Annotated in this window: 48 protein-coding genes and 1 tRNA gene (2 of these 49 running past the window's edge); 20 read left to right on the top strand and 29 right to left on the bottom strand. The window is 66.7% G+C overall.

All coding sequences use genetic code 11. The features are described from left to right. Window positions 1-805: the 5' portion of an arginine N-succinyltransferase gene (locus EG799_RS04185; protein ID WP_123878833.1), read on the bottom strand. The gene continues 209 nt to the left of window position 1, outside the view; only the first 805 of its 1,014 coding nucleotides appear in the window; the start codon lies at window positions 803-805; the stop codon falls past the left edge of the window. Continuing rightward, window positions 802-2,013, bottom strand: a complete 1,212-nt coding sequence (locus tag EG799_RS04180) for a hydrolase (RefSeq protein WP_123878831.1) — start codon at window positions 2,011-2,013, stop codon at window positions 802-804. Before EG799_RS04180 ends, EG799_RS04185 begins: the two co-directional genes overlap by 4 nt. 139 nt (window positions 2,014-2,152) lie before the next feature. On the opposite strand from EG799_RS04180, the gene EG799_RS04175 reads away from it, so the two are divergent. Then, window positions 2,153-2,569, top strand: a complete 417-nt coding sequence (locus EG799_RS04175; RefSeq protein WP_158611006.1) for a PilZ domain-containing protein — start codon at window positions 2,153-2,155, stop codon at window positions 2,567-2,569. Here the strand turns inward: EG799_RS04175 and rsmA are convergent. The 4 genes from rsmA to EG799_RS04155 form a co-directional block, all read right to left on the bottom strand. Next, complete coding sequence (gene rsmA / locus EG799_RS04170) at window positions 2,559-3,398, bottom strand: 16S rRNA (adenine(1518)-N(6)/adenine(1519)-N(6))-dimethyltransferase RsmA (RefSeq protein WP_123878827.1); 840 nt, start codon at window positions 3,396-3,398, stop codon at window positions 2,559-2,561. The two genes, EG799_RS04175 and rsmA, sit on opposite strands and share 11 nt — an antisense overlap. A 17-nt stretch (window positions 3,399-3,415) precedes the next feature. Continuing rightward, on the bottom strand, window positions 3,416-4,420 hold the full coding sequence (gene pdxA, locus EG799_RS04165) for a 4-hydroxythreonine-4-phosphate dehydrogenase PdxA (protein ID WP_407641217.1): 1,005 nt from the start codon (window positions 4,418-4,420) through the stop codon (window positions 3,416-3,418). Between the two features lie 5 nt (window positions 4,421-4,425). Next, complete coding sequence (locus EG799_RS04160) at window positions 4,426-5,781, bottom strand: peptidylprolyl isomerase (protein ID WP_234029007.1); 1,356 nt, start codon at window positions 5,779-5,781, stop codon at window positions 4,426-4,428. Between the two features lie 138 nt (window positions 5,782-5,919). Further along, the gene (locus EG799_RS04155) at window positions 5,920-8,262 is read right to left on the bottom strand and encodes an LPS-assembly protein LptD (RefSeq protein ID WP_123878822.1); all 2,343 of its coding nucleotides are present in this window, start codon (window positions 8,260-8,262) and stop codon (window positions 5,920-5,922) included. 101 nt (window positions 8,263-8,363) lie between these two features. Here EG799_RS04155 and EG799_RS04150 point away from each other — a divergent pair, with 101 nt between their 5' ends. The 5 genes from EG799_RS04150 to ndk all read left to right on the top strand — a co-directional run bounded on the left by EG799_RS04150 (window position 8,364) and on the right by ndk (window position 11,418). Continuing rightward, window positions 8,364-9,824: a leucyl aminopeptidase gene (locus EG799_RS04150; RefSeq protein WP_123878820.1), complete on the top strand. Its 1,461-nt coding sequence runs from the start codon at window positions 8,364-8,366 to the stop codon at window positions 9,822-9,824. Between the two features lie 16 nt (window positions 9,825-9,840). Beyond that, the gene (locus EG799_RS04145; protein ID WP_123882730.1) at window positions 9,841-9,984 is read left to right on the top strand and encodes a DUF2256 domain-containing protein; all 144 of its coding nucleotides are present in this window, start codon (window positions 9,841-9,843) and stop codon (window positions 9,982-9,984) included. After that, window positions 9,984-10,421 (top strand): DNA polymerase III subunit chi, encoded by a 438-nt coding sequence (locus EG799_RS04140; protein ID WP_123878818.1) that lies wholly within the window; start codon window positions 9,984-9,986, stop codon window positions 10,419-10,421. Before EG799_RS04145 ends, EG799_RS04140 begins: the two co-directional genes overlap by 1 nt. A 12-nt stretch (window positions 10,422-10,433) precedes the next feature. Continuing rightward, window positions 10,434-10,907, top strand: coding sequence for a hypothetical protein (locus tag EG799_RS04135; protein ID WP_123878816.1), 474 nt, complete (start codon window positions 10,434-10,436; stop codon window positions 10,905-10,907). Between the two features lie 88 nt (window positions 10,908-10,995). Beyond that, on the top strand, window positions 10,996-11,418 hold the full coding sequence (gene ndk, locus EG799_RS04130; RefSeq protein WP_123878814.1) for a nucleoside-diphosphate kinase: 423 nt from the start codon (window positions 10,996-10,998) through the stop codon (window positions 11,416-11,418). 58 nt (window positions 11,419-11,476) lie between these two features. Here ndk and EG799_RS04125 read toward each other — a convergent pair whose 3' ends face one another. From EG799_RS04125 to purM, 3 genes are read right to left on the bottom strand one after another with little or no spacing between them, the layout of a single operon-like run. Next, window positions 11,477-12,634 carry a sulfotransferase gene (locus EG799_RS04125; protein ID WP_158611005.1) on the bottom strand — a complete coding sequence of 386 codons (1,158 nt, stop codon included), beginning with the start codon at window positions 12,632-12,634 and terminating at the stop codon, window positions 11,477-11,479. 48 nt (window positions 12,635-12,682) lie between these two features. Next, a complete protein-coding gene (gene purN, locus EG799_RS04120) occupies window positions 12,683-13,684 on the bottom strand; it encodes a phosphoribosylglycinamide formyltransferase (protein WP_123878810.1) in 1,002 nt (333 codons plus the stop codon). Next, complete coding sequence (gene purM / locus EG799_RS04115; RefSeq protein WP_123878807.1) at window positions 13,677-14,774, bottom strand: phosphoribosylformylglycinamidine cyclo-ligase; 1,098 nt, start codon at window positions 14,772-14,774, stop codon at window positions 13,677-13,679. Before purM ends, purN begins: the two co-directional genes overlap by 8 nt. 71 nt (window positions 14,775-14,845) lie before the next feature. Here purM and EG799_RS04110 point away from each other — a divergent pair, with 71 nt between their 5' ends. Genes EG799_RS04110 through EG799_RS04095 form a run of 4 tightly spaced genes read left to right on the top strand, consistent with a single transcriptional unit; the run spans window position 14,846 to window position 17,871 of the window. Then, window positions 14,846-16,150, top strand: a complete 1,305-nt coding sequence (locus tag EG799_RS04110; protein WP_123878805.1) for a heavy-metal-associated domain-containing protein — start codon at window positions 14,846-14,848, stop codon at window positions 16,148-16,150. A gap of 24 nt (window positions 16,151-16,174) precedes the next feature. Further along, window positions 16,175-16,780 (top strand): HdaA/DnaA family protein, encoded by a 606-nt coding sequence (locus tag EG799_RS04105; RefSeq protein ID WP_123878803.1) that lies wholly within the window; start codon window positions 16,175-16,177, stop codon window positions 16,778-16,780. A gap of 30 nt (window positions 16,781-16,810) precedes the next feature. Continuing rightward, window positions 16,811-17,509 carry a serine O-acetyltransferase EpsC gene (epsC, locus tag EG799_RS04100; RefSeq protein ID WP_123878801.1) on the top strand — a complete coding sequence of 233 codons (699 nt, stop codon included), beginning with the start codon at window positions 16,811-16,813 and terminating at the stop codon, window positions 17,507-17,509. Next, complete coding sequence (locus EG799_RS04095; RefSeq protein ID WP_123878799.1) at window positions 17,509-17,871, top strand: DUF2794 domain-containing protein; 363 nt, start codon at window positions 17,509-17,511, stop codon at window positions 17,869-17,871. The genes epsC and EG799_RS04095 overlap by 1 nt, the downstream gene beginning before the upstream one ends. A 25-nt stretch (window positions 17,872-17,896) precedes the next feature. Here EG799_RS04095 and EG799_RS04090 read toward each other — a convergent pair whose 3' ends face one another. Together EG799_RS04090 and EG799_RS04085 are read right to left on the bottom strand one after the other, a co-directional pair. Continuing rightward, the gene (locus EG799_RS04090) at window positions 17,897-18,952 is read right to left on the bottom strand and encodes a hypothetical protein (protein ID WP_123878797.1); all 1,056 of its coding nucleotides are present in this window, start codon (window positions 18,950-18,952) and stop codon (window positions 17,897-17,899) included. 48 nt (window positions 18,953-19,000) lie between these two features. Next, on the bottom strand, window positions 19,001-19,693 hold the full coding sequence (locus EG799_RS04085) for an HAD-IA family hydrolase (protein ID WP_123878795.1): 693 nt from the start codon (window positions 19,691-19,693) through the stop codon (window positions 19,001-19,003). Window positions 19,694-19,753: 60 nt separating this feature from the next. Here EG799_RS04085 and glmU point away from each other — a divergent pair, with 60 nt between their 5' ends. From glmU to EG799_RS04065, 4 genes are all read left to right on the top strand, one after another. Continuing rightward, window positions 19,754-21,121, top strand: coding sequence for a bifunctional UDP-N-acetylglucosamine diphosphorylase/glucosamine-1-phosphate N-acetyltransferase GlmU (gene glmU, locus EG799_RS04080; protein ID WP_123878793.1), 1,368 nt, complete (start codon window positions 19,754-19,756; stop codon window positions 21,119-21,121). Then, window positions 21,118-21,429 carry a hypothetical protein gene (locus EG799_RS04075; protein ID WP_123878791.1) on the top strand — a complete coding sequence of 104 codons (312 nt, stop codon included), beginning with the start codon at window positions 21,118-21,120 and terminating at the stop codon, window positions 21,427-21,429. Before glmU ends, EG799_RS04075 begins: the two co-directional genes overlap by 4 nt. A 95-nt stretch (window positions 21,430-21,524) precedes the next feature. Then, complete coding sequence (gene glmS / locus EG799_RS04070; RefSeq protein ID WP_123878789.1) at window positions 21,525-23,348, top strand: glutamine--fructose-6-phosphate transaminase (isomerizing); 1,824 nt, start codon at window positions 21,525-21,527, stop codon at window positions 23,346-23,348. A gap of 123 nt (window positions 23,349-23,471) precedes the next feature. Then, window positions 23,472-25,769: a putative bifunctional diguanylate cyclase/phosphodiesterase gene (locus EG799_RS04065; protein WP_123882727.1), complete on the top strand. Its 2,298-nt coding sequence runs from the start codon at window positions 23,472-23,474 to the stop codon at window positions 25,767-25,769. Window positions 25,770-25,823: 54 nt separating this feature from the next. Here EG799_RS04065 and purQ read toward each other — a convergent pair whose 3' ends face one another. Both purQ and purS read right to left on the bottom strand, forming a co-directional pair. Then, the gene (gene purQ, locus EG799_RS04060) at window positions 25,824-26,492 is read right to left on the bottom strand and encodes a phosphoribosylformylglycinamidine synthase subunit PurQ (protein ID WP_123878787.1); all 669 of its coding nucleotides are present in this window, start codon (window positions 26,490-26,492) and stop codon (window positions 25,824-25,826) included. Beyond that, on the bottom strand, window positions 26,489-26,728 hold the full coding sequence (gene purS / locus EG799_RS04055; RefSeq protein ID WP_123878785.1) for a phosphoribosylformylglycinamidine synthase subunit PurS: 240 nt from the start codon (window positions 26,726-26,728) through the stop codon (window positions 26,489-26,491). Before purS ends, purQ begins: the two co-directional genes overlap by 4 nt. Before the next feature lie 241 nt (window positions 26,729-26,969). Between purS and EG799_RS04050 the strand changes: the two genes are divergently transcribed. After that, on the top strand, window positions 26,970-28,205 hold the full coding sequence (locus EG799_RS04050; RefSeq protein ID WP_199798263.1) for a bifunctional alpha/beta hydrolase/OsmC family protein: 1,236 nt from the start codon (window positions 26,970-26,972) through the stop codon (window positions 28,203-28,205). A 10-nt stretch (window positions 28,206-28,215) separates the two neighbouring features. Here EG799_RS04050 and EG799_RS04045 read toward each other — a convergent pair whose 3' ends face one another. The 4 genes from EG799_RS04045 to purC all read right to left on the bottom strand — a co-directional run bounded on the left by EG799_RS04045 (window position 28,216) and on the right by purC (window position 37,096). Continuing rightward, window positions 28,216-31,116, bottom strand: a complete 2,901-nt coding sequence (locus tag EG799_RS04045; RefSeq protein ID WP_123878783.1) for a M16 family metallopeptidase — start codon at window positions 31,114-31,116, stop codon at window positions 28,216-28,218. A gap of 92 nt (window positions 31,117-31,208) precedes the next feature. Beyond that, window positions 31,209-34,103: a M16 family metallopeptidase gene (locus EG799_RS04040; RefSeq protein WP_123878781.1), complete on the bottom strand. Its 2,895-nt coding sequence runs from the start codon at window positions 34,101-34,103 to the stop codon at window positions 31,209-31,211. A 67-nt stretch (window positions 34,104-34,170) separates the two neighbouring features. Then, on the bottom strand, window positions 34,171-36,219 hold the full coding sequence (locus EG799_RS04035; protein WP_234029006.1) for a DUF3857 domain-containing protein: 2,049 nt from the start codon (window positions 36,217-36,219) through the stop codon (window positions 34,171-34,173). Between the two features lie 67 nt (window positions 36,220-36,286). Then, the gene (gene purC / locus EG799_RS04030) at window positions 36,287-37,096 is read right to left on the bottom strand and encodes a phosphoribosylaminoimidazolesuccinocarboxamide synthase (protein ID WP_123878779.1); all 810 of its coding nucleotides are present in this window, start codon (window positions 37,094-37,096) and stop codon (window positions 36,287-36,289) included. A 250-nt stretch (window positions 37,097-37,346) separates the two neighbouring features. Between purC and EG799_RS04025 the strand changes: the two genes are divergently transcribed. Then, on the top strand, window positions 37,347-40,406 hold the full coding sequence (locus EG799_RS04025; protein WP_123878775.1) for a TonB-dependent receptor domain-containing protein: 3,060 nt from the start codon (window positions 37,347-37,349) through the stop codon (window positions 40,404-40,406). 10 nt (window positions 40,407-40,416) lie between these two features. On the opposite strand, the gene proB is transcribed toward EG799_RS04025, so the two are convergent. Beyond that, a complete protein-coding gene (gene proB / locus EG799_RS04020; protein ID WP_234029005.1) occupies window positions 40,417-41,583 on the bottom strand; it encodes a glutamate 5-kinase in 1,167 nt (388 codons plus the stop codon). Window positions 41,584-41,798: 215 nt separating this feature from the next. Between proB and EG799_RS04015 the strand changes: the two genes are divergently transcribed. Next, window positions 41,799-42,563 (top strand): pyrroline-5-carboxylate reductase family protein, encoded by a 765-nt coding sequence (locus EG799_RS04015; RefSeq protein ID WP_123882718.1) that lies wholly within the window; start codon window positions 41,799-41,801, stop codon window positions 42,561-42,563. 31 nt (window positions 42,564-42,594) lie between these two features. Next, on the top strand, window positions 42,595-43,875 hold the full coding sequence (locus tag EG799_RS04010; protein WP_267900642.1) for a glutamate-5-semialdehyde dehydrogenase: 1,281 nt from the start codon (window positions 42,595-42,597) through the stop codon (window positions 43,873-43,875). A gap of 88 nt (window positions 43,876-43,963) precedes the next feature. Here EG799_RS04010 and EG799_RS04005 read toward each other — a convergent pair whose 3' ends face one another. From EG799_RS04005 to infA, 7 genes are all read right to left on the bottom strand, one after another. Continuing rightward, window positions 43,964-45,253: a cation:proton antiporter gene (locus EG799_RS04005; RefSeq protein WP_123878769.1), complete on the bottom strand. Its 1,290-nt coding sequence runs from the start codon at window positions 45,251-45,253 to the stop codon at window positions 43,964-43,966. A 73-nt stretch (window positions 45,254-45,326) separates the two neighbouring features. After that, on the bottom strand, window positions 45,327-45,929 hold the full coding sequence (gene wrbA / locus EG799_RS04000) for an NAD(P)H:quinone oxidoreductase (protein WP_123878767.1): 603 nt from the start codon (window positions 45,927-45,929) through the stop codon (window positions 45,327-45,329). A gap of 141 nt (window positions 45,930-46,070) precedes the next feature. Further along, a tRNA-Phe gene (locus EG799_RS03995) sits at window positions 46,071-46,145 on the bottom strand. A 98-nt stretch (window positions 46,146-46,243) separates the two neighbouring features. Then, window positions 46,244-46,435 carry a DNA gyrase inhibitor YacG gene (locus tag EG799_RS03990; RefSeq protein ID WP_123878765.1) on the bottom strand — a complete coding sequence of 64 codons (192 nt, stop codon included), beginning with the start codon at window positions 46,433-46,435 and terminating at the stop codon, window positions 46,244-46,246. Continuing rightward, a complete protein-coding gene (locus tag EG799_RS03985; RefSeq protein ID WP_123878763.1) occupies window positions 46,432-47,406 on the bottom strand; it encodes a ribonuclease in 975 nt (324 codons plus the stop codon). Before EG799_RS03985 ends, EG799_RS03990 begins: the two co-directional genes overlap by 4 nt. Then, on the bottom strand, window positions 47,399-47,992 hold the full coding sequence (locus EG799_RS03980; RefSeq protein ID WP_123878761.1) for a Maf family protein: 594 nt from the start codon (window positions 47,990-47,992) through the stop codon (window positions 47,399-47,401). Before EG799_RS03980 ends, EG799_RS03985 begins: the two co-directional genes overlap by 8 nt. A gap of 10 nt (window positions 47,993-48,002) precedes the next feature. Next, window positions 48,003-48,248 (bottom strand): translation initiation factor IF-1, encoded by a 246-nt coding sequence (gene infA / locus EG799_RS03975; RefSeq protein WP_123878759.1) that lies wholly within the window; start codon window positions 48,246-48,248, stop codon window positions 48,003-48,005. Between the two features lie 219 nt (window positions 48,249-48,467). On the opposite strand from infA, the gene EG799_RS03970 reads away from it, so the two are divergent. Then, on the top strand, window positions 48,468-51,311 hold the full coding sequence (locus tag EG799_RS03970) for a TonB-dependent receptor (RefSeq protein ID WP_123878757.1): 2,844 nt from the start codon (window positions 48,468-48,470) through the stop codon (window positions 51,309-51,311). Between the two features lie 63 nt (window positions 51,312-51,374). Here the strand turns inward: EG799_RS03970 and EG799_RS03965 are convergent, their stop codons facing one another. Continuing rightward, window positions 51,375-52,553 (bottom strand): BaiN/RdsA family NAD(P)/FAD-dependent oxidoreductase, encoded by a 1,179-nt coding sequence (locus tag EG799_RS03965; RefSeq protein ID WP_123878755.1) that lies wholly within the window; start codon window positions 52,551-52,553, stop codon window positions 51,375-51,377. Between the two features lie 86 nt (window positions 52,554-52,639). Between EG799_RS03965 and uvrC the strand changes: the two genes are divergently transcribed. Beyond that, a complete protein-coding gene (uvrC, locus tag EG799_RS03960) occupies window positions 52,640-54,595 on the top strand; it encodes an excinuclease ABC subunit UvrC (protein ID WP_123878753.1) in 1,956 nt (651 codons plus the stop codon). 146 nt (window positions 54,596-54,741) lie between these two features. Here uvrC and EG799_RS03955 read toward each other — a convergent pair whose 3' ends face one another. The 3 genes in view from EG799_RS03955 to EG799_RS03945 are tightly spaced (at most 59 nt apart) and all read right to left on the bottom strand, a layout consistent with a single transcriptional unit that may run on beyond the window. Further along, window positions 54,742-55,647, bottom strand: coding sequence for an acyl-CoA thioesterase (locus EG799_RS03955; RefSeq protein WP_123878751.1), 906 nt, complete (start codon window positions 55,645-55,647; stop codon window positions 54,742-54,744). Between the two features lie 59 nt (window positions 55,648-55,706). Continuing rightward, a complete protein-coding gene (locus tag EG799_RS03950) occupies window positions 55,707-56,591 on the bottom strand; it encodes a cupin-like domain-containing protein (protein WP_234029004.1) in 885 nt (294 codons plus the stop codon). Then, window positions 56,588-57,304, bottom strand: the 3' portion of a protein-coding gene (locus EG799_RS03945; protein WP_234029003.1) for a GNAT family N-acetyltransferase. Its footprint extends 453 nt past the window's final position; the window shows 717 of its 1,170 coding nt (coding positions 454-1,170); the start codon falls outside the window, past its right edge; it ends in the stop codon at window positions 56,588-56,590. The genes EG799_RS03950 and EG799_RS03945 overlap by 4 nt, the downstream gene beginning before the upstream one ends.

Genomic DNA, 57,304 nt, shown 5'->3' with positions numbered 1-57,304 from the left:
TCACCGCGTCGGTGCGCGCCACCATCGTCGGGCCACCATCGAAGATGTCGACATAGCCCTCGTAGGAAAACCCCTCGTGCTCGAGCATCCGCATCGCCGCCCGTCCCGACGGGTGGGGCAGGCCGATGACCTTTCGGGCTTCGTCGTCCAGCATGGCGATGTAGACGGGGTGCTTGGGCATCAAGTCGGCGATGAACTGGTTGCCGTTGCTGGCGTTGAACTCGTCCGCTTCCTGGAAACTCATACCGAAGAACTTGCCGCCGATCGCATCCCAGAACGGCGACCCGCCGCGCTCGTCTATGATACCGCGAAGTTCGGCCAGGATGCGGTCGCCGAAGCGATGACGATGCGCGGCGATGAACAGATAGCGGCTGCGCGCCAGCAACAGGCCCAGCCCGCCGGCGCGCTCGCCGGGATGGAGGAACAGGCCGCCCACCTCGCTCGATCCGCCGAGATCGTTGACGAGGCTGAGCAACTCCGCGCTCATGGTGCGTTCCAGCTCGCGCGAATGCTGGGTCAGGCGGGTTATGCGATAGGAATAGAACGGCCAGTCATGACCCACGGCGGTGAAGACCTGGCACGTTCCGCGAACGTCGCGCGTTTCGGTATTTTGGAGAACCAGGACGAACGTTTCCGCGACGATCTCCTCACCCTCGCGCGCGAAAGCGGCTTCCGAGGCTTCCAGCTTGCCCGTGAGCGAATTGCGGTCGGGCGGGAGGTTGGTGAAACCCCCGCCGGTCAGCTTGGCCATCTCGTACAGGGCTTGCAGGTCGCCTGTATCGGCGGCGCGGATAACGAAGCTCATGCCAGCGACCCGCTCGCCAGCCGGTGCAGCACGATCGCGCTCAACCGCGCGCGTTCGGTCAGCGATGGAACGATCATGAACTCGTCGGGGGAATGGATCTTGCCCCCGCGCACGCCCATCGTATCGACGACGGGGACGCCCGTGGCGGCGATGTTGTTGCCATCGCAGACCCCGCCGGTCGCCTGCCAGCCGATCTGCTGGCCCAGCGCGGCGCCGGTATCGCGCACCAGGTCGAACAATTGCTGCGCTTTCGGATCGACGGGTTTGGGCGGGCGCGAGATGCCGCCGTGCTGTGCGATGGCAACGTCGTGCGCGGATTCGAGCATGCGCAGCAAAGCGCTGAGCGCGCTGGCGAATTCCTCGCCCGCAGCGGCCGTCCTGGGGCGAATGTTGAAGCGGAGGATCGCGTGGTCGGGGACGACGTTGTTGGCCGCCCCGCCTTCGATCCTTGCGGGGTTTACCGGCAGGTCGGAATGCTGCAATTCCTTCAGCCGCACCGCGCAGTCGGCTGCCGCGACCAGCGCGTTGCGTCCGTCCTCGGGATTGCGCCCGGCGTGGGCGGACCGACCGGTGAAGGTCAGCGTATAGTTGCCGCTTCCCCCGCGCGCGTGGGCGAGGGTTCCGTCGGGCAGGGCCGTTGGCTCGTAGGTCAGCGCCGCCGCCTTGCCGTGCGCCAGTTCGGCGATGAGCGCCGCCGAGGACAGCGACCCCGTCTCCTCGTCGGAATTGATCATCACGTCGTACCCGACACCGGCCGCCGCTTCGCTCGTCTCGAACGCGGTCAGCGCTTCCAGGATAACGGCGATCCCGGCCTTCATGTCGGCCGTTCCCGGCCCGTTCAGCGTCTCGTCGTCGATCCATTCGAGCGACTGGAAGGGATGATCGGCAGGATACACGGTATCCATGTGCCCGGTGAGAAGAAAGCGGCGCTCGGCTGCCGGTCGGACCTGGCATACCAGATGCCTGCCATGCGGCTTGTCCCGATGCGAACCGTCCTCCTCCACGGCGGTGACGCGGGCTGGCTCGTACAGCGTTACCTCGCCCGGCAGGCCCGAGAACGCGTCGGAAAGCTTGTCTGCCATCCGGGCGAGTCCATCGAGATTGCCTGTTCCCGAATTGATGGCGGCCCATTCCTGCGTACGCGCGAGCATGCGCTGCTGATCAATGTCGGCGATTAGCTCGCGCTCTGTCTGGGAAAGCTCTCTCATGGCCGGCGTGTAACGCAGCGCCGACGGCGGGCCAAGGGGCGGATGGCTCACGGCCCGCCGTTAACCCGATCCTAGGCATTGTCCCACAATGCTTGCGGCCCGCATCTACGTTGCGGCGGGGCATCGGATGGAAAGGCCCATGCACACCTTGGACAATGCCCGAAACGACCCGCGCGCCGGCACGATGCTGCGTGCGACCGTGCGCGATGGGCGGGGTCTGCGCGAGTTCGCCGTGGCGGACCTTTCCTCGCGCGGCCTGATGGGTCGCCTCGAGCATCCGCCCGGGCGGGGCGAATTCGTGGAACTGAAAGTCTCGGGTCATATCCTGGCCGGGCACGTGCGCTGGGTGAAGGGTCCGCTCTTCGGCGTGGCCCTGCGCGACCGGGTCGATGTCGCGCGCGTTCTCGGGGGCAAGCCCCCGCCCCGCAGCCCGACCACGACGGTCGCACAGATGCAGCCGCCGCAGACGCTGGTTCGCACGGTAGCGTCCTACTGCGTGATGGCGCTGGCAGCGGGATGCGCGGCCTACGTTATCGCGGACCTGTTCATCCTGTAGCAGAACCGTCGCCGATCGCCCGGGCGATCTTCACGAACTCGTCGATCGTCAGGGTTTCCGCCCGCCGCGTGGAGTCTATCCCGCTCCGATCGAGCGCGGACAGGGCGCCGGGCACGGACTTCAGGCTTTGTCGCAGCATCTTGCGTCGCTGGCCGAAGGCGGCCTCCGTCACGCGTTCGAGCGTGCGCGCGGATAGGCCGGCGGGCATGGCGTCCGGCTCGACATGCACGATTGCGCTCATCACCTTGGGCGGCGGGGTGAAGGCGCTGCGGTGGACCTTCATCGCCAGCCTCGCACGCGCGCGCCACCCGGCCAGCACGGCGAGACGCCCGTAGGCCGATGTTCCGGGCGCCGCGACGATACGCTGGGCGACCTCCTGCTGGAACATCAGCGTCAGGCTCGTCCAGGCGGGCGGCCATTCGGCCCCCCCCATCCAGCGAATGAACAGTGCGGTGCCGATATTGTAGGGCAGGTTGGCGACCACGGCGAAAGGCTCATCCATGATCGCCGCATGATCGACGGCAAGGGCGTCATCCTCGATCACGCGCAGCCTGCCGGGAAAGGCGTCGCCCAACTCGGCGAGCGCGGGGATGCAGCGCGCGTCGCGCTCGATCGCGGTCACGCGCGCACCGGCGCGCAACAGGGCACGGGTCAGGCCGCCAGGTCCGGGACCGATCTCGAGCACGGCGCGGTTCGCAAGGCCCCCGGGAACGGCCGCGATCCGGGCAAGAAGCTGCTCGTCGAACAGGAAGTTCTGACCCAGCGCCTTCGAGGCGGATAGGCCATGCGCAGCGATGACGTCTCGCAAGGGGGGCAGGGTATCGCTCACCTTTGGCTCCGTGTCGGTCAGCGGCTTCTTCGCCGCGCGATGTCTGCCGCCATGCGGATCGCTGCAATCATGGCCTCGGGACGCGCGGTGCCCTTGCCGGCGATATCGAACGCCGTGCCGTGGTCGGGGGAGGTGCGCACGATCGGCAGACCGAGCGTGACGTTCACCCCCTCGTCGAAATCGAGCGCCTTGATCGGCACGAGCGCCTGGTCGTGATACATGGCGATGGCGACATCGTAGCTGCCGCGCTTGTGCGGGGCGAACAACGTATCGGCGGGATGAGGGCCAGTGGCGTCGATCCCCTCGGCACGAAGCCGGGCAATGGCGGGCGCGATGATCGTGGCTTCCTCCGATCCCATGCGCCCATCCTCGCCCGCGTGGGGGTTCAACCCGGCGATCGCGAGGCGCGGCCTGGCGATACCGAAATCGGTCGTGAGCGCACGGGCGACAATGCGGCTGCGCGTGACGATCAGTTCCGACGAGAGGCGCGCCGGCACATCGGCGAGCGCGCAGTGGACCGTCATCGGCACAGTGCGCAGCGACGGCCCGGCGAGCATCATCACCGCGTCGTCCGCCGGCAGGCCGCAGGCGGCGGCGAGAAATTCGGTCTGTCCGACGAAACCCGGTGCGATCTGCGCGATGGCCGACTTGGCGACGGGCGCGGTGACGACGGCGGCGGTGTGGCCGGCCTTTACCCGGTCGATGGCAGATTCCAGTGCGACCAGTGCCATTTCCGCACCCGCCCGGTCGGGTTCGCCAGGCCGGTATCGGTATCCGCGAAAAGCGTCGTCGATCACGGGCAGGGCGTCGGGCCAGATGCCTTCCACGCCGCGATGGTTCAGTTCGCTCCACGCCAGGTCGATACCGCAGGCGACCGCGGCATCGCCAATGACGGCACCAGAGCCGATGACGACGAACGGCGGCAACGCCAGCTCGAACCGCTGGGCGAAGGCGCGGGCGATGATCTCCGGGCCGACCCCCGCCGGGTCTCCGATGGATACGGCGAGGGGAAGGTCGCTCACGCCGCTCAGTTGTACTCGATTACCGCGTCGCGCCTGAGGTCGCGCAGATAACGCTGGGCGCGGCGATTGATTCGCTCGTCCTCCATCTGCGCCATGAGCTGATCGGTCGTCGGGCCGACAGCTTCGGCCGGATCGTCCCGCCCGCACAGCATAAGCACCCGAATGCCCTCCTCCAGCACACCGAAGGGCGGCGTCGTCTGCCCGACATTGAGGTTGAGCAGGATCGGCTGCAACTGCTCCGGCAGCGCGCGCACGGCAATCTCGTCATTGTCGACCGTCGTGGCTCCGAGCGCCGCGGCGCGCGCGTCGGCGTCGCCGCAACCCTGGAACGACTGCACTTCCTGCATGAAGGCGTTTCCGCGCTGTTCGATCTCGGCATCGGACAGACCTTCCGGCCAGTCGATGGAAATCTGCTTCAGCGACAGGACGGCATCGCGCGGGTCGGCCATGCCGATCTGGCGCTGGTCGATCATCAGCAGGATCGAATAACCGCCCGGGATTTGCAACGGTCCTACCAGCTGGCCGGGCGACATCTGCGCGGCGGCGGTTTCCAGCTGCGCGTTCTGCAATTGCTCCAGCCTGATCCAGCCAAGATCGCCACCGACGATGGCGCTCGACGCCTGGGAATACTGCCGCGCATAGGCGACGAAGCTGCCGCCCTCGCGCAATTGCTGGACGATCTGCTGCGCGTTCGCCAGCACCTGCTCGCTATTGGCGGGGGTGGCCGCGAGAAAAATCTCTCCGAGCCGGTACTCCGTCGTCCCGCGCGATGCTTCGAGGCGCTCCTTCAATTCGGTCACCTCGCCTTCCGATACGTTCACGAAGGGCGCGACGTTGCGGCGCAGCAGCCTGTCCCACGCCAGTTCCCCCTGGATCTGGCGCTTGATCGAATTCGGCGAGGAGCCGACCGAGCGCAGATAGGCATCGAGTTCCTCGGGCGACATCCCGCGCCCCTCGCGCGCGAAGCGCTCATAGGCCGATTTCACCTCTTCTTCGGTAACCGGCATGTCCTGCGCGGCGGCTTCCTGCACCTGCAGGGTTTCGTCGATCAGATTGCGCAGAACCTGCAAACGCAGCCCCTGCATGTCCTCCTGCGACAGCTGCACGTCCGGCTGCGCCGACAGGATGAGAGCGACCCGGTCGTCGATCTCCGTCCCGGTGATGATATTCCCGTTCACCCGCGCCGTCGCGCTGCGATCGTTCGGGTTGTCCTGCCGGGCGATGAAGGAGATATCTTCGGGAAAATTGAACGCATCGCTGCTGCTGACGGCGGCCTGCGCCAGCACCGGCGTTGCGCAAAGCGCGCCTGAAACGAGCGAAACAAGCCCCAGTTGCAAGGTCGTCTTGGCGAAAAATCTCACGTCATGCACCCTAATCTGCTTCATCGGCGCAGGAATTGCGCCCCGTAAATCGCAAGGCTCGCCTTGGCGAGCGGCGGCTTAACGGTAGCTGAGCCTCGCGCCCTAGCGAAGCGCGCAGAAAACGGCAATCCGGACCGATCAGCGAAAACCGAGATTGCGCAGTCGGAAATAGATGCGGAAAGAATTGCCGTTCTGTGCGTCGGCAAGCTGAATGTAGTCGCGGCGCCAGGTTACGCCGAATTCGAGGCAGTCGTCAGCGTAAGCGACGCCCAGCCGCGTGCGAAGGGGTTCGAATCCGTCGGCCGAGAAGGTCGGATCTTCCTCCCGGTCTGTCAGGTTGACGACCGCGGAACCGAAGACCGACCAGTATCGCTGGAACGCGAGGCGTCCGGCGAGGCGCAGTTCCTCGCGGTCCTGCAGATCCTGAAACAGCGGGTCGATGTCGCGGTTGAGGCGCAGGTAGCCGATCTCGGCATAGGTGCGCGCCGACCCCACGGTGGCGTCCACCTCGTTGCGCCGTACCGCGAAACTGTCCTTGTCGAGACGGAACCGGTGGGTGAACTGGATGAAGTCGCGGTAACGGATCTTGGTGCGGCCGACGAAATCGGAAAACTGTTCGTTGAGACCGGTTCCGTCCGGAAACAGATTCGGCTCGTCGGAAAGCCGGTAGGACTGGCCCACGGTGGTTTCCACGCGCCATCCGGGCCGGTTCACTTCCCAGTCGATGCCGTAGGTCAGCCTCACGCCGTCTTCCACGCGGTCGTAACCGGGAAAACGGTTGAGCGCGAAAAGGTTGGAATCCTCCAGATCGATGGCGCGCGCATCCTCGTTCGGTATCGCGAGGTTGCGGATATCGGGTGCCGCGACGAGTTGGACCCGCGGCGTCAGCGTCTGCGTGCCGCCGAACGCGCTGCCGATGAGGGGCCACTTCACATCGAGAGCGCCGATCGCGACGGCGCGACCCTGCCAGCCGGGCTGACCGGAATAGAGCGGCACCGGATTGAGTGCGTTCCCGTCGGAATGATAGATGTCGCCCCGTGCGAGCGCGGTGAACGTCACCTCCTGTCCCCAGCGCGTTATTCGCCGCAAGTCCCACTGGGCCCTGGCGAAGGCGCGCTGCGTGTCCTGCCCGTCGCCGCGGGTGACCGCCAGCGTGTTGGCCTGGAGTTCGATGTCGCCGCCCAGCACGGGATCGTCGAGCAGGTAACGCGCGTCGATCAGCGGCAGCGCGAGCGGAACCTGACCTTGCGGCGTATCGACCAGCAGCGCCTGCGTCGCCCAGCCGGACAGGGAAAGGTAGGACCGGTCATCGATCCGCTCGAGTTCGACCATCGAGCGGATGCGATCCTCGCGGCTTATGTCGTAGCGGCGCAGAAAGGTCCGGTCGCTGGCAATGCGCAGCGATCCGGTCGCCGTCCAGTGCTCGCCGATCTGGAAGCGTCCGTTGGAAAAAACGTAGCCGCGAAGGCCATCCTCGCTGATGAGCCGCTGCGATCCGAGCGGTATGCGCGAGCCGTGGGTAATGTAGCCGGTGACCTGGAAGGCTCCGTTGCCGGTCAGATGGCGGTACTGGGCCGAGGCCATCGGTGCCGCCTCGGTATAGACATAGGCCGACAGCGTCAGGTCGCGATTGTCGGCCAGCCGCATGTAATAGCTGTCGCTGATCTCGATGCCGTTCGATGCCGTGATGCCGACATCGGGGATGAAGATCCCTGAATTGGCCCCGCCGCCCGCACGGATCGTCAGCCCGGGCAGCGGCAGCACCCGGGCGCCGAACAGTTCGAGATAGGCATCGCGGAAACGAATCTTGTCCGTCGCCGAATCATAAGTCACACGTTCGGCGGTCAGGCGCCAGCTTGGGCGTTTCGGGCACCCGCTCCCCGTCTCTACCGCGCAAGACGAGTAGGCCGCCCGGGTCAGGGCGATATCGCCCGCCTCGTCGCGCCGTGCCTGTTCCGCCGCCAGCCGCCCGCCTTCCTGGAAGACAAGTAGCAGGTTGTCCATCGCCCCTGCTTCCAGTTCGTCCGTCAGCACGAGGCGATCGGTGAAAAGCTGGTTGCCGTCCTCGTCGACGAAGCGGATATCGCCGGTGGCGACGATCTCTCCTGTCAGGCGGTTCCAGGTTACCGCGTCCGCGCGCACCGACTGATCGCCCGAGCGAATGAAGACGTTGCCCGACGCGGTGACGGTTTCGGTCGTCGAATCGTATTCAAGCTCGTTCGCCTCGAAGGCGATTTGCCGCTCCCCCGCCGCGTTGAATTGGGGAAGGACAGGCGGGGCGGGTACGGACCCGTCATCCGGCAACCGCGCATCGAGGATGTCGTCCTCGACCGGATTGTCCTGTGCCGTATCGACACCGGGGGCCGCACCGGCCTGGGCCAGAACCGAACAGGGGAGGCCCAGCAGCAGCGCTGCGACGATTCCCGCCAGCGGCAAGCGCAAGGGTACGGCTTGCGGCGCGAAGGGCTGGCCGATGGGCATGGCTTGCCTATTGCACCGCGCGACCGTAATCGCAACGCAACATTGCAGGCGCGATTTCACGCGCCATCTATGCACCCCGCACAGTCATTCCCGGAGCTTACATGAAGATCGAATTTCGCGATTCCGCCACCGACACGCCCCGCCTGCTCGCCCGTATCGTCGATCAGGACAAGGTGCCCGGCGATCTGCCGCGCGCCGTAGCGGAAGGTGCGAAGGCATCGCGGTTCACCGGCAAGGCCGGACAGGTGTTCGACGGGTTCGCGCAAAACGGCGATGCGGTGACCCGCGTGGCCCTGGCCGGGGCGGGCAAACCGGACGACGAAGGGCGCATCGCGGCGCTGGAACGCGCCGGCGCGGCGCTGACCGCGAAATATCTCGTCAGCGGAGAGACGGAACTGGTTCTCGATGCCGGTGCAAGCGGGCTCGATGCTCGTGAGACTGCCGCCGTGCTGACGGGGATGCGGCTTCGCGCCTGGCGCTGGGATCAGTACCGCACCAGGCTCCGCGACGAACAGAAGCCCACTCTTGCGTCGGTCATGGTGCGTGGCTCGCCCGATGGGACACACGGCGAATGGGCGGATGCGCAAGCTGTTGCCGCCGGCGTGGAATTCACCCGCGAACTGGTCTCCGAACCGGCCAATATCATCTACCCCGAAAGCTTCGTCGAACGCTGTCGCAAGCGGTTCGACGGCACGGGCGTCACCATCCGCGTGCTCGACGAGGCCGAAATGCGCGACCTCGGCATGGGCGCGCTGCTCGGCGTCAGCCAGGGATCGCAGCGTGAAGGCAGGCTCCTCGCGATCGAATGGATGGGTGGCCGCGAGGGCGATGCGCCCACGGTTTTCGTGGGCAAGGGCGTCACTTTCGATTCGGGCGGCATCTCCATCAAGCCCGGCGCCGGCATGGAGGACATGAAATGGGACATGGGCGGCGCGGGCGCCGTCGCCGGCGCGATGCTGGCGCTGGCCGGTCGCAAGGCCAAGGCCAACGTGATCGGCGTGTGCGGTCTCGTCGAGAACATGCCCGACGGCAATGCCATGCGCCCCAGCGACGTCGTCACCACCATGAGCGGGCAGACGGTCGAGGTCATCAATACCGATGCCGAGGGTCGGCTGGTGTTGTGCGACGCACTGACCTGGGTCCAGCGCGAATACAGCCCCAAGACCATCGTCGATTTCGCCACGCTGACCGGTGCGATGCTCGTCGCGCTGGGGACCGAGCATGCGGGCGTATTCTCGAATGACGATGCGCTGGCCGACAGCCTGCTCGCGGCGGGCCGCGAAACGGGCGACAAGCTGTGGCGCATGCCGTTATCGCCCGCCTACGACAAGCTGCTCGACAGTCAGATCGCCGACATGAAGAACGTCGGTCCGCGCTTCGCCGGCTCGATCACCGCGGCGCAGTATCTTCAGCGCTTTATCGAAGACGGCGTGAACTGGGCGCATTGCGACGTTGCCGGTATGGTCTGGGCGGACAAGCCCGGCGCAACGTGGGACAAGGGTGCCACCGGATACGGCGTCCGCCTGATCGACCGCCTCGTGCGCGACACCATCGAGGGGTAGGGTTCGCGTGGGCAGGATGCGCAAGAAGGCAGACCTGCCCACGAAGACCTGCGCTGGCTGCGGTCTGCCTTTCGCCTGGCGGAAGAAGTGGGAGCGGGATTGGCCTTCTGTGCGCTATTGTTCCGAACGCTGCCGGCGCGGCAGGAGCGGTCCTTCCTGATGCGCGTCGATTTCTACCGGCTTTCTACTGACCCCCGAGCCGCCGCGATTGCCTTGCTGGCGCGAAAGTCGCGCGAGGCGGGCAAGCGCCTGCTGATCGTCGCCGAGGGCGAAGCGTTGCTCGAAGAGATATCGAAAGCGCTGTGGGAGAGTGCCCCCGAGAGCTTTCTCGCCCACGGCATCGCCGGGTCGGGGGACGAGGCCGATCAGCCGATATTGCTGGCGCAGGAGGTCGCGGCCAACAACAAGGCGGCCATCCTGCTTCTCGCCGACGGCCAGTGGCGCCACCCCGGGGACGGGTTCGAGCGGGTGCTGTATGTGTTCGACGATGCCACGATCGACGGCGCGCGGTCGACCTGGCGCGATCTCGCCGGTCGCGAAGACATCGAACGCAAATTCTGGAAAACCCAGGCCGGTCGCTGGGTCGAGGGACCGTAGGAGAATTTCGTAATGCAAAGGGCCGCGCTTTTCCTGGCCGCGCTGCTGGCTCTGCCCGCCTGCACGTCCGAGCCGGACCAGGTGCCGCAGGACGCCGCTGCGTCTGACGCGGGCATGACCGCCGAGTTTTCCAACGGCAATGGCGGGACGATGACGCTCAACCGGAAGGAAGGCCAGACTCCCGACCTGCCAACGGGGTTCTCGATCCATGAAGACGCGAGGGTAACGGCGACGGCGACCATGTCCGACGACGCGGGTTCGGGACAGATGATCGGTTTCGACAGCCCCGCCTCGCCCGCCGATATCGTAGCGCACTACCGCGACGAGGCCGAGGCCGCCGGGTATGTCATCGCATCGCGCGACCGCGCCGATATCGGAGCCGGATTCATCGCTCGGCGCGAAGATGGGGCGGAGCTCTTCGTGCAGTCGGTGAATGCCGGCGGCGGTTCGCAAACGCAGCTGACCTTCTATCGGACCGGCGCCTGAGGTTGCGCAGGCTTGCCCAAACGCCGGTCGGGCGCTAGGGGCGCGCGCAATCCCGCAACCTTCCGAAAATACTGTAAGGACAATCCAGATGGCGGTTACCCGCACCTTTTCGATCATCAAGCCCGATGCCACCCGCCGCAACCTGACCGGCGCGGTTACCAAGATGCTGGAAGATGCTGGCCTGCGCGTCGTCGCATCGAAGCGCATCATGATGTCCAGGGACCAGGCAGAAGGGTTCTACGCCGTCCACAAGGAGCGGCCCTTCTTCGGTGAACTGGTGGACTTCATGACCAGCGGCCCCGTGGTCGTCCAAGTCCTCGAAGGCGAGGATGCGGTCAAGCGCAACCGCGCCGTGATGGGTGCGACCAATCCCGCCGATGCCGAAGAGGGCACGATCCGCAAGACCTATGCCGAAAGCATTGAAGCCAATTCGGTCCACGGTTCCGACAGTGACGAGAACGCGGCGACCGAGATCGCCTATTTCTTCGACAAAGACGAGATCGTCGGCTGACGACGGCCGTATTGCTGTTATCGCGAGGGCCCGGTCGACTGATCGGGCTCTTTTCGTGTCAGGCCTGCGCTCCGGCGAACTTGCGCCAAGCGGCACCGTGCTGCCGGTGGGGCGCTTCGGATGATCGTCCCGTCTCGGCCTGCATGGCTTCAAGTGCCGCCGGGGTCAGGACCAGCTTCGCAGCGGTATAGATCCGGCGGATTTCCGCTTCCCAGTCTTCGTTGAGGGACTGGAAGTTGGCGAGGGCGAACGGGCCGCCGAAATCGTTCAGCGCGTCGTCCATCCGCTGTTCGCGCAGGGCGATCTTGCGTCGCACCTCCGACGCAATCCAGTCGCAATCCACGTTGTCGGACTGGATCGTCATCTGGTTGGCGACGAGCGATGCGCTGCTGCCTGCGGTATCGTCGGCATCCCGGCCGGTCCGCACGACGCGCGATTCCGGAAAGCGGGCAAGCAAGGCGGGCAGGTCTTCCGCAAACTGCGGCACCTTGAGCACGCGCGGCCTGTCGCTGTTGCCGTGGAAATGCGCGTCGGTCCTCAGGATACGCTCGAATTCGCGGTAGACGGGAGTCGCATCGCGCGCTTCGCTGAAAGCGGTGAACCCGGGCACGCGCCATTGCGTCTCGTAGGCGCAATGATCGAGCGCTGCCGCCAGCCAGCCAAGTTCCTCATCCGCCCGAGTTGTGCCGAAGGGGTGGATCGAATCAATCCAGGGATCGAGCCAGCGGGCCACCAGCAGCGACAGCGCGGACCAGGCGGGGCGCGTGTCCGGCCAGGCGGGAACCGGATGCCAGCTATCGCAGAACCGGGTTGCGGCGTGGGCCGGGTCGGCAGCCAGCAGACGGTGAATGCGCGTCGTACCCGATCGCATCTGGCCGACGACGATGATCGGGGCGGTCAGCTGACCCTCCAGTATTTCCGGACGATCGGCCCACAAGGCTCCGAGCAGCAGGCGCTGCCGGATCACGCGGGTCAGCTGGCCATGGGCGATCGTCCGGCCGAGCGGATTGAGCCGCGCTTCCGTGGTCAGCGAGCAGGCGAGACGTTCGAGGCGGAGCCGAAAATCGGCCGTGTCGTCTGCGCTGCGACCGGCTGCTTCGCCGCTGGCCGGTGCATCGCGCAACGCCTTTGACCACAGGGCGTCCGGATCGAGCGAAGGCCGTTCGCACCATCCCCTGCGCCAGAGCGATTCCAGCCAGTCATTCGCCTTGTCCACGCGAGGCGATCGCGCGGCTGGATGCGGGCGAGGCGGAAGCGTCATGCGTCAGAATTCGTCGGCAATGGCGTTAAGGGACGGCGGATGGCCTTGTGCCAGACGTTGCGGCGCGACCTGCCGCCAGCTTCTTTCGATCCAATTGCCCACATGGTCCCAGTCAACGCCCGAACGGTCCAGAATTATCCCGACCCATCCCGCCGCGCCGTAATAGGCGGGTTTGAAATAGGTTTCGGGATCGCGTTCGACGAGGGAGGAGAGCTCGTCCGGGCCGCTCGTCTTCACCAGTAACGCCACCTTGTCGCTGCCATGATGACGGTCGTTGAAGTGGGCGAAATACTTGCCGCTGGAGCCGCCTATGCGCCATCCGGGGGCGCCGTGGCTCTCGCGTTCCTCGACCCGGGGCAGGGCCATCGCGAGATCGCGCACCCGCCCCAGCAGCCAGTCGGGATCGCGATGGCGGCCGACATAGCGTGAAAGCATGCGTGGGTAGAGCTGATATTCGGCGAGAATGACGCGAGCCGCGAGGCTTTCGGCGGTGTCCGAGGGAAGAATTGCAACGGGCATCTGCCCCAGCACCGGTCCACCATCGAGTTCCGGCGTGACGACATGAACGGAGCAGCCGCCATGACGGTCGCCCGCCGCGATGGCACGGGCATGGGTGTCGAGACCCTTGTATTTCGGCAACAGCGACGGATGCGTGTTGACCATCCGCCCCTCCCAGCCGGAGACGAACTCGCCCGTCAGGATCCGCATGTAGCCGCACAGGGCCAAATATCGGGCACCGGATCGGCGCAGGGCCTCGTCCATGATCTGCTCGTGCTCGCGGCGGTCCATGCCGCGGTGCGAATGGGCAAAGGTGGGAACGCCCTCGGCCGCCGCGATCTTCAGGCCGGGCGCATCAACATTGTTGCTGGCGACCAGGACGATTTCGTAGGGACAGCCCGGCAGGCGGGACTGGAACAGCAGGGCCGACATCGTGGTTCCGTTGCCCGATAGCAGGCAGGCGACCTTTGCCTTTCCGGACGCCTTGCGCGCGGGGGTGTCAGCCATCGTGCCTGGCTTCCCACGCTGCCCTGCCGCTCCACGTGCCCTGCGATCCGCGTACCGTGCAACCGCGCCTGCCAGCCTCGATCTGGCCAATGCGCATCACCGTCTCGCCTGCTTCTGCCAGCTTCCCCGCGAGCGATGTCGCAGCGCTCTCGTCAACCGCCAGGACCATGCCGATACCGCAGTTGAACGTGCGCGCCATTTCCGCGGGTTCGATATTGCCCTGTCCCTGGAGAAACCCCATCAGCGGGGTCAGCGCCCACGCATCGGCATCGACGACCGCCCGAGCGCCTTCCGGCAGAACCCGCGGAATGTTTTCCAGCAGGCCGCCGCCGGTGATATGCGCCAGCGCTGCGATATGGCCTGCACGAATGGCGGGAAGCAGACTCTTCACGTAGATGCGCGTTGGTTCGATCAGCAGATCGACGAGCAGGCGTTCGTGTTCGAACGGAGCGGGGCGATCGAGACGCCACCCCTTGTCCGCCGCCAGCCGCCGCACCAGGGAGAAACCGTTGGAATGAACACCCGAGCTGGCGAGGCCCAGCAGTACCTGGCCCGGTTCGACCCGGCTTCCGGTCAGCTGTTCCCCGCGTTCAACCGCGCCCACGCAAAAGCCTGCAAGGTCGTAGTCTCCGCCGGCATACATGCCGGGCATCTCTGCGGTTTCCCCGCCGATCAGCGCACAGCCTGCCTGTTTGCAGCCCTCGGCGATACCGGCGATGACACGCTCGGCGACGCCCGTCTCCAGCTTCCCGGTGGCGAAGTAATCTAGGAAGAACAGCGGTTCGGCGCCCTGCACGATCAGGTCGTTCACGCACATGGCGACAAGGTCGATGCCGACGCTGTCGTGTCGATCGTGCTCGATGGCGAGCTTCAGCTTGGTTCCCACGCCGTCGTTCGCGGCGACGAGGAGCGGATCGACATATCCGGCGGCCTTCGGATCGAAGAACCCGCCGAACCCGCCGATCTCTCCGTCGGCGCCCGGGCGGCGCGTGGCCTTTGCCAAAGGGCCGATCGCCCGCACGAGGGCGTTGCCGGCGTCGATCGAGACGCCGGCCTGTTCGTAGGTATAGGAGGTTGGCTTTCCGGACATTGCGTCACCGCCATACCGTTTCGCGCTTGGATTTCTACTCGCCTTTGGGCAAAAGGCGCTCACTTTCCCCCATGCGAACTCTCTCGATCCCCCCCATCCGGACGACCGGCAGCCTTTCCGCCCTCGTCCTCGTTCTGGTCTTCGCGGCGCTTGCGGCGCTGGCGTTCCAGTCGCTGACGGCGCAGGTTTCGGGGGAGCGGGGCATCGCCCCCGTCGCCAGCAGCACGGATATAAACGTGGGTGGCATCGAGGTCGATACCACGGGGGACACGCCGGAAGAGGCGCGGCAGAACGGCTGGCTGGAAGCGCAGCGGCTCGCCTGGAAGAAGATCGGCGGACCGGACCTGCCCGATTCGCGGCTCGAATCACTGGTTTCGGCGATCGTCGTGGAAAAGGAGAGCCTCGGTCCGCGCCGCTACGTCGCGACACTCGGAGTGATATTCGATCGCTCGCGCGCCGGATCGCTTCTGGGGGCAGGGGGCGAGCGATCCCGCTCCGCGCCCATGCTGACCTTGCCGGTGATGATTACCGGCGGCACGCAGACCATGTTCGAAGTGCGCAATCCGTGGCAGCGCGCCTGGGCCGAATACCAGTTCGGATCCAGCAGTGTGGATTATGTCCGCCCCTCCGGCATGGGCGGCGAATCACTGCTACTGACTTACGGCCAGACAGGGCGCCGCAGCCGGGCGTGGTGGAATTCCATACTCGACCAGTTCGGTGCGGCGGACATCCTGGTTCCGATCGCTCACCTGACCTGGCAGTGGCCGGGTGGCCCGGTGGAGGGACGCTTCACCGCCCGTCACGGACCTGATGATACCTATCTCGACAGTTTTACCCTGCGTGCGGATAGTGCCGAACAGCTCCCGGCCATGCTGCGCCAGGCCGTCCGCCGTTTCGACCAGATCTTCTCCCGCGCGCTGGCTCAGGGTACTCTGGCGCCCGACCCTTCGCTCACGCTCGACAATGTCGAGGTCAGCGACGAGGTGCGCGCCTTGCTCGCGGAAGCTGAGCGAGCGGAGGCGGAAGAGCGCGCCGCGCGAGCGCGAGAGGAGGCGGATCGCGCGCGTCAGCAGCAAGAAGCCGATGAACCCGAAATCAGCCTTCCCGAACCCGAAGCCACGCCCACTCCCGCCGCGCCCGTTACCAGCATCGTCGTACAGGTAGCGACGCCTTCCCAGGGTGCGCTCGACAACGCGCAAAGCCTCCTGCGCGGCACGCCAGGCGTTCGCGGCCTCTCGGCCTCCTCCACGGATGTCGGCGGCAATTCGGTCTTCAGCGTGCGCTTCGCCGGCGACCAGTCGGCGCTCGCCGCGGCGCTGCGCTCGCGCGGCTGGGCGGTGAGCGAGGGTCCGGGCGGTCTCGGCATTTCACGCTAGGTCTGGCGTGGCGGTCGGTTCGCCATGAGTCAGTTCGCGCTCCCCCTGACCAGCGGCGGCGGTCCGCGTCGCATCGTTCTCGGCCAGGCCAACGGGCAGGTCGCCGAAGCCCTCGCCGTGCCGGAAACCTGGCCGTTCGGTACTGCCGTGCTCACCGGGCCGCGGCGGTCGGGCAAGTCGCTGTTCGCGCGCTGGTTCGCACAGGGCGGCAAGGGACAGGCGATCGACGACGCGCAGCGCATGGACGAGGCCGACCTGTTCCATCGCTGGAACCGCGCGCAAGAGGATGGGACATACCTGCTGATCGTCGGCGGAGAACCCCCTTGGAGCATCAACCTGCCGGATCTGCGATCACGCCTGGGTGCTGCGCTGCAACTGGACATCGGCCTGCCGGACGACGAGATGGCGCGGGAACTTCTCCTGTCGCTGGCCGAAGAGCGCGGACTGCCGCTGCGCGCCGATGCGGCGGACTACCTCGTCCCCCGGGCTAGCCGGGCGCAGGCGGATCTCGAGCGCCTGGTGGCTGAAATCGACCGCTTGAGTCTGGAAAGAAAGGCACCACCTTCTCTCGGGATTTGGCGCGCTGCGCTCGATTCGCTTCACGGCCCGCAGGAGCCGCGCTTGCTTTGACATGGCTTTAGTGGGAAACTGACTCGCACGATGTTCGACCGGCTGATCGCCTATCTCGACTCGGTTCGCGCACGCGATCCGGCGCCGCGTTCGCGCTGGGAGATCCTGCTCTATCCGGGCGTCCTGGCACTGGGAATGCACCGTGTCGCGCACTGGCTGTTCGAGGCGGACCTGTTCTTCCTGGCCCGGTTCGTCAATCATCTGAGCCGCTGGCTGACCGCGATCGATATCCATCCCGGTGCGAATATCGGGCGTAACTTCTTCCTCGACCACGGGTTTACCGTGATCGGCGAAACCGCGGAAATCGGCGACAACGTCACCATCTACCAGTGCGTTACCCTCGGCGGGACAAATCCCGCCAACGGCGAGGGGGGCAAGCGACATCCGACGCTGAAGGACAACGTCATCATCGGTTCGGGCGCCCAGATCATCGGACCGATCGTGGTTGGTGAACGGGCGCGCGTGGGCGCGAACGCCGTCGTTCTGGACGACGTGCCGGACGGCGCGACCATGATCGGGCTCAAGGCCCGATCGACACTGGTGCCAGCCGAGACATGGCTGCGAGAATTCATTCCCTACGGCACGCCGTGCGAGGAACCGTGCGAACCTGCCCCGACCGAGCGCGTTCAGTCGCTCGAAGCGGAGGTCGCCACCCTGCGAGACGAACTGTCGGAAATGCGCAAGTTGCTGAGTACTGCGCCCAAACGCCAGAGCGGCACGAAGCGCTGATGGCTCGCATTCTTGCGTCCGGCTCCAACATCGTTGCCTTTCCGGGGCGGCGTCCGGCCGACCAGGTGGGCTTCGACCGGCGCGAACTGACGCGTATCCTCGACCTTTACGGCCGCATGGTCGCTGCCGGGGAGTGGCGCGACTACGCGATGGATTTTACCCGCGACTGCGCCACGTTCGCAGCCTTCCGCCGCACTGCGGAGGTGCCGCAGATGCGGCTGGAGAAACGCCCTGCGCTGCATCAGAGGCAAGGTATGTGGGCACTGTTCGGCGAGGCTGGACAGGTGCTCAAGCGAGGACACGAACTGGCGAACGTGCTTGCACCGGTGGAGCGCCGGCTACTGAAGGCGGTGGACGGGTAGAAGAGCTCCCTCCCGCGCCCCGCTTTCAGGCCGCGACCGGTTCGCCGAAACCGGCAAGCGGCAGACGGTCGCGCAGGGCAACCGGCAATTTCCTGACGACCGAAGCGCGAATTCCTGCCCAGAACGCCGACAGTGTCAGCAAGGCAGAGCCGATGACCAGCGCCGTCAGCGCCACGCTCAGTTCCACCATGCCGTAGGTATCGAACAGGCTTGCCAGCGCGAACAGCACGTAGGCGAGCGCCGAGACCAGCAGTGCTCGCCGATCTACCGCAAGAGCGACAAATCCGAAGCCGACATAGACCGCCAGCACGGCGAGGATGCCGCCGAGGCCGACCGTAGCGCCATCGGTAATGCCAAGACCGTGGAACAGCGGATGGGCGATCATCGGTGCTGCCAGCAGATGCAGCCAGAAGGCGACGTCGGAGCGGCGCGTGGCGCGGGCCCGATCGCTCGTGTCCCAGCGCATCGCGATGGCGAAGACTATCAGACCAGCGATAAAGACCAGCGGCAGGACGACAGTTTCCGGCTCGCTTTCGGTGAGATCGAAGGCTGCGACGATAAGCGTGATGACGGCTCCGGCCGTAGTGGCGCACAGGGCGGCCAGGGTGATCGGAACCATGAAGCGGCGCCAGTGCAGCCAGGCGGCCACCGCTCCGGCGACGAAGCTTCCCGAGATGACCGCTGTCATCGCCTGTTCCGACAGATTGTCCGCACCGGACACCATGATTTCCACCGGAACCGCGACAACGCCGCCGACGAAGGCGAGTAACAATACGATCGACGGCAACGCCATGCGGCGGCGGCGGGTAAAGAATTCGCTCATCATCCAGGCAGCCATGGCCACCAGCACCCCCGCAACGCCCGGCGCTACGGCGTTGCCGATACCCGCCATGGCCACCACCAGGAGTACCGCCGCGATGGTGACGAAGATGTCGTTGAAGGAATTGACGAGGCGGAAATTCTCCTCGTCCGTCGTCGGCATCCGGCGCATCCGCGCGACGTGCGTGCGAAGCGCGGTTGCCGCTTCCTCGGTGATCACGCCCGCTGCAACCGCATCGTGCAGATCCTGTTCGCTGTACATGGCATGCCCCGTTCCAGCATCGTCCCGGGAAAAGCCTACGCCGCTGTTTTACGAAGTCAATACACCTTCCAGCGTGGGCAGCAGTTCGTTCCAATGGTCAATCATGGCATCGCCGCCCAGTTCCTCGACCGGCACATCGTGATAGCCGTAACGAAAGGTGATGGCCGGGATGTTCGCATTGCGGGCCGCGCGCACGTCGTAGGTGGAATCGCCCACCATCGCCGCGCGTCCGCCGCCGCAATCGGCAATGGCGGCGTAGAGCATCGCAGGGTCCGGCTTGGCGTTCCCGGGGCCGAGCGTGTCACCACCGTAGATTGCGTCGAAGCGCCCGGCCAGGTCGAGCTTCGCCAGCAGGTCGCGCGCTGGTTCCTCCGCCTTGTTGGTGCAGACCGCCAGTTTGCAGCCGAGCTGTGCGAGCCGATCAAGGGCAGCCGTGACGCCCTCGAAGGGCACGGTATTATCGGCAATATGCGCCCGGTAATGCGCCAGCAGTTCGGCGCCGAGTTCCGCGAACCTTGTTTGCGCAACGGGCCCGCCGGTCGCTTGCAACGCCCGTTCCAGCATGGCGAAAGCTCCCCCGCCGATCAGGTTGCGGACCTCGGCCTCGGGCACAGGTGGCCGATCTTCCAGCGAAAGCGCATGGTTCACCGCCGGGGCCAGATCGCGGTTGGAATCGACGAGCGTGCCGTCGAGGTCGAACAGGACAATGTCGAAAGGGAAACTCGTGGCGTTGCGGGTCATCGCGGACACAGGTGGTGGTAAATGTAGAAACCGCAACGAATTGCTGGCAAGGCGCGCAACATGAGCCAGACCGACCGACCGATCGCCGCCGTTATTCTAGCCGCGGGCAAGGGCACGCGGATGAAGAGCGCGAAGCACAAGGTTCTGCACGAGATCGCCGGCCGACCGATGATCGAGCATCTCCTCGCCAGCGTCGAAAAACTGGCGCCCGAACGCCTGGTCGCCGTCGTGGGCGAGTATCGCGAGCAGCTCGCATCGAGGCTGGGCGACCGGGTGGATTTCGCCGTGCAGGAACCCCAGCTCGGAACCGGGCACGCGGTGCAGCAGGCGCAGGAGACGCTGCGCGGCTTCGAAGGCGACGTCATCGTGCTTTACGGCGACGTTCCGTTCGTGAGGCCCGAAACGATGCGCAAGATGATTGATCGGCTGCGCAGCGACGATGCCCCGGCGGCCGTCGTCCTTGGCTTCGAACCCGGCGATCCGCTTCGTTACGGTCGCGTGATCGCGCAGCAGGGCCAGATCTTGAAGATGGTCGAATACAAGGACGCGAGCCTTGAAGAACGAGCCTGCGCGTTGTGCAATTCGGGACTGCTCGCGGCCCGTTCCGACGATCTGTTCGACCTGCTGAGCCGCGTTTCGGACAACAACGCGCAAGGCGAATACTACCTGCCCGACATCGTCAACATCGCCATTCGCGACGGGCGCAACTGCGCGGTCGTCACCTGCGACGGCGCCGACGAGGTTGCCGGGATCAACAGCCGGGCCGAACTGGCCGCCGCCGAAGCGCAATGGCAGGACTACAAGCGGACCGACGCGATGGAGGCCGGCGTCACGCTGCGCGCCCCCGGCACGGTCGTATTCAGCTGGGACACCGAGCTCTCCGAGGACGTGACGGTCGAGCCCAACGTCGTCTTCGGCCCCGGCGTCAAGGTCGCGCGCGGCGCGACGATCAAGGCGTTCAGCCACCTGGAAGGCGCGAGCGTGGGAGAGGATTGCGAAGTCGGTCCCTACGCCCGGCTGCGACCGGGTGCGGTGATGGAGGCGGGCGCGAAGGTCGGCAACTTCGTCGAGATGAAGAAGGCCGTCCTGGGGGAAGGCGCCAAGGCCAATCACCTCACGTATCTTGGTGATGCGACGGTGGGGGCCGGGGCGAATATCGGCGCCGGCACGATCACCTGCAATTACGATGGATACTTCAAGCATCAGACCACGATCGGCCCGCGCGCCTTCATCGGTTCGAACTCCGCACTGATCGCGCCCGTTTCTATCGGGGCGGATGCCATCGTCGCCGCCGGCAGTGCCGTCAGCCGCGACGTGGCAGACGGCGAACTGCGCATGGTCCGCGCGGATCAACTGGTGAAACCGGGCTGGGCGGACCGCTTTCACGATACCATGCGCAAGAAGAAGGAGGCGAACCGCGACGGATGACCGACCGCTACGAGGGCAAGCCGTTTCTTCGCCTGCTGGACAGTTACGTTCTTGATGCGATCGACGGTCTCGATCCGGCGAACCGTCGGTGGCTGACCGAGGCCGAACCCCATTTTCGCGCGACCTTCGGAGAGCAAGGAACGTGGCGACAGATCGTGGAACGCCGCATGCGCTTTCCCCCCGGAATGCCCGATGCCATTCGCGAAACCTGGGAGAAGGGGCGGGTCCGCTTCCTGAAGGAAAATTCGGCAGAACCCGACAAGGTCGTCTTCGCGCATATGTTCGTCGATCAGACCTTTCCCCACTGAACGGGGTGGGCGCGGTCGTGCCGACTTGTTACGACAATCGCAATCCAGCCGGCGCCAAGCGCGACCGGGTTCACTTAGACTGAGGCTTATCGGCAATGTGCGGAATTATCGGTATCGTCGGAGAGCGGGACGTCGCGGCGCGGTTGCTCGATGGATTACGACGCATGGAATATCGCGGCTACGACAGTGCCGGTGTCTGCACGATAGACGACGGACAGCTCGTCCGCCGGCGAGCCCAGGGCAAGCTGAACAATCTGGTACAGGAACTGGTCGACAATCCCGCGCCGGGGCAGACCGGCATCGCCCATACACGCTGGGCCACGCACGGCGCACCGACCGAGAAGAACGCACATCCGCATGCCACCAGTCACGTCGCGGTGGTTCACAACGGCATCATCGAGAATTTCCGTGAATTGCGTGACGAATTGCGTGCGGAAGGCCGGACCTTCGAGAGCGAAACCGATACCGAGGTCGTCGTCCATCTGCTGTCTCGCCGGATAGAGGAGGGCATGAGTCCGACAGAGGCGGTGGAGACCGTGCTGCCGCGCCTTCGCGGAGCCTTTGCGCTGGGCATCGCTTTTCGCGACCATCCAGACATGCTGATAGGCGCGCGGCTCGGCTCGCCGCTTGTCGTCGGCTACGGCGATGGCGAGACATTCCTCGGTTCCGACGCGCTCGCGCTGGCGCCGCTCACCCAGGAAATCAGCTATCTCGAGGAAGGCGACTGGGTCGTCATCGAACGCGACGGCGCGACCGTTCGCGATGCCGACAACAATCACGTCGAACGCCCCGTGCAGACTTCCGGCGCCTCTGCCGCGCAGATCGAGAAAGGCAATTATCGCCACTTCATGCAGAAGGAGATTTTCGAGCAGCCCACCGTGGTCGCCCAGACGCTGCGTTCCTATCTGCGGCCCAGCGAGCAGCGCGTGGCGTTGCCGCAAATCGACTTCGACATTTCGGCCATCGACCGCATCACCATCGTCGCCTGCGGCACGTCCTATTATGCGGGGATGGTCGCGAAATACTGGTTCGAGCAGTTCGCCCGCGTGCCGGTGGACATCGATTTCGCATCGGAATTCCGTTACCGCGAGCCGATCCTTCCCGATGGCGGTCTGGCGTTGTTCATCAGTCAGAGCGGGGAAACGGCCGATACCCTCGCGGCGCTGCGCCATTGTCGCCAGCAGGGCCAGGTCATTGCCGCCGTCGTCAACGTCCCGACCAGTTCGATGGCGCGCGAGGCGGACCTGCTTTTGCCGACCCATGCCGGGCCGGAGATCGGGGTTGCCTCCACCAAGGCTTTCACCTGCCAGCTCGCCGTGCTGGCAGCACTGGCGGCTCATTTCGCGGTTAGAAAGGGTCTGCTCAACCGCAACGAGGAATCGATCATCGTCGAACATCTGCTCGAGGCACCCGCCTGCCTCAACGCGGCGCTCGACCATGACGACGAGATTGCCGAGATGGCGCCACTGATCGCGCCGGCGCGGGACGTGCTGTATCTGGGGCGCGGTGCGGACTTCCCCCTGGCGCTCGAAGGCGCGCTCAAGCTGAAGGAAATCAGCTATATCCATGCCGAGGGTTATGCCAGCGGAGAGATGAAGCACGGCCCCATCGCGCTGATCGACGATACGGTGCCCGTGATTGTGCTCGCGCCATCCGGTCCGCTGTTCGAGAAGACGGTTTCCAACATGCAGGAGGTGCAGGCGCGCGGCGGCCGTGTGGTACTCATTTCCGATGAGAAGGGCATCGCCGACGCCGGAGAGGGATGCATGGCGACGATACGCATGCCCAAGGTGCATCCCCTTATCGCGCCGCTGGTATACGCGGTTCCGGTGCAATTGCTTGCCTACCACGTCGCCGTTGCCAAGGGCACGGATGTCGATCAGCCGCGCAACCTCGCGAAATCCGTGACCGTCGAATAAAGACCGGAATTATCGCAGGAATTTCGTCGGAGCTTTACCCGCGCTAAACCTTTCGCCGGTTAGGGCCGGGGGGTGAGCGAAAACGCGTCAGGTCTGCCGAAACTTCCCTTGCGGCTCAGCGCGATGGAGGTTCTGGGCTTGCGGTCCCCCGCGGAAGGGGACTGGGCCCGGCTGAGGGCGATCCAGTATTCGGATCTCCACCGGGTATCGATGGTTCGCGCCGTGGGGCAGGGCATCGCTGCGATCCTCGCCGTCACCCTTTATGCCAGCAGCGTTTCTGCCTGGCTACTGGGTGCGTGGCTCGCCGTGCTCGGATTTGCCATCTGGCAGGTCGGGGTGATCGATGCCGGTCTTGCGGAGATTGACAAGGGTACGATGACGCGTGCCCAGTTCCGCAAGCAGACCTTCAGCGTGGGCGTCTGCGCGCTGCCGTGGGTGTTCGCCCTGTTCTATTTCGTGCCGCACGGATCGACGACCGAGCACTACGCCCTGTGGACCGTCGTCGCGATGCTGATCGCCGGATCGGCCGCGATGCTGACCCCGGCCCCCATCGCCACGGTCGTTTTCTGCACGGTGGTTGGCGGCGCGGGAACGGCCTCGTTCATCCTCACCGGGGACTGGACCTTCGCCGTTGCCAGCGCCGCCTACGTCATGACCATTCTCGCCGGTACGATCCGCGCAGCGCGCACGTACCTTTCCGCGAAGATCGCCGAGGCCGGAGTGGCGGAAAAGGACGAGGTCGTCTCGTTGCTCCTCCGTGAATTCGAGGAGAAGGAATCGGACTGGCTTTGGCAGGTGGATACGAACCGTCGAATACGCGCTGCTTCGCCCCGCTTCGCCTTCGCGATGGGTGCGGAACCGCACGAGATCGAGGGGCAGAGCTTCGTCAGACTGATCGCAGGCGACAACCTCACCGCAGTCGAAACGCCGCGAAGCCTTCACGAACTCGCCGAGAGGCTGAAACGGCGCGAGAGTTTCTCCAACCTCCTGGTTCAGGTCGAGGTGGGCGGAGAGACGCGCTGGTGGGAACTTTCGGGCACCCCCATGCGCGACGACAACGGAGCCTATGTCGGTTTCCGGGGCGTCGGCTCCGATGTCACCGAACAGCGCGATCGCGACGAGAAGATCGCCTATCTTGCGCGGTACGATACGCTGACCGGACTGCCCAATCGCCTCATGCTTACCGAATCGCTGGGCGAGGCAATGCGCTTTTCCGAACAGTGGAAGACGCGCTGCGCCTTCCTGATGATCGATCTCGACCGGTTCAAGCAGGTCAACGATTCGCTCGGCCACCAGATCGGTGATCGATTGCTGGCCAAGGTGTCCGAGCGGCTGCGGTCGGTCATTACCGACAATGAACGCTGCGGCCGTCTGGGGGGGGACGAGTTCGCCGTCGTGATCCGCGACGTTGCCGATGTCGAGCGGGTGCGGCAGATCGCTCACGCGATTATCGAAACCCTGTCGCAACCCTATGTCGTCGACAATCACACCCTGTTCATCGGAGCGAGCGTCGGGTCCGCCATCGGACCGCGCGATGGTTCGTCGGTCGAGACGCTGATGCGCAATGCCGACCTTGCACTCTACCGCGCCAAGGACGAGGGCGGCGGCGAACATTTCGGTTATCTGCCTTCGCTGCATGCCGATGCGGAGGAACGCCGCAAGCTGGAGCTTTCGCTTCGAAACGCCATCGGCAACCGCGAGCTGGAACTGAACTTCCAGCCGGTTGTGAACGCCAATTCCGAAGACGTCGTCAGCTTCGAGGCGCTGCTGCGCTGGAACAGTTCCGAACACGGTTTCGTCAGCCCGGCCAAGTTCATCCCGCTGGCCGAGGATACGCGTCTGATCGTGCCCATCGGCGAATGGGTCCTGCACGAAGCCTGCGTCGAGGCGACCCGCTGGCCCGAGCATATCCGCGTCGCGGTGAATGTCTCGGGCGAGCAGCTGCTCGAACCCGGCTTCTCCGGCAAGATCGTCAAGGCGCTGGCGATGAGTGGCCTGCCCGCCCATCGGCTCGAGGTGGAGGTGACCGAAAGCGTGTTCCTGCGTGACGGACGCACGGCCAATCAGACGCTGAACGAGATCATGGCGCTGGGCTGTTCGGTGGCGCTCGACGATTTCGGCACCGGCTATTCCTCGCTCGGCTATCTGCGCAACCTCCGTTTCTCGACCATCAAGGTCGATCGCAGCTTCGTCCAGGGCGCGGCTGCCGACAACCCGGAAAGCCTCGCGATCATCCGCGCCGTCGTTGCCATGGCGCAGAGCCTGGAGATGTCGACCACCGCCGAGGGCGTGGAGGATGCAGAACAGGCGAAGCTGATCCGCGATCTGGGCTGCACCAAGATACAGGGTTACTATTTCGGTCGCCCGATGGCCGCCAAGGAGGCCCGCTCCCTTCTCGCGCGGCGCGTTCGCGCGGCCTAGGGCAACTCCGCGGCGGCGCGCCCTGGCCACCCGCAACCGGGATCGCCCCGGCTCCTAGCCCACCAGTTCTCGTAAGGCGCCTTCGAACAGGCGGCGCCCGTCTGTGCCGCCATGCGCCTCTTCCACCGCGCGTTCCGGGTGCGGCATCATGCCGAGCACGTTGCCCGCCTCGTTGAGAATGCCGGCTATATCGCGCTGCGAGCCGTTGGCATTGTCGAGATAGCGGAAGGCCACGCGGCCTTCGCCCTCCAGCCGGTCGAGCACGGTCTGGTCGGCGTAGTAGTTGCCGTCGTGATGGGCGACGGGAATGCGGATCGTCTCGCCCGGTTCGTAAGCGCGGGTGAAACGGCTTTCCGCGTTCTCTACCCGCAATTCCACGGTTCGGCAGATGAAGGTCTGCCGGGCGTTGCGCATCAGCGCGCCGGGCAGGAGACCGGCCTCGGTCAGCACCTGGAAGCCGTTGCACACGCCCAGCACCGGCACCCCGCGCGCCGCCGCCGCGGCGACGCTGCGCATGATCGGGCTGTTCGCCGCCATCGCGCCGGAACGCAGGTAGTCACCGTAGGAGAAGCCGCCGGGAAGGGCGATGAAGTCGAGGCCATCGGGCAGATCGGCATCGCCATGCCAGACACGCAGCGGGTCGCGGCCGCTGACCTGGCGAAGCGCGACGGCCATGTCCCTGTCGCAATTCGAGCCGGGAAAGGTGATGACGGCGCTCTTCACGCCACGCCCACCTTCTCGATCCGGTAATCCTCGATCACGGTGTTCGCCAGCAACCGCCTGCACATCTCGTCCAGGGCCGCATCGCCGGTGTCGTCGGCGACGTCCATCTCCACCTGGCGTCCGATCCTGACGTCCTTCACCCCGTCATAGCCCAATCCCTCAAGCGCGTGGTGGACGGCGCGGCCCTGCGGGTCGAGCACGCCGGGCTTCAGGCTGACATGGATGCGGACTTTCATGGGGCGGACCTTCGGTTGCGGGGACTTGCCGGTTGCCGCGCAGCCTATGGCGACAACGCGGCGGAACGGCAAGGTGTGACAGGTGTGACAGTGTCCTGTAGCGAAAGGCGCCAGACCCCATTCGCACCTCGCAGGAGGCCGATCGGAAGAAGGCGAGAAACGAAGCGCATGGGCGGCGCGTTAGGGGACCACGACGCTTGTAGGAAAGTGTCGCACCTTTCGCACCACAGGGGCGCTGGCGATGATCGGAACGGAGAAATTCACCTTCGCGGGGGCGCGCGGGCAGATGCTGGACGGGCGGCTCGAAAAGCCGCTGTTCCGCAGACCCCGTGCCGCGGCGCTGTTCGCGCACTGCTTCACTTGCACCAAGCAGAGCCATGCCGCGACCCGCATCGCCTCCGCGCTTGCCGCCCGGGGCATCGCCGTGCTGCGCTTCGATTTCACCGGGCTGGGCGGCAGCGACGGCGACTTCGCCAATTCCGGCTTCGCTACCAATGTCGACGACATCGTCTGCGCCGCCGATGCGCTGGTCGAGGCTGGCCTGCCGCCGGCGCTGCTGGTCGGTCATTCGCTGGGCGGGGCGGCGGCGATCGCCGCGGCCGGCCGCATTCCCGCCCTGCGCGCGGTCGCCACGCTCAACGCGCCGTTCGACACCACCCACGTCTTCGACCACTTCGCCGAAGCGCTGGCGGCGATCGAACGCGACGGGGAGGGGGAGGTCGAACTGGCGGGCCGGACTTTCCGCATCACCCGCGACTTCCTCGAACAGAACCGCGGACAGCCCCAGGCCGAACGGCTGGCGGCGATGGATACCCCGCTGATGGTGATGCACTCCCCCCAGGACGAGATCGTGAATGTCGACAACGCCCGCGCCATCTTCGAGGCCACCAGGCATCCCAAGAGCTTCGTCGCGCTCGACGGGGCGGACCACTTGCTGACCGCACCCGGCAGCGCGGCGTATGCGGCGGACATGATCGCGGCCTGGGCCGCGCCCTATCTGGGCGACGGATCGGACGCCGACGCGGAAGGTGAGGGGGAGCTTGCGGGAAGCGTCGAGGTGGCGAGCGCGGGTGGCAAGTTCGCGCAGTGGGTGCGGACCGGCCGCCACGAATTCATCGCCGACGAGCCGAGAAGCTATGGCGGCGGCGATTACGGCCCCGCGCCCTACGACCTGCTGCTGGCCGCGCTGGGCACCTGCACCAGCATGACCATGCAGATGTATGCGCAAAGGAAGGGCATGGCGCTCGACACGGTCCGGATCGAACTGGAACACAGCCGCGATCACCATCTCGATTGCGTGGATTGCGAGGCCGGCGGCGAGGCGATTCAGGTCATCGACCGCGCTATAGAGCTGACCGGGAACCTGACCCCCGAAGAAAGGACAAGGCTGCTGGAGATCGCCGACAAATGTCCGGTCCACCGGACCATCGAAGGCGATCTCCATATTCACACGACGGCCATACCGCCGCGCGACTAGCCCCGGGGCTTCAGCCCCCTGCCTGCTCGGCCTTGTCGCTGATGATGCGCACGTCGGCGCGCCGGTCGTCGGTCAGATATTCCTGCGCCAGCGCCTGCAGTTCCGCCGGGGTGAAGCTTTCCACCGTTTCCAGCTGGTTGCGCACCCGGTCGAGCCGGTCCGCCTCGCTTTGCGCGTCGGCCACCACGCCGAGCCAGAAGCCGTTCTGCTCGCGCGAGGTGCGGATGCCTTCGATAACCGGCTGGCGCGCGCGCAGCAGCAGGTCATCGTCCACCGGGGCATCGCGCAGTTCGGCGGCGATGGCGGGGATTAGATCCTGCACCTCGTCCACCTCCTCGGGGGCGACCACCGCGGCGACGCTGAGCGTGCCGTAATCGGTGAAGTCGCTGCTGGTGTTCTCGCTGACCAGCGGGCTGTAGGTCGCGGCGATTTCCTCGCGCAGCTTCGCCAGGGCCTTCAGTTGCACCAGCTGCTGCAACAGCCCCAGGCCAACCGCCTCGCGATAGTCGCTGTCGTCGCGGGTGCGCCAGATGCTGCCGACCAGCGCCTGATCGGCCTGCCCGGTATGGACGATGGTGACGGGCTCGTCGCTGGCAGGCTTGAAGGCAACCGCCCGCATGTCGGCATAGTCGGGGAAGTCGAGCGCCCGGTCGGGCAGTTCGCCAAAGCTGTTCGCGACCGCCGCGATGGCGGTATCGGGATCGATATCGCCCACGATGCCGATTTCGAGCGCGCCGTTGGCGGTCGCCTCGGCGAAGGACTGGCGCAGGTCGGCGCCCCGGACCGCGCCCAGCTGCTCCAGCGTCGGCATCTGGAAGCGCGGATCGTCGCTTACCAGGCCACCGGACGACAGCGAGAACAGCTGCGCGGGCTGCGACAGAAGTTGCTGCCAGACGGCGTCGATCACCCCGCTGAAGCGGGCATCCGCTTCCGGACGGAAGCCCGGATCGGTGAGGTAGGCGGCGCTGACCTTCATCTGCATCGCCAGATCGTCGGGCGTGGTGGTGCCGCTGGCCACGAAGGCATCGGTATCGGCGGAAAAGCCCGTTCCGATCTGCTTGCCCGCGGTCAGCTGCTGCAATTCATCGTAGCTGTTCTGCCCCAGCCCGCCCACGGCCGAGGCGATGGACAGGTAGATGGACGATGCCACCTGGTTGTCGCCGAAGGCGAACTGGCCGCCCGGCGTGCGGATCGAATAGCGCACGCGTCCCGGTTCGAAATCGGTCTGCTTGATGTTGAGGCGGACATTGTTGTCGAAGGTGATCGTGCGGATGCCCAGATCCTCGATCATGGTGTCCGACACGACCTCGCCCGGCACGCCGTCGCCGAAACTTTCGTAGGCGAAGGCATTGGCCTCGAAGTCGGTCGGCTCGGCCACGGCGACCTCGGTGCTGGCGTTCCAGGCCTGCTCCACCGCGTCGACGCCGCCATCGAGCTGCTTGGCGCTGACCTGCACCAGCGGTTCGCTGCCGCTCCACAATTCGCGGAAGCGGGCATTGACCGCATCCAGCGTCAGCCGGTCCTTGTAGGACTGGAACATGGCGTAGTGCCACGCCGGGTCGACGATCACGTCGTTCTCGTTCGCGGCATTGACGATCTGCCCGGCGATCTGCCGGTTGGTTCGCGCCTCGGCCTGTTCGGCGGCGCGGCGCTCGTTCGCTTCGGAATTGCTGAGCGCGTAGTCGAGCTCGGCCTGGGTGAAGCCGTACTGCTTCGCGCGGCGCAGTTCCTGCTCGGCGATGTCGAGTCCCTGCTTCCACGCCCCGTCGCGCGTCTGCACGCTGAGCGAGGTGTAGTCGATGAGATCGTCGAACTTGCTGACGCCCATGCCGCCGCCCGAAATCGGGCTGTCCGGCTGGCTGGCGATGCGGCTGATGCGCCGGTTCAGCATCGCGCTGGCGAGATAGTCCAGCTCGTCCTGGTAACGCGTTGCCACGGTGTCGACCGGGTCGGTATAGTCACGCGCAACGAAAATGCTGACGCCGCTGGTGGCGGCAGGATCGACGAAGGTATCGAAGCTCAGCGGCCGGTCGAGATCGACGTCACCGAGGTCGGGTCGTTCACCGGCGGTGCCGACGCCCTGCCAGTCGCCGAAGCGATCCGCGATCTGCGCCTCGATCTGGTCGGGGTCGATGTCGCCGACCACGACGAGCGCGGCGTTCTCGGGCCGGTAATAGCGGTGATAGAGCGCCTTCAGCCGCTCCGCCGGCGCGTCGCGCAGTACCGAATCGAGGCCGATGGGCAGGCGGTTGGGCAGCAGCGTGTCGGGCAGGGTGAACTCGATCTGGTCGACCAGCGCGCGCAGCCCGACCGTGTCGCGCAGCCGGCGTTCGCCGACGATCACCTCGCGCTCGCGGTCCACCGATTCGGGCGCGAAGGTCAGTTCGCTTGCCGTTTCCCGCATCAGCATCAGCGCGGTGGACACGCTCTCGTCCGTAACGTTGGGGACGTCGAGCATGTAGGTCGTCTCGTCGAAGCCGGTCGAGGCGTTCGTGTCCGGCCCGAAGGACAGGCCGAGCCGTTCGAGCAGCGGTATCATCTCGCCCTCGGGGACGTTGGTGGAACCGTTGAAGGCCATGTGCTCGATGAAGTGCGCCAGGCCGCGCTCATTCTCCATCTCCCCCACGCTGCCGAAATCGAACAGCAGGCGGAAGGAGGCGGCGCCCGGCGGCGTGTCGTTCGGGCGGATGGCGTATTTCATGCCGTTAGCGAGCCGGCCATAGCGGATCGCGGGATCGGCGACGACATCGGTCTGCTCGACGCCCCAGGCATCGTATGGCGGCGTCTGCGCGGCGGCCGCCGGGGCCGCATCCTGCGCGAAGGCGGGCGCGGCGACCGGCGCTGCAAGGGCGAGTGCGACGGCGAGGCCGGTGGCCGATACGCCGCGCGCGAGAATGGTCTTCAATGTCATGATGTTCCCCGAGAAATGTTCGACAACTCGGCGCGCAGGCAGCGCGCCCTCCAGCCCGGGGCGGTTATGCAACCTTATGGTATGGTGTGCAACTATTGCGCCTCCGCCTGCGCCGGGCTGGGCAGGACGACGACTTCCAGCCTGTCCTCGGGTGCCAGATACCGGCGCGCCGCCGCCTGCACGTCGGCGGCGGTGAGCGACTGGAGGATTGCCTTTGCGGCGAGGAACCGGTCGATCCGCTCGCTCTCGCTCTGTGCCCTGGCGGCGAGCCCCATCCAGCCGCGATTGGTGTCGAGCGCGTTGTCGTAGCTTTCGAGCATCGGCCGCCGGGCGCGCAGCAGCGTGTCCTCGTCCACCGGCGCGTCGCGCAGGCTCGCGAGTGTCGCCAGCATCGCCGCGCGCGTCGCCTCGACCTCGCCCGCATCGACCGCGGCGGAGGTGCGGAACGTGCCGTACCCGGTATAGAAATGGCTCTGGCTCGCGCTGACGGAAGGCGAGTAGGTCTGGCCCAGATCCTCGCGCAGCGTATCGGTAAGCTCCAGCCGCGCGACGCGTTGCAGCAGTTCGAGCACCAGCGAGGCGCGCTCGTCGCTGTCGTCGCGGCTGGGCCAGGTCATCGTCACCAGCGCCTGATCCTGCGCCCCGTCGTGATACAGCGTGCGCGGCTGCCGGCTGGCGGTGAAGCCGCGCTGGCGTTGCTCGTCATACGGGCGGAAGGCGGTTTCGCGCTGCGGCAGGGTGCCGAGCGTTGCGGCGACCATCCGCACCGTCTCGTCCGCGTCGATGTCGCCGACGATCGCGACTTCCATCGCGCCGTTGCTCCACCGCTCGATCACGTCGTCGCGAAGCTGAGCGAAGGTAAGGCCCGCATAGGCCTCGCGCGGCTGGATGGTGAAGCGCGGATCGCCGTCCGACACGATCCCGCCGATCTGCGAGGAATAGCTCGCCGACGGGGTAGCGAAGCGGCGGGCGAACCAGTTGTCGATGCCGCGCTGGTACTGCGCTTCCCCGGTGGGGCGGAAGCCGGCATCGGCGATGGCGGCGCTCATCAGCTGCAATTGCAGTTCCAGGTCGCGCGGCGTGGTGGTCGCGCTCATGCCGAAGGTATCGGTCCCGCGGATCATGTTGAGCCCCGCGCGCCGGCCCGCCAGCACGCTTTGCAACTCGTCGCGGGTATGCTCGCCCAGCCCGCCCGATTCGAGACTGGAGAACAGCGCGGTCGCCAGCGGATGTTCGCGCGTGTCGAGCATGGAGCCGCCATCGACGTTGACGGCCACGCTGACGCTGTCCTCGTCCAGATCGGTGGGCTTGAGGTTCAGCATCACCCCGTTGGCGAAGCGCACCTTGCGTATGCCCAGCCGCTCGTCCAGCGTATCGGACACCACCGTTCCGGGTTCGCCCCAGTCGGCATAGGCGAAGTCGGCGACCTCGCCCGCGTCGCCCGCCGCCACCGTGCCGGCCATCCCGGCGTTCCAGGCCGACCGCAGCGCGCTCTCCCCGCCATCGGGCGCGGTGCGGCCCTCGAAGCGGATCAGCGGATCGTCGAGCGGCACGAGTTCGGCCTCGAGAGCGGCCATCACGCGGGCGGGCGTGATCGCGTCCGCCATTCTCTCGAACAGGGCGAGAGAGGTCGCAGGCGTCGTCGGCACGATGTCGTTGCGCAGCAACCGGATGGCGCCATTGACGAACGCGCCGTTGGAGCGGGTCGCGGCGCCGGCCACGCCCGCTTCCAGCGCGGTGCGGATATTGGCGACCTGTTCGGCGATCTCTCCCTCGGTAACGCCGTATTCCAGCAGACGGCGATATTCCTCCTGCGCGGCGGCGAGGGCGCGTTCCCATTCCCCGTCGGCGGCGCGCACGACCAGATTGGTGGTGCGCCCCTCGCGGTAGAAATCCGACGTGCCGAGGCCGGCGGCGCGGAAGGGCGGATCGTCCCGGCGCGAGAGCCGCTGCAACCGGCGGTTGACGATGGCGTAGCCGATGGCGCGCAGCAGGCTCGTGCGCCGTTCCGCCATCGTATCGGCCTGCCCCAGCCATTCGCCATGGCGCGATATGGTCAACTCCTCGGCCATCGCGGGATCGACGAAGATGCGGGTCTCGCCGGCGAGGTCGGGATCGGCGGGGCCGAAGGTCGGCGAGCCCAGGCGCGGGCCGCCCCGCCAGTCGGCGAAGCGTTCGCGAATGGCGTCTTCGACAGCGTCGGCATCGTAATCGCCGCTGACGATGACGGCGACGTTTTCGGGCCTGTAATAGCGTTCGTAGAGGTCGCGCAGCGCCGCGCCGTCGGCCGCCTGCAACGTCGCGACCGTGCCGATGGGCAGGCGTGTGGCGGCCAGGGTGCCGGGATAGAGAAAGTCCAGATTGTCGACCAGCGACCGCATGGCATAGGTATCGCGCACCCGCCGTTCCGACAGGACCACGCCCTTCTCGCGCTCCACCGCTTCATCGTCGAAGGCGAGGTTGCTGGCGGTCTCGCGCATCAGCATCAGCGCGGTATCGAGCAGGTCCGGATCGTTGCGCGGCAGGTCCAGCTTGTAGAGCGTCGTGTCGAAGCCGGTCGAGGCGTTGGTGTCCGCGCCGAAGGCCAGCCCCTCGCGCTCCAGCAGGCGCACCATCTCGCCCTCGGGCAGATTGTCGCTGCCGTTGAAGGCCATGTGCTCGATGAAATGGGCGAAGCCCTGCTCGGCCTCGGCTTCCGCGGCGCTCCCGAAATCGACCCACAGGCGAACCTGCCCCTGTTCGGGCGGGGTGGCGTTGGAGCGAATGACGTAGCGCATTCCGTTCTCGAGCCGCCCGACCCGGTATTCGGTATCGAACGGCAGATCGCTTTCGGCGATGGCGGGAAAAGTGTCTGCGATCTCGCCGGGAATGGCGGTGTCCGGCGCGCCCGCCGCTTCCCGGGTGGCGGACTGGGCGAAAAGCGGGGCGGGGCAGGCGAACGGCAGGGCGAGCGCCGTCGAGAGCGCGAGAATTCGGCGAAGTTGCATGAAGATACCCCTTGGGATCGGTGTGATCGGCGTCGGCGCAGTTTGCCGGCCGCCGGAATGCAGCCGTCTAGTCGACGGCGGAAAGACAGGCGGAATCGTCCGCGACCCAATCGCGGTCGAACGTGGCGGGCACATGGTCGGCATCGTTCGGCTGCATCGCGGCATCGCCCGCAAGACCCGGTTCGAAATTAATTCGTGCCATGGAGTTGTCGAAACCGGAAAGGCGCCTTGTATCGCTGGCCGCCTGCTCGGCGGAAATCTCGCTTTCGTCGGTGCGAAAGACGCGCATCATTCGCATCGTTCCGTCGCGCAGGTCGAAGACCCGGGCGTAGGATGATCCGTAGATAGCAGTCTCGAAGGCGGAATTGTGGCTCCATTCGGACGGTTCGGTCGTTTCGGGCAGTCTGACGCTGGTGACATGACAGGTGAAGCGCGAATCCTGCCAGAAGGGCGCGTCGCCGTCGGCGGCGCTGCGCTGGCGGCGGTCGGGCGGACTGAAGCCGCCGCCCGGCAGGATCAGCGATCGCGCCGCGCCCCCTTCGTCTTCCCAGTTCACCGGACCGGTGCCCGAAATTTCCATGACGCTGGCCTGGCTCGCTTCGTCGAAGCGCCACTTCACGCTGTCGATCGTGTTCCACGACGTCGATCCCGCGAGCTGGCTGCGGATTGCCGTTTCCAGCTGGTCGTCGGTCACTTGCGAGAGCTGTGCATATTGGGCCAGGGCTTCCAGCCCGCGAGTGACGTTGGTCTGGGTAATGTGCGCCGGTTCGTCGAAGCCCGCGCGCGCGTCGATCTCGTACAGGGCGAGTTCGGTGGGATGGCGCTCGGGCTGCCATTCCACCCGGTCGAGGGGCGCGCCGTTCGCAGCCAGCGGCAAAACCCAGCGATAGGGCGGAACGGGGCGCTGCGCCGGGCCGAAAGCGTCGGGGAAGGTGCCGTCGAGCCAGTATTGCTGCCCATCGATAGTGGCGCGAACGAGGACGTGATCGAACAGCAGCGGGCTGGGCAGGCGTTCGTCGAGGCCGTCATCGCCGCCCTGGTTGTTGGCGAGCACGACCTCGGCCTCTATCCCCATCGCGCCCAGCAGCGCCAGCAGCAGCGCGGTCTTGCCCTTGCAATCTCCGTAGCGGCGCTCCCACGTGATTTCGGCTCTGGCGGGCCGGATGTTGCTGCCGTTCAGTCCGACATAGACGTAGCGGACCTGCTTCTGCACCAGTTCGAGGGCGGCGGCGGCGCGTGCCAGATCGGTATCGTGCGCGGCGGCGATGCGCGCCGCCTCGCGCGCGACCGGTGAATCGCCCGGAACGCTGGCAGCTTCCTGGAACAGCGCATGGACCCGCCGCGACAGCGCCGGCCAGTCCGCGAAGTCCGAATATTCGAGCACGCGCTGCCAGTTGTAGCGCGGCGGCGCATCCTTGGGCGGTATCAGCGCCGATGGCGTATCGGCACTGATTAGGACGGCGTTGTCGGTGCGCGTGATCATCGCCGCCAGATCGTCCGTCGCGCGGATCGCCGGCTCCTGCCCGTCCTCCCAGGTGAGCGACAGGCGATAGCGCCCGGCCGGCGGGGTCGCACCCAGCGCGAGCAGGCCGGCGTCCCGATCGGCAAGCGTGGGATCGGCGGTGGGCACGGTGAAGGCCCATCCCGGCTCGTCGTCGATCCTGAGGTCGGGCACGCGCAGCGTCGCGGTCAGCAGGCCGTCTATGGCCGCGGCCTCCAGATTGTCCTCGCGCCGCAGAATCTCGAATTCGGCCTGATCCAGCACGTCGATGGTCGCGCCGTCGCGGTGGATGAGAATGGAGTGGATCTGGGGGGTGCCGGCGGCGGGGTTCCACTGGATTGCAATGTTGCCCAGTTGCAGGGCGGCGGGTTGCAGCAGGCGAATGCGGAAGGCATTGAAAATCCGCTCCCCCTCGGTAGCGAGGTGAACGACGGTGTCCTGCCGGCGGATGAAGACAACGCCGCGCGCGTCATCCGGCATGTCGAGCAGGTCTGACTGCGTGGCCCATTGCGGAACGGGCGCCCCCAGCTCGATCCGGTCGTCCTGCGCCTGCGCCGGAGTGGCGGCAGCGACGCACGCGATGGCGGGCAGCGCCGCCAGCATCCGCAATGTCATCGTGAAAAGCCCCCTTTCGCAGCAGCGTTCCACCGAACGCGGCGCAATGCAAGGGGGAAGCGCGTGCCTACTTCTTCGGCTTTGCCGGCGGGGTCTGACGCAGGCGCGAGCGGTGGGCGCTCATGTCGAGCACCTCGCCCGGTCCGTTGTCCTCTCCCTGCAACAGGCCAAGGCGACGCGCGACCTCCTGATAGGCCTCTTCCTCTCCGCCCAGGTCGCGGCGGAAGCGATCCTTGTCCAGCTTTTCGCCGCTGGTCATGTCCCACAGGCGGCAATTGTCGGGGCTGATCTCGTCGGCCAGGATCACGCGGCTGAAATCGCCGTCGTAGATGCGTCCGAATTCGAGCTTGAAATCGACCAGGCGGATATCAATCGCGGCGAACATGCCGCACAGGAAATCGTTGATGCGGATCGCCATGGCGGCGATGTCCTGCATCTCTTCGTGACTGGCCCAGTTGAAGCAGGCGATGTGCTCCTCGCTGACCAGCGGATCGCCCAGATCGTCGGACTTGAGGTAGTACTCGATCAGCGTATGCGGCAGCATCTCGCCTTCCTCGATGCCGAGGCGCTTGGAGATCGAGCCGGCGGCGACGTTGCGCAGCACCACCTCGAGCGGAATGATCTCGACCTGCCGCACCAGTTGCTCGCGCATGTTGAGGCGGCGAATGAAGTGGGTGGGGATGCCGATATGGGCCAGCCGCGTGAAGACATGCTCCGAAATGCGGTTGTTGATGACGCCCTTGCCGTTGATCGTACCGCGCTTTTCCGCGTTGAAGGCGGTCGCATCGTCCTTGAAATACTGAATGATCGTGCCCGGCTCCGGCCCTTCATAGAGGATCTTGGCCTTGCCTTCGTAGATCTGGCGACGACGGGACATGATGGCTCGGCCTTTCGCTGGCGTTTGGTGCAAATGCGAGCGCCCCGGCAGGGCGGAGCACCGGATGCTCTGCAGTGGTCGGGGCGCGCGGAAGGCGCGGCCTATACACCCGCCCGCCGGTCTAGGCAATCGGCGCGCAAATGCGGGAAAATCCGCCTGCTGTGCGCAAACGGCGATGGATTGTTGACCTTCGTGCCGGCAGCGGCGAAGCGCCCGCCCGGCACTGGCCGATAACAACGAGGGAAGCATCATGTCGGGTCGCAGCGAACGGACCGTCCGGGCCGGATCGGCGCTTGTTCACGTCCTGCTGGCGGGGGCCGCGCTGGCCGTTCCGGTGGGCGCGCTGGCGCAGGCCGGCCGAGGCGCCCCGCCGCGCGACGGGGCAGAGGATGCGCCGCCGAAGGACATCGTCGTCACCGGGACGCTGATCCGCAGCGGCCGCCGGGATGCGCCGGTGCCCATCGAGGTGATCGACGCCGCCGACCTCGCGCGGCAGGGCGCGCCAAGCCTGCTGGAGTTGGCGCGGCAACTGCCCGTTTCAAACGGCGTGCTGGGCGATGCCAGCCAGTTCGATCCGCGCAGCCAGTTCAACCAGGGTTCCGCCAGCGTCAATTTGCGCGGCCTCGGCCCGCAGCGCACGCTGGTGCTGCTGAACGGGCGGCGGATGGTGGCTACGGGGGCGGGGAATGTCCCGCTGGTCGACATCAACCTGTTTCCCGCCAATGCCCTCGATCGCATCGAGATCCTCAAGGACGGGGCGGCGGCGACCTACGGTTCGGACGCCATTGCCGGGGTGGTCAATGTCATCACCCGCACCGATCAGGATGGCCTGCTGGTGCAGGGCGACTATCGCCTCGTCGCGGGTTCGGACGGAGACTGGAGCGCCGGCGTCAGCTATGGCGCCGAGATCGGGCCGGCGCGGGTGTTGCTGTCCGCCGGTTATCAGCGGCGCGGCGAACTGCGCGTGACCGACCGCGCCTTCGCCATGCGCCCCTATCCGCAAAACCCGCAGGGCGGCTTTTCGGGCGGCGGCAATCCCGGCAATTTCGACTTCGATGCCGCGCGCGGCGGTATCAGCTTCGATGCCGATGAGGGGTGCGGGGCGCTGGGCGGGTTCCGCTCGCTTCCCGGATCGACGGCGGACCTGTGCCTGACCTCCTATCTCGGTTTCACCAATCTGGTCGAGCCGGAAGACCGCTTCCAGCTGTTCGGCGACGTGGCCTTCGACCTGACCGCGCGAGCCGTGCTGCGGCTGACGGGCCTTTACGGACGGACGGCGACGGTGCTCAACACCTCGCCCAGCTTCCTGCCGACCATCGCCCCTTCTGCCAATGCCGCGTTCGGCGGGACCGGCCTGTTCACCATCCCCGCCTACGCCCCCGCGCTGATCGACTACTGCGCCCGCTTCGGCGAGGAGGCGGGCTGCGCGACGGGAGCGGACGGGAAGCCCGCCGCCGCCGCGCTCGCCTATCCGGTGCGCTTTCGCCCGTTGCTGGCGGGGGGCAACCCGCTGTTCGACAACGACCGCAACGTCGCCGCGCTCGACCGCAATTCGGACGCCTACCAGATCGCCGCGGAGCTGACCTACGAGGTGGGAAGCGACCTGACCCTGACGGCGGGCGCGACCTATTCCGAATATGACCGCTTCTTCGAGGTCGGCGACAGTTTCGTCGATTATCTACAGAATGCGCTCGCCGGTTTCGGCGGACCGGACTGCGCCTTCGCCGATCCCGCCTCGCGCGCCGGCCTGACCACGGACGAGCTGGCGCGCATTGCGGGTACACGCGGCTGCACCTACTTCAATCCCTTCTCCACCGGCGTCGACGCGAACCGCATCTCCGGGCAGGCGAACCCGAACTTTGCCGGCAACGGCAGCCCCGCCGGCCTGGACACCAGCCCCGGCGCCGGGCTGGTGAACGATCCATCGACCGTCGGCCATTTCTACAATGTATGGGGCCGCACCGCGAATACGCGGCAGTGGGTGGCAGACCTGGTGCTGACCGGCGGAACCGGGCTCGTCCTGCCGGGCGGAGAGGTGGATTTCGCCATCGGGGGCCAGTTCAGGCGCGATTCCCATGTGCGCACCTACGAGGGCGGCAACAATCTCGACCTGTATCCGTGCCCCGGCTCAGTGCTCGATCCGCAGGAGCGATGCGATCCCGAACCCGGCGCTCTCGGTTTCATCGGGGCGGGACGCGATTTCGCCGTGGATCAGGACATTCTCGCGCTTTTTGCCGAGGTGCAACTGCCCGTCACGCAGCGCCTGTTCGCACAACTGGCCGCGCGGTTCGAGGATTACGGCGGCTCCGTCGGCTCCACCTTCGATCCGCAGGTTCGCGTCCGCTACCGGGCGACCGACTGGCTGACCCTGCGCGGCGGTCTGGGCACGACCTTTCGCGGCCCGCCCCCGAACCAGACCGCCGCTGATACCGTGATCCTCACTTTCATCGGGGGCGCGTTCCGTGCCGTGGACCTCCTTGCCAACCCGGACCTTGCCCCCGAAAGCGCGACGACCTGGAACGTCGGCGCGGTGGTCGATGGCGGAGGCCTCGCCGCCAGCATCGATTACTGGTCATACGACCTTGCCGGGGCGATCGAGAACGAGCCGGTGGCCGGCATCGTTTCCGCCCTGTTCGGTGCCAGCGGCACCGCCAATTGCGGCGACCCTGCCTATAATGCGCTACAGGCGCGCTTCACGTTTTCCGGCGGGATATGCGGTGGCGGCAATGTCCAGCGGCTGCGCACCTTCGCGGTCAATTCCGCCGACCTGACGACCAGCGGCCTCGACATGGCTGCCAGCTACGACTGGCGCATCGGTACGCTGGACGTGCAGATCGGGGCCAGGGGAACCTATGTCCTCGATTACGCGGTGGGCGATGTCGTCGTGGAGGGCGTGGTGGTGCAACCGGCTTTCGATGCGGTCGGTCTGCTCAACTATCAGACGACCGCGTACCCGATCCCCGACTGGAAGGCGCAGCTATGGGTGCAGCTCCTCGCCGGAAACCACGCGCTGCGGTTGCAGGCTAATCATGTCGACGATTACGCCGATCAACGCGGTGACGCGGTGTTCGGACCGAATGAGGGCGTGCTGGCCGGGGCGAGCGTGGCGGCGGGGCGGCTGGTGGACAGCTTCACCACGCTCGACCTGACCTGGCGCTGGTCCCCGCGGCGCGACACCACCGTCAGCCTCGCGCTCGCCAACCTGCTCGATGCCGATCCCCCTTTCGCCCGGCTCGATCAGAACTACGATCCGTTCACCGCCAATCCGCTCGGCCTCACGGCGAAGTTCGGGATCAGCCAGGCGTTCTGAGCGCGGCCGGTCAGTCGCCGCCGGACGTTCTTGCAGAACTCATAACGGCTTGGGGCGCGCCCCAGGTCATGTGGCGATCTTCCAGGACGACCAGGTTTTCCGGGCGGATAAGCTCCGCATGCGTCTTGTAGCCGAGCAGCTGGTCGGCGGGCAGATCCTGGTTGTTGGTCATCACCCGCGTTTCCTCGCTGGTGAAATCCGACAGGCCGCGCGCCAGTTCCTTGCCGGACTGGTCGTAGATATGCAGCACGTCGCCGCGGGTGAATTCGCCGTCCATCGACACGACATCGCGCCGGTGGATCGGCACGTCCTCTCCCAGGCGGGCGGCGGCTTCCCTGGTCAGCACCAGGCTGCCCGCCATCTGCAGGCGATCGGCGAGCCAGGTCTCCCACAAGCTGTTGGGTTCCGAATGCGAGACGCACACCGTGCATTTGCGCGTGCCATCGAGCACGGAACTGAGCGGATGGTCGGCCTCGCCATTGGCGATGTAGGCGGTGCAACCGGCATTCTGCGCCATGTTCGCTGCCTGCAGCTTGGTCAGCATTCCGCCGGTGCCGAGCGTGCTCTTGCCCGAGGCGGCCTCGAGATACTGGTTCACGTCGTGGACTTCCTCGACCAGCTTGGCTCCCGGTTCTGCCGGATCGCGGTCGTAGAGGCCGTCGACGCCCGTCAGGATGATGAAGTGCTGCGCGTTCACCATCTGCGCGATCTTGGCGGCGAGTCGATCGTTGTCGCCCACGCGGATCTCTTCGGTCGTGATCGAATCGTTCTCGTTCACGATCGGCACGATGTGCGATTTCAGCAGCCGGTTGACGGTGTTGCGGGTGTTGAGAAACCGGCGGTGATCCTCGAAATCGCCCAGCGTCAGAAGCACCTGCGCGATCTCCAGATCGAACTCGTGACCGATCTGCTTGTACGCGTTGAGCAGCACCGGCATTCCGCAAGCGGCGGCGGCCTGCTTGTCGCTTATCCCTGCATCCTCCGGCCGCGAGCCGACGACCTTCAGACCGAGCGCCACCGCGCCCGACGAGCACAGGATGACGTCGTAACCATCGTCGCGCAGCCGCGCGACATCGTCGAGCAGGCGCTGCATGAAGGCGAAGCGGGGGGTCAGCCGGTCGGAATTGGCCAGCAATTGGGAGCCGATCTTGACGACGACGCGTTTGTCTTTTGACACGAAATCCTCCGTGTGTCCTTGAAATGAGTCATCAGGCATCTAGGTAGAAATGGTGCAGCGCACAACCAGCTTGCGGGAGTTTTTCGTATTCGCTCGGGAAAAAGCCGATTTTTTGCGTAATTCTCCCCGTTCCTTGGCCTACAGTTTTCGAACTCGTCGCAGGCAGCTGGTTGTGTTTTCGATGAAATTATGAGGGTGATACTTTGCAGATATTGATGATCGGTTGCGGCAAGATGGGCGAAGCCCTGCTTGGTGGCTGGAGCAGGGGCGATGATGACTTTACCCTCGTCGATCCCGGACTCGAAGAAGCGCCGCATGGCGCCATCCTTTACGCCGATGCAGCGCAACTCGGCGACAGGACGTTCGATGCCGTGGTCTGCGCGGTGAAGCCGCAGATGATCGACACGGTCATGCCAGGTTATACCGATCACTATGCCGACGACGCCTACCTTCTCTCCATCGCCGCCGGCGCCTCGATCGACCGCCTCAAGGCAGCGAGCGGTGGCAGGCCCGTCATCCGCGTCATGCCCAACCTGCCCGCGGCAGTGGGCAGGGGGGTGAGCGGCCTCGTCGGGTCCGCCGATGCGACCGGGGCACAGCTCGCGCATGCGCAGGCGATGATGGAACGCTGCGGCACAGCCGTCACGGTGGAGAGCGAGGACATGCTCGACCGCGTCACCGCCGTTGCCGGATCGGGCCCGGGATACGTTTTCGAGATGGCCCGTTCCTATGTCGAGGCCGCGAAGGATCTGGGGTTCACCCACGATCAGGCGCGGGCGATGGTGCTGGGCACACTGGAAGGAACGATCGCCATGGCGCTCCGGTCCGACAGCGATCTGGAAACGCTGCGCAACTCCGTCACCAGCAAGGGCGGCACCACGGCGGCGGGCCTGAACGCGCTGAACGGCGGGGGGGAATTCTCCGCGCTGATCGCGAAGGTGCTCGGCGCCGCTTACGATCGCGCCGTCGAACTGCGCTGACGCCCGTCCGATCGCCCGCGACACGAACACGATACAACAGGATACCATCATGACCGACCAGACACTCGATCCGCAGATCCATATCCGCCAGCTCGGCGAGAATGCACGCACCGCTGCGCGCCAGCTTCTCCAGGCGACGACCGAACAGAAGAACACGGCGCTGACCGAGGCGGCGAAGGCGCTGCGCGAGGCCACGCCCCGGCTGCTGGAAGCGAACGCCAGGGATGTCGAGGGCGTGCGGGGCAAGAAACCCGACAGCTTCATCGACCGGCTGATGCTGGACGAGGACCGGGTGAACGGCATGGCCGACGCGCTCGACCAGATCGCCGCGCTGGACGATCCCGTGGGACGCTCGCTCGCCACCTTCGACCGGCCCAACGGCCTGAAGATTGAACGGGTCGCCGTGCCCATCGGCGTGATCGGCATGATCTACGAATCGCGCCCCAATGTCGGTGCCGATGCGAGCGCGCTGTGTCTCAAGTCGGGCAATGCCGTCATCCTGCGCGGCGGTTCGGAAAGCCGCAACTCCACGCGCGAGATCGTGGCCTGCATGCAGGCCGGGCTGAAGGCCGCCGGCCTGCCCGAACACGCGGTGCAGACGGTGCAGACCACCTCGCGCGAGGCAGTGGCCGAATTGCTGCGCGCCGTGGATTACGTCGATCTCGTCATCCCGCGCGGGGGCCGCGGCCTGGTCGAGCTGGTGCGCGACCAGGCGAAGGTGCCGACGCTGCTGCATCTCGACGGCAACTGCCACACCTATCTTCATGCCGACGCCGACATCGGCAAGTCGGTGGAGGTCGTGCGCAATGCCAAGCTGCGCCGTACCGGCGTCTGCGGCGCGACGGAGAGCATCGTGGTGGACAGGGCCATCGCCGATATCGCGATCCCCAGGATCCTCGACGCGATGCCCGATTGCGAGTTCCGGGGCGACGCGGCTTCGGTCGCCATCGACGACCGGATCAAGCCGGCTTCCGAGGAGGATTTCGATACCGAGTTCCTCGACTCCATCGCTTCGGTCAAGGTGACTGACGGGCTGGACGAGGCGATCGGGTTCGTCGCCGAACATTCGAGCGGACATACCGACGCGATCATGACCGAGGACGACGAGGCGGCGAGCGCCTTCCTCACCGCCATCGACAGCGCGGTGGTGATGCACAATGCCTCGACCCAGTTCTCCGACGGCGGGGAATTCGGCATGGGCGCCGAGATCGGCATCGCCACCGGCAAGATGCATGCGCGCGGGCCGGTCGGCCTGGAACAGCTGACCAGCTTCAAGTATCTGGTGAAGGGCAACGGGCAGACACGGCCCTAGCGCCCGAGCCTAAATCGGAGTCTCCTGGCGTCAGCCCGCTGGGCCATGCCGGTTCGAACCTGCACGACGCTGGAGTGGTCCGGAGCGCCTATCCCAGTTTCGTCAGGTCCGGTTCGGGATGAGCCTTGCCGCGCTCGATCACGCGGCCCAGCGTCGCGCGCTGCACCAGCACGCTGAACAGCACCGCCCCGAAGGTCGCCGCCAGCAGCAGGTCGCGCACCGGCCCGGCGGGGAGCGACAGAGCGAGCGCGATGGAGATGCCGCCCCGCAGACCGCCCCACCACAGCACGGTCCAGGCGCCGTCCGCCTTGGGGCTGGCGGCGGGCACGAGCTTGGTCGAGACCGTCACCGCCGCCGCCCGCGCCGCCAGCGTCACCGGAACCGCCGCCAGCGCCAGCAGCGTGTGGGGGACGCCGGGGACAAGAGCGATCATTTCCAGCCCGATCAGCAGGAACAGGACGGAATTGAGCAATTCGTCGACCACCTCCCAGAACTTGATGACGTAGTCGCGCGTAAGATCGCTCATCGCGTAGGTGACGCCGTGATTGCCGATGAGAAGGCCGGCGACCGCCATAGCCAGCGGTCCGGAGACGTGGATGGCGCTGCATAGTGCGTATCCGCCCATGACCACCGCCAGGCTGATCGTCACCTCGAGCGCGTATTCGTCCATCGAACGCATGGCACGATAGCCGAGCCAGCCCGCCAGCAGACCGACGACGATCCCGCCGCCCGCCTCGATGGCGAACAGCCGCGCGCCCTCCGTCAGCGAGAAATCCTGCCCGGTCAGCGCCGCGCCCAGAAGGATCGTGAAAACGACGATGCCGACCCCGTCGTTGAACAGGCTTTCGCCAGCCACGCTCGCCTGCAGGCTTTCGTCGACCCGTTCTTCCTTCAGCACGCCCAGCACCGCCACGGGATCGGTCGGGGCGATGAGCGCGCCGAAGACGAAGTACCAGATCGGCGCGATGGGCAGGTCCAGCAGCACTCCGATGCCGAGCATGGCGAAGCCCACCAGCACGGTCGACACGATCACGCCGAGCGTGCTCAGCAGCAGGACGGGCAGCCAGTCCGCCTTCAGCCGGTCGAGATCGACATGCAGCGCGCCCGCGAACAGCAGGAAGCTGAGCATGCCCTGCAACAGCGTCTGGGTGAAATCCATCTCCTCCAGCAGCCGCGCGACCTGGTTGTCGAGCGTGACGGCGGGAACGAATTCGTTGGTCAGCAGCAGCACTATGGCCGCCACCGCGCCCATCACGGTCAGCCCGATGACGTGCGGCAGCTTGATGAAGTGATGGTTGACCCAACCCAGGAAGGCGGAAGCGACCACCAGCATGGCGGCAAGGTCGAAGGGCGAAAGTCCACCGGCGGTCTCGTGCATGGGGCGCAGCGATAGCGGCCATGCCGCGCGACGGGAAGCCCCGGGCGCTTCCCGTCACCGTCCTCGATAACGATCAGCCGTGCAGCTTCGCCGCCGCTTGCGCCACGCGGCGGCCGAGATAGGTGGCGCCGGCGAGATCTACCTCGCTGGGCTGGCGACTGCCGTCGCCAGCGGCAATGGTACTGGCCCCGTAGGGCGTTCCGCCATGCACGGCGTCCACGCCCATCTGCCCGTCGAAGCCGTAATCGAGGCCCACGACCGTGCAGCCCATATGCAGCAGGTTCGTCAGGATGGAAAAGCAGGTCGTCTCCTGCCCGCCGTGCTGGCTGGCGGTGGAGGTGAAGGCGGCGCCGACCTTGCCGACCAGCGCGCCTTTCTGCCACAGCCCGCCGGTCTGGTCCCAGAAGCTCGCCATCTGGCTAGACATGCGGCCGTAGCGGGTGGGCGAACCGACCACGATGCCGGCGTAATTCTCCAGATGCTCCGGCCCCTCGATGCACTGGTGGCCTTCCATCTTCTGGAAGCCGGCGCTCTCGACCACCTCCTGCGGCGCGGTTTCGGGCACATGGCGGATGTCGCATTCGTGCCCCGCTTCCCGTACGCCTTTCGCGACCGCTTCCGCCATTTGCGCGGTGTGACCGTAGGAAGAGTAATAAAGCACGAGAATGCGAGCCATCAGATGCGGTCCTTTTCTGTCGGGGGGTTTTCCTATCAATGACGCGGCCGCCCCAGCGTTCCGCAAACGCGAACCCGGACACGCGCCCGCAGCCGGAACGATGTCCGGGCGGAGAAAGCGGCGGAGCGGATTAAGGGAGAATGGTGCCCGGGGGCGGAGTCGAACCACCGACACGACGATTTTCAGTCGTCTGCTCTACCACTGAGCTACCCAGGCATTCACGGCGACACGGAGGCACGAACGGCGTCCTGCGGCGAGTGAGTGCGCGCCTATGGCGAAGCGCGCGCGACTTGGCAAGGGGGGTCTTCGCCCGCTCAGTCCGCATCGCCCTCGCGCCGCTGCATCTCGCCCATCATGTCCTCCGGCGTGGCGGCGGGGCCGGGTACGGCGTAACCGTCGCCGAACCACTGGGCGAGGTCGCGGTCGCGGCATCGCGGGGAACAGAAGGGCGCGTGCTCCGCCGCGCGCGGCTTCCTGCAGATCGGGCATTTGCGGGTCGTCGTCATCGCGGCACGATCTGGGCGTGGGGTGCCGCGATGGCAAGGGCGGGGTCGGGCCGCGTGGCGAGATCGCGGCCCGTCCGGCGGCGCAGTTCATCCAGCCAGTCTTCGCGCAGCAGCGCGAGCACGGCGGGATGCGCGGTCAGTTCGATGCGGCCGGCCCCTTCCAGCCTTTCGGCCCGGCGCAGAAGCTGGCGCACGGCGAAGGCCGGACGGCGATGGGCGGCGCGGTGGAAGAGCGAGGGACGCTCGAGCCGGGCGACGATCTGCACGAAACCGAAGCCGTTCATGGCGGTGCGCTCGTGTGGCCATCCGGCCAGCGCGGCGCCGAGCGCGGCATCGACGGCGCGTCGATCCTCCTTCGCCGGGAGAGTCGGGAAATCGACGCCGATCGATCCGCCCATGTCGAACCGCCGAACGGTAGCCGCCAGCGCGTCGGTCGCCGCCAGCGCCAGCTCGCGCGGGGGCAGCTCGCCATCGACATCCACCAGGCTCATCGCCGGGGTGGGGGAAAGGATCAGCGAACCGCCGGCAAAGGCAATGGTGGCGGACATCGCCTCACCGACGAGTTCGTCCCAGTCGCCCGCAGGGAAGCGCGCCACGACGCGAACCGTGTGCCCCGCATCCCGCAAGCCGTCGGCCAGCGAGGGCGCGGGGCGCGCGGGCGCATCGACAGGGCGGGCAAGGGCGTGCTTGGTGCGGCCGGCTTCGGCGATGGCGGGGCGCACGACGCGAAGCCTGATTGCGGCGCCCTTCGCGGCGGCCCTCGGCAGGCCATCGACCAGAGCGACGCGACCGTCGGCAAAGGTGGCGGTGCCGCGCTTCGACCCGCTTGCGCGGCTGGTCAGCACGGCATCGGCGATGAGTCCGGTCGACAGGCCGCCGGGCCAGTCCACTCGCGCTTCGGCGATCTCTCCCCCGTCGAGCCGGATCGCGCGGTGTTCGCCGATCCCCTCCTCGACGAACCATTCAGCCAAGGGAAAATCCCGCCGCTTTCAGCAGCGCGCGCGTTTCGTACAGCGGGAGGCCCACGACGGCCGAATGGCTGCCCTGGATCCACGGAATCAGCGCCTCGGCCGCGCCCTGGATGGCGTAACCGCCAGCCTTTCCGAGCCATTCGCCGCCAGCGATGTAGGCGTCCAGCTCCGTGGCGGAGAGGCGCTTGAACTTCAGCTGCGTCTCGCTCAGCCGCTCGCGTACCGAACCGTCGGGCGCGGCCAGGGCGATGGCCGACATCACGCGGTGCCGGCGCCCCGACAGCAGTTCCAGGCACCGGCGCGCGGTCGCCTCGTCCTCCGCCTTGGGCAGGATGCGGCGACCGGCGGCGACCACCGTGTCGCCGGCCAGCACGAAGGCGTCATCGCCGGCAACCGCGCGGGCCTTTTCCAGGGCCATGCGCTGCGCATAGGCGCGCGGCAGTTCGCCTTCATGCGGTGTTTCGTCGATCTCGGGGGGCGCGATAGCATCGGGTTCGACACCCAGCCGCGCCAGCAATTCGCGCCGTCGCGGACTGGCCGAGGCGAGGACCAGTCGGGGGCGCCGGGAAGGGGAGGGCGCGTTCACACGCGCGCGGCTATTGCGGACCCGGCCCGCCACGGCCCGGCATGAAGCGGTAGGTGATGCGCGCCTTGGTGAGATCGTAGGGCGTCAGTTCGCACAGCACCTCGTCCCCAACCAGCACGCGGATGCGGTTCTTGCGCATCCGGCCGGCCGTGTGACCCAGCACCTCGTGACCGTTTTCGAGCTCCACCCGGAACATCGCGTTGGGCAGCAGTTCCACCACCGTGCCGCGCATTTCGAGGAGTTCTTCTTTGGCCATCCGGTACCCGGTCCTTCATCGTTGCAGAGCTTGCGGGCACACTCGCCCGGCGGCGCGCCATAGCCGCGCGGGGCGCATATGGGAAGGGCGCGGGCGCATGTCACGGCAAAACATAGGTACATTCGCGACAAAATATTACCCGACCGCGATTGCGGAGCCGTCTTGCGGCCACCATAGGCGACTGCGGGGCGGGTCGTTTGAAGTTCAGGGTGTGTCTCAGTGTCGCGAATCTCCAGTACCAGCCTCATCGCCATCACCCTGACCCTGTGCGCGCATCCCGCGCTGGCGCAGGACGCGCCCCCGCCCGAGCAGGAGACGCCGGAGGACAGCGCCCCGCCCGCCGATGACGAGAACGTCATCGTCGTCTACGGCGCGCGTCTGCTGGGCGAGGTCGAGACGGCGGAGCCGCCGATCCTCGAACTGGGCGAGGACGATATTGCCGCCTACGGCGCGGGGTCCATCGGAGAACTGCTCGAATCGCTGGGACCGCAGGTGTCGAGCGGGCGCGGGCGGGGCGGCGGCGGGCAGCCGGTATTTCTCGTCAACGGACAGCGGATCGCGTCCTTCCGCGAATTGCGCAGCTATCCGCCCGAGGCGATCGAGAAGGTCGAGGTGTTCAACGAAGAGGTCGCCCAGCGCTACGGCTATTCGCCCGATCAGCGGGTGGTGAACTTCATCCTCAAGGACGACTTCTCAAGCCAGGAGATCGAGGTCGAGTATTCGCAGCCCTTCCGCGGGGGTTATTCCCGGCAGGAGGTGGAGGGCACCTATCTGCGGATCGACGGAACCGACCGGCTCAACATCAATCTCGACTGGAACAATTCCAGCCTGCTGACCGAAGCGGAGCGCGGCATCGTGCAGACCGCGGCGAACACGCCCGACATCGCCACCGATCCCGACCCGGCGCGCTTCCGCAGCCTGGTGGCCGACAGCGCCGGGGTCGAGGCGACTGTGAACTATTCCATGGGGATCGGCGACAGCGGCGATTCGCTCAGCCTCAATGCCACCTACGAACGCGACGACAGCCTGCGGTTGCAGGGACTGGACCTGGTGACGCTGACCGGGCCGGACGGCATCGGCGTGCGGCGCAGCTTCAATCCCGCCTTCCCGCTGACCTTCGACGCCTCGAGCGACACCTACGCCGCCGCGGCAACGCTGAATTTCGGGCTCGGCGACTGGGAGATGACCGGCACGCTCGACCTGACCCGCGCCATTTCGGACAGCGTCATCGCCAGCCGTTACGACACCGCCGATCTGGAGGCAGCGGCGATGGCAGGCGATCTGCCGCCGGACGCCGACCTTGCAGATGTCATCGGCGGCGACTTCGTGCGCGGCTTCGACCGCGCGCGCACGAAGACCTGGACGACCAACGCGCTGGTCACCGCGCGGGGCAATCCGATCTACCTGCCGGCCGGCGACGTGTCGGTAACGCTCGATGCCGGCTACCGCTGGAACCGCATCGAGGGTTCCGACACGCGCACCGATACCGGCGATACGCGCTTCACCCGCGGACGCGTCTCCGGGGGCGCGAACGTGACCGTTCCGCTGACCAGTCGCGACCTCGAATTCGGCGGATTTCTCGGCGACCTGACCCTGAACCTCAACGCCGGGCTGGATGAGGTTTCCGATTTCGGCACACTCTACAACTGGACGCTCGGCCTGACCTGGGGGCTGACCGACAAGCTGACGCTGACGGTTAGCTCGATCAACAGCCGCGAGGCGCCCACGCTGTCGCAGCTTGGCAGCCCGACGCTGGTAACGCCCAACGTGCCGGTGTTCGATTTCGTCAACAACGAAACCGTGCTGGCCGAGGTGACGAGCGGCGGCAACGGCGATCTGCCGGCGCAGAAGCAGGGCGATTTCAAGGCCAGCCTGGTCTGGGATCTGCCGGTGTTCGATCGCAGCAATCTCAACATCAACTATTTCGACAACCATTCGGACAATGTCATCGCCGGCTTCCCGCTGCTGACGCCTGCCATCGAGGCGGCGTTCCCGGGCCGGGTGACGCGCGCGGCGGACGGCACGCTGCGGGCACTGGACAACCGGTTCGTCAGCTTCGCGGCGCAGGATCAGCGCAGCATCCAGGTCGGCCTCAACCTGTCCGACAGCTTCGGCGGCGCGGATGAGAGCGAGGGCGAAGACCAGCGCGGCGGCGGCGAACGACGCGGCGGACCGCGCGCCGGCGGGCCGGCTGGCGGGGCCGTGGGCGGCGGAGGCGAGGGGCGGCCCGATCCCGCCCGCATGGCCGCCATGCGCGAACAGTTCTGCAATACCGAACCCGACATCCTGATCGAACGCTTCAACCAGGCGCTAGCCGCCGAAGCCGCGGGGGAGGAACCGCCCGTCGGCCCCGATGGCGAGCCATTGAACATTCCGCCGCAGCTGCTCGAACGGCTGAAGGGCGAGGACGGCAAGGTCGACCCCGAACGCTTCGGCGCTTTCCGCGAGCGTATCTGCAATGCGCCGCAGGGACAGGCGCAGGGCGAGGGCGGAAACCGCGGCGGTGGTCGGCGCGGCGGTGGTGGTGGCGGCGGTCGCGGCTTCGGACGGTTCGGTGGCGGTAATGACGATGGCCCGCCCGAGGGCCGCTGGTTCGCCGGCTTCGACTACACCTACGCCATCGACAACACGATCCTGATCGCGCCCGGCGTGCCGGTGCTCGACCTGCTGGATGGCGATGCGCTGTCGGGCGGATCGAATCCGCGCCACTCCGCCAGCGCGCGCGCCGGCGTGTTCTACGATGGCTGGGGGGGCTTCCTGTTCGGTCGCTACACCGGTGCATCGACCATCAGCGGCACCGGCCTGCCGGGCAGCACCGATCTGCGCTTCGACGACTACGCCACGCTCAACCTCAGGCTGTTCGCCAATCTGGGCGAGCGCGATTCGCTGGTCGAGAAGTATGGCTTCCTCGAAGGCACTCGGATCAGCTTCGGCATCGACAATATCTTCGATACGCGCCAGCGCGTGACCGACAGCAATGGCGAAACCCCGCTGCGCTACCAGCCCTTCCTCATCGATCCGACGGGGCGCAGCTTCGAGATCGAGTTCAGGAAACTGTTCTGAGGTCGCGACGCCCGGTGCCCCCGGGCGGAGATCCGGGCGCCGCCTACGAGGCGGGCGAAGCTTTCAAACCGCCTCGCCCGCCGCGCGGCCGCTGGCCCAGGCCCACTGGAAGTTGTAACCGCCCAGCCAGCCGGTGACGTCCACCGCCTCGCCGATGGCGAACAGGCCGGGCACCGATCTCGCTTCCATCGTCCTGGACGACAGTTCGGCCGTGGAAATGCCCCCCGCCGTCACCTCCGCCTTGGCGAAACCCTCGCTGCCGGTCGGTTGGAAGGTCCAGCCGCGCAGCCGGTCCTCCGCCGCGACAAGGCGTCTGTCGGGCACGTTGCCGAGATCGCCTTCCACGCCGAGGCGATCCGCCAGCACGTCGGCGAGACGTTGCGGCAGAACCTCTCTCAGCACGGCGCGCATCGTGGCGGAGGGGCGGGTGCGCTTCTCGGCGAGAAGCCAGCTGCCCTTCTTCCCCGGCGCAAAATCGATCCGCACCGCTTCGCCGTGCCGCCAGTAGCTCGATGCCTGAAGGATCGCCGGTCCGGACAGCCCGCGGTGGGTAAACAGCGCAGCCTCGGCAAAGCGCGCCTTGCCGGCGCTCGCCGTCACATCGGCCGCCACGCCCGACAGGTCGCGGAACAGCACGTCCTCGCCGCCCAGCGTCAGCGGCACGAGCGCGGGGCGCGGCTCCACCACCTTCAGGCCGAATTGCCGGGCGATACGATAGGCGAAATCGCTGGCGCCCATCTTCGGAATGGATGGCCCGCCCGTCGCGATCACGATCGCTTTCGCGGTGACGGTGTCATGCGGGGTCGCGACCGCGAAGCCGGTCGCGCTTTGCGTCACTTTCTCGATATCCTCGCGGCACCGGATCGTCACCGGGCCCGGACCGGCGGCACATTCGGCCAGCAGCATGTCGACGATCTGGCGCGCCGAACCGTCGCAGAACAACTGGCCGAGCGTCTTTTCGTGCCAGTCGATACCATGCTTTTCCACCAGCGCCAGGAAGTCGCGCGGGGTATAGCGGCTGAGCGCGGACTTGGCGAAATGCGTGTTGGCGGAGATGTAATTGGCCGGACCCGCACCGATATTGGTGAAATTGCAGCGTCCGCCGCCGGATATCAGGATCTTCTTGCCGACCTTCTCCGCGCGTTCGAGGACCAGTACGTTGCGGCCGCGCTGGCCCGCTACGGCGGCACAGAACAGCCCGGCCGCCCCGCCGCCGAGAATGATTGCGTCGTAATCGGGCATGACGCCTGCCATGCCTCGCCGGGCGCGGGTCGGCAAGCGCGCGGCGAAACTTGGCTTTTCCCGCCGCGAATCCTATCTCGACCGGCATGAGCCGCAGCGAAGCCGGATCCCCCCATGACCCGCGAGGAAAGGAGCGCTTCAACGAGGAGCGGGCCACCTACACCGTCAAGGGCAACACCAAGCCCGACCTCGACGCCGGCGTAACCGCGATCCGCAACGTGGTGAAAACGCTGAAGCCCAAGCCGGGCGTCTACCGGATGCTCGATGCGCGGGGCGATGTGCTTTACGTGGGGAAGGCGCGCAGCCTGAAGGCGCGGGTGGCGAATTACACGCAGGTGAAGGCGCTGACAAACCGGTTGCAGCGCATGGTCAGCCAATGCCGCGCGATGGAGATCGTCACCACCAATTCCGAAGCCGAAGCGCTGCTGCTGGAAGCGCAGTTCATCAAGCGCTTCCGCCCGCCCTACAACGTGCTGCTGCGTGACGACAAGAGCTTCCCCTTCATCCTGCTGCGCGAGGGACACGACTTTCCGCGCATCCAGAAGCATCGCGGCGCGCGGCGGGCCAGGGGCAGCTATTACGGCCCCTTCGCCAGCGCGGGCAGCGTGAACACGACGATCAACGCGCTGCAGAAGCTGTTCCTGCTGCGATCCTGCACCGACAGCTTCTTCGCCCGCCGCGACCGGCCGTGCCTGCTCTACCAGATCAAGCGCTGCTCCGCCCCCTGCGTCGGACGCATCGACAAGGAGGGCTACGACGCGCTGATCCGGGAAGCGAAGGATTTCCTCGGGGGGAAGTCCGGCGCGGTGCAGGCGAAGATCGAGAAGCAGATGGCGAAGGCCGCGGAAGACCTCGATTTCGAGACCGCCGCGATGCTGCGCGACCGGTTGCGCGCGGCGACCTTCATCCAGGGCTCGCAGGCGATCAACGCCGGCGGGGTGGGCGATGCCGACGTGTTCGCGCTCGCCGCCAAGGGCGGGCAGGTGGGCGTGCAGGGGTTTTTCGTACGCGGCGGACAGAACTGGGGGCACCGCGCCTTCTTCCCGACGCATACGCAGGATCTGGACGAGGCGGAAATCCTCGCCGACGTACTGGCCCAGTTCTACGAGGAGGTGCCCCCGCCGCGCACCATCCTGGTCGATCGCGAGCTGCCGGAGCAGGAATTGCTCGAGGAGGCTTTCGGCGCGCTTGCCGAACGGCGCGTGTCGATCTCCACGCCCCAGCGCGGGGAGCGGCGCCGGCTGATGCAGCAGGCCAGCCGCAACGCCACGGAAGCGCTCGACCGCCGGCTGGCCGAAAGCGGGACGCAGGCGAAGATCATGCGTGAACTGGCCGAGTTCCTCGAACTTCCCGAGGTACCCGCCCGGATCGAGGTGTACGACAACAGCCACATCCAGGGCGCCAAGGCGGTCGGCGCGATGGTGGTCGCGGGGCCGGAAGGCTTCGTCAAGAACCAGTATCGCAAGTTCAACATCAAGACTGCGCAGACCAACGACGATTTCGGCATGATGCGGGAGGTGATGCACCGCCGCTTCGCCCGCGCGATGAAGGACGATCCCGACCGCGAGACGAGCGGCGACAAGTCGGTCTGGCCCGATCTCGTCCTCATCGACGGGGGCAAGGGGCAGATGTCGTCGGTGCGCGACACGCTGGAAGAGCTGGGGATCGAGGACGTGCCGCTGATCGCCATCGCCAAGGGTCCGCATCACGGACGCGAGGGGCGCGAGGTGTTCCACTTTCCCGACGGGCGGGAGAAGACGCTGCCGACCAATTCGCCGGTGCTGTTCTACCTCCAGCGCCTGCGCGACGAGGTTCATCGCTTCGCCATCGGCGCGCACCGGGCGAAACGCAGCCGCGCCATCCAGGCGAGTCCGCTCGACGAGATACCGGGCATCGGCCCGTCGCGGAAGCGCGCGCTGCTGCTGCATTTCGGCACCGCCGGAAAGGTTCGCGCCGCCGCGCTGGACGATCTGCAACGCGTACCGGGCGTCAGCGCGAGCGTCGCGCAGACGATCTACGACTTCTACCATTCGAGCGGATAGCAACGCTGGCGAGGCATGGGCGCGCAGCCGATCGCGGGGAACCCTGTCCCAAATCAGGCGTGCCGATAGTTTCTGATCGTGGGACGGCCGCGACGGCGATCGGGAGGGTGAGACACGCGGCCAGCCGGCCCGGCCGGTGATCTGGCCTATACGTGCCGCAGCATTCCTTCCTGGGAAACGCTCGCCACCAGGCGCCCGTCTCGAGCGAAGACCTGGCCGCGGCAGAACCCGCGGGCGTTGCCGCTCCATGGACTGTCGCTGACGAACAGCAGCCATTCGTCGGCGGCGAAACTGTCGTGAAACCACACCGCGTGGTCGAGGCTCGCACCCTTGATCTCGCCGCGCGCCATGCTCTTGCCGTGCGGCTGGATGGCGGTGGAGAGAAGCTGCAGGTCAGAGATGTAGGCCAGCACCGCGCGGTGGACCGCGGCTTCGGCCGGCAACGGTGCCACGGCGCGAATCCAGACATGGCTGACCGGGTCGCGCGGCTGGGGATCGAGCCAGTCGCGCGGTTCGACGGAGCGGAAATCCAGGGGGGACGGGCGTTCGAGCAGCCGCCTGAAGCGGCCCTCCGGAATTTTCTGGGCCACCTTGCGGCGGATCTCCGCGTCGGGCGTCAGTTCGTCCGGACCGGGAACGTCGGGCATGTCGGCGAACTGATGGCCCGGCCCTGCCGACGGTTTCTGGAACGAGGCGACGAGGTTGAGGATCGGCCGGCCCTCCTGGCTTGCCACGACCCGCCGGTTGGAGAAGCTGCGCCCGTCCAGATCGCGCTTGACCCGGTATTCGATGGGCAGTTCGTCGTCGCCGGGGCGCAGGAAATAGGCGTGCAGCGAATGGGCCTCGCGTTCGCCGTCGACCGTGCGCCGCGCCGCGCCCAGCGCCTGCGCAATGGCCTGCCCGCCGAAGACGCGGCCCGTCCCGTCCTTCTGCCTACGACCGACATACTGGTCCCCCCCGCGCGGTTCGAGATCGAGCAGGAAGGTCAGTTCCGCTACCAGTTGCTCCGGCGTCGGGGTGGGGGCGTGTTCGGATCGAGGATCGGCGGCCATCGCCGCGGCCTTGCGCGTGACGGACCCGCTCGTCAAGCGAGCGGCGCCCGGAATATCGTTCAGCCCAGGCCGGGTATCCGCCGCGCGATACGCCAGCCCAGCGCCTTCATCCGGTTGCGTGCGGGCCAGCGACCCGGCGGCTCCGGATCGCGGCCGAAACGGCGCAGCAACCGGTTGAAGGCCCGCGCGTCCGCCTCTGCATAGGACCATTCGGAACGCCAGGTGATCGACAGCGAGATCGAGGGTTCCGGCCCGTTCGTGACGAAATGCGGAGCCATCACCGGGACGTGGACAGCATCGCCCGCGCAGAGCGGGAAATTTACGCCTTCGCAGATGAAACCGGGCTGCCAGATCAGTTCGCGCGCGCCGCCGGTGTGGTAGGCCTCGTGCCGCTCGTCGGGTGCGAAACGGCCGACGCCCGCGGGGAACAGCGTCATCACCTTGCTGCCGCGCAGTTGCAGCAGGATGTTGTGTTCGGGATCGAAATGATAGGGCGTTACCGCGTTCGGGCTGGAGACGAATACGAAACCGTGCATCCCCAGCAGCGCGCCGGTGCGCGGTTCGATCGAATCGCGCAGCTCTTCCAGCAGGTCGGCCACGAGTTGCGCGTAGAGCGGCGAATGTTCGATGTTCTTGAGCACCGCCCAGCTTTGCGCGTCCGCGATCTGGCGGATGGTCTGCCCGATGGTGAGACCGTTTGCGGCCGGCTTTCCGTCAACGCCGATGGACACGTCGCCGCGATTGTACTCGACGCTTTCGGCAGGCAGGCTTTCGCCCAGTTCGGCCAGGGCATCGAGTTCGAGCAGCGGATGGCGGACGAGATCGTGCGAAAGCAGGCACGGCCCCTCAGGGTAGGATGCGGCGAAAAAGGTGCGCGACCGGGCGGGAAACACGTCGCGCCGCCCGGTGGGCCTGCCGCTGATCGGGGCGGGTACGTCGGTCACGCGGAAGACTCCATGCGGGCCAGCGTGTCGAACGCTCCGCGGCGCAGCGGTCCGCCGATCGCGATCGAGCGCCGCACGATCAGGCGGCGTTCGCGCCAGAAATGGTCGATCATCGGGTGGTCGGCGCCGGCGCAGCTGTCGACCCAGTTCGTCCCGCCGCGTTCGATCAGGCGCAGCGCCTCGCATTGTAGCAGCACGCCGGGGGAGAAGCGGGCGTAGTCCTCGTCGAAGGCTGTCTTGAACGAGAACGCCCCGCGTCCGGCGAGGAAGGTGGCGAGCATGGCGATGGGCCTGCCGTCCAGCGTTAGCGACAAGCGATGCAGTCGACCGGTATGGCCGGCGCCCCGCAGCGCGGCGCCGAACAGGCTGCGCGTGTCCCTATTGCAGGCCAGCGCGGAGCCAGCCCGTCCCTTCCAGCCACGCGCCTCCAGCGCGAGAAAATCCTGCGCCCAGCGCGCCAGCCCCTCGGCATCGGTCCGGCTGTCGACGAAGAGATTGCCCGCGTCTTCGAGCCGGCGGCGCTGGCGGCGCAGTTCCTTGCGCTTCTTGGGGGAAAGCGACCGGGCGAGATAGCCATCCGGCGAAAGCCGCGAGCGCAGCATCGCGCGTTCCTCCCGCATCACGATGGCGCTGCGCCGTCCGGCCCCCATCAGCTCGGCCTCGAGCGCGCTCGCCAGAACCCCGTCGCCGGGCATGTGGGCGAGATGGAGGAA

It is taken from the genome of Aurantiacibacter spongiae (assembly GCF_003815535.1).
GTDB classification, from domain to species: domain Bacteria; phylum Pseudomonadota; class Alphaproteobacteria; order Sphingomonadales; family Sphingomonadaceae; genus Alteraurantiacibacter; species Alteraurantiacibacter spongiae.
Note: the sequence above shows the minus strand (reverse complement) of the source record. Positions and strands in the feature narration are given on the sequence as shown.

Bases quoted from the DNA above. Each gene is read 5' to 3' on its own strand.
- EG799_RS04180 (WP_123878831.1), bottom strand. From the start codon at position 2,013: ATGAGAGAGCTTTCCCAGACAGAGCGCGAGCTAATCGCCGACATTGAT.
- EG799_RS04175 (WP_158611006.1), top strand. From the start codon at position 2,153: ATGCACACCTTGGACAATGCCCGAAACGACCCGCGCGCCGGCACGATG.
- EG799_RS04155 (WP_123878822.1), bottom strand. From the start codon at position 8,262: ATGCCCATCGGCCAGCCCTTCGCGCCGCAAGCCGTACCCTTGCGCTTG.
- EG799_RS04150 (WP_123878820.1), top strand. From the start codon at position 8,364: ATGAAGATCGAATTTCGCGATTCCGCCACCGACACGCCCCGCCTGCTC.
- EG799_RS04145 (WP_123882730.1), top strand. From the start codon at position 9,841: ATGCGCAAGAAGGCAGACCTGCCCACGAAGACCTGCGCTGGCTGCGGT.
- EG799_RS04140 (WP_123878818.1), top strand. From the start codon at position 9,984: ATGCGCGTCGATTTCTACCGGCTTTCTACTGACCCCCGAGCCGCCGCG.
- EG799_RS04135 (WP_123878816.1), top strand. From the start codon at position 10,434: ATGCAAAGGGCCGCGCTTTTCCTGGCCGCGCTGCTGGCTCTGCCCGCC.
- ndk (WP_123878814.1), top strand. From the start codon at position 10,996: ATGGCGGTTACCCGCACCTTTTCGATCATCAAGCCCGATGCCACCCGC.
- purN (WP_123878810.1), bottom strand. From the start codon at position 13,684: ATGGCTGACACCCCCGCGCGCAAGGCGTCCGGAAAGGCAAAGGTCGCC.
- purM (WP_123878807.1), bottom strand. From the start codon at position 14,774: ATGTCCGGAAAGCCAACCTCCTATACCTACGAACAGGCCGGCGTCTCG.
- EG799_RS04110 (WP_123878805.1), top strand. From the start codon at position 14,846: ATGCGAACTCTCTCGATCCCCCCCATCCGGACGACCGGCAGCCTTTCC.
- EG799_RS04105 (WP_123878803.1), top strand. From the start codon at position 16,175: ATGAGTCAGTTCGCGCTCCCCCTGACCAGCGGCGGCGGTCCGCGTCGC.
- epsC (WP_123878801.1), top strand. From the start codon at position 16,811: ATGTTCGACCGGCTGATCGCCTATCTCGACTCGGTTCGCGCACGCGAT.
- EG799_RS04095 (WP_123878799.1), top strand. From the start codon at position 17,509: ATGGCTCGCATTCTTGCGTCCGGCTCCAACATCGTTGCCTTTCCGGGG.
- EG799_RS04090 (WP_123878797.1), bottom strand. From the start codon at position 18,952: ATGTACAGCGAACAGGATCTGCACGATGCGGTTGCAGCGGGCGTGATC.
- EG799_RS04085 (WP_123878795.1), bottom strand. From the start codon at position 19,693: ATGACCCGCAACGCCACGAGTTTCCCTTTCGACATTGTCCTGTTCGAC.
- glmU (WP_123878793.1), top strand. From the start codon at position 19,754: ATGAGCCAGACCGACCGACCGATCGCCGCCGTTATTCTAGCCGCGGGC.
- EG799_RS04075 (WP_123878791.1), top strand. From the start codon at position 21,118: ATGACCGACCGCTACGAGGGCAAGCCGTTTCTTCGCCTGCTGGACAGT.
- glmS (WP_123878789.1), top strand. From the start codon at position 21,525: ATGTGCGGAATTATCGGTATCGTCGGAGAGCGGGACGTCGCGGCGCGG.
- EG799_RS04065 (WP_123882727.1), top strand. From the start codon at position 23,472: ATGGAGGTTCTGGGCTTGCGGTCCCCCGCGGAAGGGGACTGGGCCCGG.
- purS (WP_123878785.1), bottom strand. From the start codon at position 26,728: ATGAAAGTCCGCATCCATGTCAGCCTGAAGCCCGGCGTGCTCGACCCG.
- EG799_RS04050 (WP_199798263.1), top strand. From the start codon at position 26,970: ATGATCGGAACGGAGAAATTCACCTTCGCGGGGGCGCGCGGGCAGATG.
- EG799_RS04045 (WP_123878783.1), bottom strand. From the start codon at position 31,116: ATGACATTGAAGACCATTCTCGCGCGCGGCGTATCGGCCACCGGCCTC.
- EG799_RS04040 (WP_123878781.1), bottom strand. From the start codon at position 34,103: ATGCAACTTCGCCGAATTCTCGCGCTCTCGACGGCGCTCGCCCTGCCG.
- EG799_RS04035 (WP_234029006.1), bottom strand. From the start codon at position 36,219: ATGACATTGCGGATGCTGGCGGCGCTGCCCGCCATCGCGTGCGTCGCT.
- purC (WP_123878779.1), bottom strand. From the start codon at position 37,096: ATGTCCCGTCGTCGCCAGATCTACGAAGGCAAGGCCAAGATCCTCTAT.
- EG799_RS04025 (WP_123878775.1), top strand. From the start codon at position 37,347: ATGTCGGGTCGCAGCGAACGGACCGTCCGGGCCGGATCGGCGCTTGTT.
- EG799_RS04015 (WP_123882718.1), top strand. From the start codon at position 41,799: ATGATCGGTTGCGGCAAGATGGGCGAAGCCCTGCTTGGTGGCTGGAGC.
- EG799_RS04005 (WP_123878769.1), bottom strand. From the start codon at position 45,253: ATGCACGAGACCGCCGGTGGACTTTCGCCCTTCGACCTTGCCGCCATG.
- wrbA (WP_123878767.1), bottom strand. From the start codon at position 45,929: ATGGCTCGCATTCTCGTGCTTTATTACTCTTCCTACGGTCACACCGCG.
- EG799_RS03990 (WP_123878765.1), bottom strand. From the start codon at position 46,435: ATGACGACGACCCGCAAATGCCCGATCTGCAGGAAGCCGCGCGCGGCG.
- infA (WP_123878759.1), bottom strand. From the start codon at position 48,248: ATGGCCAAAGAAGAACTCCTCGAAATGCGCGGCACGGTGGTGGAACTG.
- EG799_RS03965 (WP_123878755.1), bottom strand. From the start codon at position 52,553: ATGCCCGATTACGACGCAATCATTCTCGGCGGCGGGGCGGCCGGGCTG.
- uvrC (WP_123878753.1), top strand. From the start codon at position 52,640: ATGAGCCGCAGCGAAGCCGGATCCCCCCATGACCCGCGAGGAAAGGAG.
- EG799_RS03955 (WP_123878751.1), bottom strand. From the start codon at position 55,647: ATGGCCGCCGATCCTCGATCCGAACACGCCCCCACCCCGACGCCGGAG.